The sequence below is a fragment of the Arthrobacter sp. TmT3-37 genome (assembly GCF_054510835.1).
The window spans coordinates 115,344-170,794 of the sequence record NZ_JBTNDU010000001.1; the positions used below are offsets into that span (position 1 = coordinate 115,344).

The following is a 55,451-nucleotide window of genomic DNA, read 5'->3' on the forward strand; positions in this document are numbered from 1 at the left end:
TAGGTGACCGACGGCGAATCGAGGACTACCTGCCAGGGCCGGCCGGAGAGGACCCAGACGTCCTGGCCTGCACCGCCGACGTGCTCGAAGCCGTCCTGCGTCACGATGTTCCCGGTAACGGCGTTCAGCGGCGGAGCAGCGGCATCCACAGCGCCGCCGACCTTTCGCTGTTCGTAGACGGTCACGGTGTCGCCGTCGTTCTCCAGGACGAGTTCCAGGGTCGGTGTGCCGTCGACGGTGATGCCCTCGGCGCTGCGGAGGTCGAAGCCGAGCGATTCGAGTTCCGGGCAGTACCAGCCGCCGGCCCGCAGGGTCTCCAGCTGGTCGGTGTCCAGGTAGGTGGGCGTCCGGGGTGCCACGGCCTCCCAGCCGGCGCGCAACGCGGTGGTGCCGCCGGCCTCGGCGACCGTCGCGGGCCGGGTCTCCGATCCGATGACGTAGGCGCTGGCCAGGAGCGCGGCGACGACGGCGGCGGACCCACCGGCCGTGGCGACCAGCGTGCGGCGGCTGCGGACGGGACCGGTGCGCTCGTGATGGGCGCGTACGAAGGCCGCACTCGAGCCGGTCCGCTCCTGGACCCCGGCGGACCCGAACCCGGGCGACAGCAGCCTGCGCTGCAGGTCCGGGTCGGGTGACGGGTTGCGCAGTCCCAGCAGCGCGCTCTTGAGACGTCGGAGCCGGGCCACGCCCGCAGCGCACGAGGCGCAGCGGGAGACATGGCGCTCCACAGCGATGCGGCGCCTGTCGGACAACTCACCGTCGACGAGGTCCTGTAGCGAGCGATGGGGATGCAGCATCGGCCTAGCCCAGACCGGCGATCCGTGGCACGCCGAGGGCGGGACCGTTCCCGCCCGACCGGCGCGGGTCGCGGTGGGCGAGCTTCTCCCGCAGCATGGTGCGGCCGCGGTGGATGCGCGAGCGGACGGTACCGAGCTTCACCCCGAGCACCTGCGCCACCTCGTCGTAGGCGAGGCCTTCGAGGTCGCAGAGCACGACGGCTGCGCGGAAGTCCGGCGGCAGTTCCTCCAGTGCCGACTGCACGTCGATGTCCAGGTTGTTGAACTCGAAGCTGCGCTCGGGGCCCGGGTGCTTGCTCGGGAGGCGGCTCTCGGCCTCTTCGGTGAGTCCGTCGAACCGGATGCGCGTCTTCCGTCGGGCCTGATCGAGGAACAGGTTGGTGGTGATGCGGTGCAGCCAGCCGTCGAGCGTTCCGGGCTTGAAATTCGCGAGGGAACGGAAGACCCGCACGAAGACCTCCTGGGTGAGGTCCTCGGCGTCGAACCTGTTGCCCGTGAGCCGGTACGCGAGGCGATAGACCTTCGGTGAGTAGTTGGTGACGACTTCTTCCCAGGATGGTGCGACCCAGGGGTTGCCGTGCTCGTCGAGCAGCGGCTCGTCCGCGCCCGTGCCGGCCTCCACGGCGATCTGCCCCGCCTTGACACTAGACATCATGTTCCCCTTCTCGCCGCGAATCCCGAACAGGCTGCGTCCCGCGGGCGCACGACCTGCGGGAGTACCGGGGATTCGGGACTGCGCTGCTGCTGGATGTCCCGAGAGAAAAGTCTTTCGTACCAAGCTGGGAACTCGCTGGCAGATCCGTGGACGTCGCTCTCCCCCGGTGCCGTGGGTCACGCACCGTCCGCCCCGGTACAGGACGCGCCGCATGGAAGTCCTGCTGCGCCGCACAGTAGGGTTGGGGCGGGGCTTCCGCCCCTTCCAGCCCGCATCCCCGAGAACCATAGAACGGACGTCCATGGCCGCCGACAAACACAGCAGCTGGTCCTACACGGAAGGACTCCCCGACGAGGACGACATCCTCCTTCGGGCCCGAGACCGCTCCCACGAACTCGGTGTCACCCCCGTGACGCCTGCGGTCGGCGCGGCGCTCACCGTGCTGGCTGCGGCGTCGAAGGCGAGCACCGCCGTCGAGGTGGGCGCCGGCGCAGGCGTGTCCGGCGTCTGCCTGCTGAGGGGACTCGGACGGAACGCGGTGCTGACGACGATCGACTCCGACGTGGACCACCTCCGCGCCGCGCGCGAGGCCTACTCGGAGGCCGGCATCCCGTCCAACCGCACGCGCACCATCTCGGGCCGCGCCGCCGATGTCCTCCCGCGCCTGACGGACCGCGCGTACGACCTGGTCTTCATCGACGCGGACAAGCCCGGGCTCCCGGCCTACGTCGAGCAGGCCACACGCCTGCTCAAGGACGGTGGGATCATGATCGTCAACGACGCCCTGGACCAGGACCGGGTGGCCGAGCCGGCCGTCCGGGAGCAGTCGACCAACACACTGCGCCAGGTCGGCCGGATCATCCGGGAGAACGAGTCCCTCGTGTCGGCGCTCCTGCCGACCGGGACCGGGCTCCTGCTGGCGGTGAAGCAGCGCGCCTGACGGCGCTGCCGCCTAGGTGGTGACGGTGAGCAGGCAGTCCTTGAGCTTGCCCGCTTCTTCCGCGTTGAGCTCGACGACCAGGCGTCCGCCCCCGTCGATCGGCACCCGCATGATGAGGCTGCGCCCTTCCTTGGTGACTTCCATCGGTCCATCGCCGGTACGCGGTTTCATGGCAGCCATGGGGAGTGTCCCTTTCAACAGGGCGCAACCGCGGTCAGCGGCAGCGCGACAGTAAACGGTGCGCCTGACCCGGTGGCCCGATGAGGGTCCCGGTGGTGCACGTCATCCCCTTCATTATTCAGCACAAGGCCTGCTCCTGCTAATTCAGGTGCGGCGTGGATCACACTCAGGGTGGATAATCACCGTCCGGCCCGGACGGCGTCCACGCCCACAGCCAGTCCACCCAGAGGAACTGGAGGACCACCGACACCGGCAGGAGCACCCACAGGACGCGGCCGCCGCCCAGGCGTGCGCCCGCGAGCGCCAGGGGGAAGAGCGGCAGCAGGATGCGCCAGGTGCTGGACTGCGGATCCCAGAACGCCGCGAGGTACAGCAGGTAGCCGGCGCACCAGGCGCCGAGCACCAGCCCGATCGAGCGCACGGCCGGCGAGAGGAAGAGGGCGACGCCGCCCATCACCAGCGCCACGACCACCAGCGCTCCCGCCGCGGGTCCCAGCACGGCGGCCGGCGCCTCGAACCACGGCACGAAGGGTGCCAGCGCCTCTCCGCGCCAGGCGGTCTCGGTCGCGACATAGGCGTCGCGCTGGCCGGTGACCACCCACGCGGCGACGGGCCATGCGACGGCGGAGAGCGAGGCGACGACCCCCAGCAGGAACAGCGGCCGCACCCGCCCTGCGGCGCTGCGCCCGGCGGCGCCGTCCGACCGGTGCGCGACCTGCAGCGCGTGGAGGAACAGGATCCCGACCATGATGGCGAACGGCACTCCGGCAGGACGCGCGGAACACATGAGCACGACGACGGGCATCGCCGCGTAGTAGCGGTGCGTGGCGACGAGGTAGAGCGCGGAGGCGAGCAGCAGCAGGTGAAGCGACTCCGCGTAGGGCACCTGCAGGATGGCGGCGACGGGCGCGAAGGACACCACCGCGACGCCCGCGAGGGCCCCCGCGGCGTCGGAGCGGAGCCGGAACAGCCGGTACACCACGAGGGAAGCACCGGCAGCGGCCGCGATGGACACGGAGGGCGCGAGGATCCCCCAGCCGAGGCCCGTGACGGCATCGAGCGCGCGGACCAGTCCCGGGAAGAGCGGGTGGAACGCCCACTGGTTGTGGAGGACCGTGCCGCCGGCGTCCCGCGGCAGATCGGAGGGGTAGCCCTCCGTGAAGATGCGCTCGTACCAGCCGCTGTCCCAGTAGTCGATGAAGGTGCCGTAGGCGGGTGAGGGCCCGGACCAGGGGCTCGCGCCCTGGCGCGACGCAGCGAGGAGGAGGATCACGGTGGAGACGAGGCGCCCGGCGAGGAAGACCGCCAGCACCGACACGGGCCAGGGCACCCGGCGGAGCGATGCCCGGCGCACCCCGGCCGTCCCCGTGCTGCTCACGGAACGGTCGGGGAGGCGACGGCCAGGTCGGCCGGGTCGGCCGGGTCGGCCGGGTCGGCCGGGTCGGCCAGATCGGACGGGTCGGCCGGATCGGCCGGGGAGGTGAGCACCGCCGGCCCTGCCGCCACCCGGACCCAGCAGTCGCGGAGGTGGTCGTCCACGTAGCCCGTGGCCTGCAGCATCGCGTACGCCGTCGTCGGTCCCACGAAGCGGAAGCCGAAGCTGCGGAGCTCCCGGGCCAGTGCCGTGCTCTCGGGCGTGATGGCAGGGACGTCCGCAAGGGTCGCGGGCACGGCTTCCTGCAGGGGTCGGTGGGCCTCCAGCAGCGATCCGAGGGTCGTGCCGTCCGGCAACGCCAGCAGCGCCGCCGCGTTCGAGATGGTGGCCTCGATCTTCTGCCGGTTGCGGACGATACCGGCGTCGTTCATCAGGCGCTCGACGTCCCCGGGGCCGAACCGTGCCACGGCCGCCGGGTCGAAGCCGGCGAAGGCCGTGCGGAACGCCTCCCGCTTGCGCAGGATCGTGATCCAGCTCAGGCCCGACTGGAACGCCTCGAGGCTCAGCCGTTCGAAGAGCCCCGCCTCGGTGGGGACGGGCCTCCCCCACTCCTCGTCGTGGTACCGCTCGTACTCCGCGCTGGAGACCGCCCAGCCGCACCGGAGCCGGCCGTCCGATCCCGGGACCGCGATGCCGGTCATCCGGCGTCCTTCGCGGCGAGCCGCGAGCGCAGGTCCCCGATGAGGGCGTCGCGTTCCTCGAGCGCCGCCGCCAGCCGGTCGAGGACCTCGTCCACCTGGTCCATCCGGTAGCCGCGGAGGCCGAGACCGAAGCGGACGGCATCGACATCCGCCGCGGCGGGCACGTCGGGGAGCAGGACGGGCGGCAGCGACGCCACCGGTTCCACCAGTCCCAACCCGTCCCCCTGCACCCGGGGGGTGCCGGACCCGGTGCGGGCGACGGCCGCGGCGTCCGGCCCGTCGGCGCGGGTACCCGGTGCGAACCCGTGCAGGGCCGCAGGGAGCGGACGCCCCGAGGCGAGGACCGCGGTCCCTCCCACCAGCAGGATGGCGAAGATCACCAGGAAGATAGTCACAGCGCTATGGTGTCAGAGTTCCTCCGGAGCAACCCTCAGCCGCGGTGATCGTGACCGGCCGACGCGGCCACGATCCGCACGGCCTCCTCGGCGGTGTCGACCAGCTGCAGCAGCGAGAGGTCCTGCCGGGAGACGGTGCCCTCGGCGAGCAGGGTGCCTTCGATCCATTCGACCAGGGGGCGCCAGTAGTCCTTCCCGATCAGCACGATCGGGAAGGAGGTCACCTTGCCCGTCTGCACGAGGGTCATCGCCTCGAACAGCTCGTCGAGGGTACCGAAGCCACCCGGCAGCACGACGAAACCGCTCGCGTACTTGACGAACATGGTCTTCCGCGCGAAGAAGTAGCGGAAGTTGATGCCGAGGTCCACCCACTCGTTCATCCCCTGCTCGAAGGGCAGCTCGATGCCCAGGCCCACGGAGGTACCGCCGGCCTCGCAGGCGCCCTTGTTCGCCGCCTCCATCGCGCCCGGACCGCCCCCCGTGATGACCGCGTAGCCGGATTCCACGAGCCTGCGGCCCACCTCCTCGCCGATCGCGTAGTACGAGGAGTCGCGCGCGGTCCGGGCCGAACCGAAGACGCTGATGGCCGGACCAAGGTCCGCCAGCGTCCCGAAGCCCTCCACGAACTCGCTCTGGATGCGCAGCACGCGCCACGGGTCGGTGCGGGTGAAGCCTCCGGATTCGTCGGCGTCGAGGAGCATGTTGTCCGACTGCGGGACCGTCGCCTGGCCGCGCCTCAACTCGACCGAGCCCTTCCGTCGGGTGGCCCGGCCCGCTCCCGCGGGATCGGTCGCACGACTGCCGGACGTGCCGTCCGTGTCGGGGGTTGCGGACCGCCCCGGTCCGGCAAGGGCGCCGTCGTCGTGCACGGTGGTGGTCCCGGTGTCGCTGCTGGCCGAGGGGTGCTGGGAGGGAGACATTTCCCTAGGCTAGCCAACGGAAAGGCCGGCGGGCGGCTTTTGATTGCTCTTTAATCACAATCGGTGCCTTTACCCCACTGTGTATTGCTGGCAGGGAATAGTTCGCTAGATTTCTCCCATGACAAGTGAACCGCAACCGGCTGCGCCCGCGTCCTCGGGAACTCCCCTCGTCTCCCTCCGGGACGTGAACAAACATTTCGGGGACCTGCACGTCCTTCGGAACATCAACCTGGACGTCGCCCGCGGTGAGGTCGTGGTTGTCATCGGCCCCTCCGGCTCCGGGAAGTCGACGCTCTGCCGCGCCATCAACCGGCTCGAGACCATCGACAACGGCGAGATCACCATCGACGGCAAGGTGCTCCCCGCAGAGGGCAAGGCCCTGGCGAAACTCCGCGCCGACGTCGGGATGGTCTTCCAGTCGTTCAACCTCTTCGCCCACAAGTCGATCCTCGAGAACGTCACGCTCGGTCCGGTGAAGGTCCGGGGCATGAAGGGCGGCGAGGCGAAGGAGCTCGCGATGTCGCTGCTCAAGCGCGTGGGCGTCGACAACCAGGCGCAGAAGCTCCCGGCGCAGCTGTCCGGGGGGCAGCAGCAGCGCGTCGCGATCGCCCGTGCGCTCGCCATGAAGCCCAAGGTCATGCTGTTCGACGAGCCCACCTCGGCGCTCGACCCGGAGATGATCAACGAGGTCCTCGACGCCATGGTGGCCCTCGCGAGGGAGGGCATGACCATGATCGTGGTGACCCACGAGATGGGCTTCGCCCGCCGGGCCGCCGACCGCGTGATCTTCATGGCGGACGGCCAGATCATGGAGCAGGCCACGCCTGAGGAGTTCTTCACGAATCCGCAGAGCGAGCGCGCCAAGGACTTCCTCGGCAAGATCCTCTCGCACTGACCCCCCGCACCATCCGCATACCAGAAGGCCTCCGGAAGGCCCCAACGCAAGGAGAACCAATGCAGAAGACCCGATATGCAGCAGCCGCGGTAGCTGCGGTGGCCGCACTGACGCTGTCCGCCTGTGGCGGCGGCGACAGCGCCGAGTCGGAGGGCGGCGAGAGCGGCAGCGCCGAGACCGTCCGCATCGGCATCAAGTTCGACCAGCCGGGCCTCGGCTACGACGAGGGCGGCTCCTACTCGGGCTTCGACGTCGACGTCGCGAAGTACGTCGCGAACGAGCTCGGGTACACCGAGGAGCAGATCGAGTTCGTGGAAGCCCCGTCGGCGAACCGCGAGAACCTGCTGTCCAACAGCCAGGTGGACATGATCTTCGCGACGTACTCCATCACCGACACCCGCAAGGAGACCGTCGACTTCGCCGGTCCGTACTTCGTGGCCGGCCAGGACCTCCTCGTCCCCACGGACAGCGACATCGCCGGCCCCGAGGACCTCGAGGGCAAGAACCTGTGCTCCGTGACCGGGTCCACCTCCGCCCAGAAGATCAAGGACCAGTACCCCGGGGTGCAGCTCGTCGAGCAGCCCGGCTACGCGGAGTGCGTCACCGCGATGGGCGGCGGCCAGATCGACGCCGTCACCACCGATGACATCATCCTCGCCGGCCTCGCCGCGCAGGAGTCCAACGCCGGCAAGTTCAAGGTCGTCGGCAACACGTTCTCCGAGGAGAACTACGGCGTCGGGCTCCCCAAGGGCAGCGACATGTGCGAGGACATCAATGCGGCCATCACCAAGATGATTGACGACGGTGCCTGGGAAGAAGCGATCACCAGCAACACCGAGGGTGCCGACTACACCTTCAACGCAGAGCTGAACCCGCCGACCCCGGCGCCCTGCGCGTAGCACCGCAATCATTGGTGGGGTGGTCCGCACGGACCACCCCACCAATGCCATGTTCCCCACCAGGAAAGAGGTGAACCGTGGAGAACTACCTGTCGCTGTTCGAGACCTACGACGTGCCCGCAGCGTTCTGGGTCAACATCCAGCTGTCGTTCTGGGCCGCCATCTGGGCCCTGGCCATCGGTACGGTGCTGGCACTGTTCCGTATCTCCCCCATCCCCAGCCTGCAGTGGTTCGGGGCGGCCTACGTCAACATCTTCCGTAACACCCCGCTGACGATCATCCTCGCGTTCGGGTTCCTCGGTCTGTTCTCCGTCATGCAGATCAGCCTGGCGAGTGACCTCAACCTCAGCCTGTTCCGGATCGCGATCGTGGGACTGGCGCTCTACCATGCCGCCTTCGTCTGCGAGGCGATCCGCAGCGGCGTGAACACGGTTCCGCTCGGCCAGGCCGAAGCGGCGCGTGCCATCGGACTCAGCTTCCTCCCCGCCGCGCGCCTCATCATCCTGCCCCAGGCGTTCCGCGGGGCGATCGCCCCGCTCGGCAACGTCCTGATCGCCCTCATCAAGAATTCGACCGTCGCCGCGGCCGGCTCGGTCGCCACCGAGTCCTCCGGCCTCATGAAGACCATGATCGAGTTCCGGTCGGACCTCGTGATCCCGATCTTCCTCACCTTCGCCCTCGGCTTCGTGATCCTGGTGATCCCGATCGGTCTCCTGACCACCTGGGCCTCACGGAAACTGGCGGTGGCACGATGAGCGTCCAACAGGTCCTGTTCGACGCCCCCGGCCCGCGCGCCCGGCGCAACATCCTCATCGGCAACATCGTGGGTGTGCTGGTCGTCCTCGGCATCCTCGCCTGGGTGGTCTCCGCCCTGGCGGACAAGGGCCAGCTGACCGGGAGCATGTGGTCACCCTTCCTCGAGTCGAGGACCTGGGAGTTCTTCATCCTGCCCGGGCTGCTCAACACCCTGAAGGCCGCCGGCATCTCGATCGTCACCTCGGTCCTCTTCGGGCTGATCTTCGGCGTCGGGAGGCTCTCGCACGCCGCGCCGATCCGCTGGTTCGCCGGCCTGGTCGTGGAGGTCCTGCGCGCGGTCCCCGTGCTGCTCATGATGATCTTCTTCTGGCTGGCGCTCGGCAGTTCGGGCGCCGTCCAGCCGCAGGACGCACCACTGATCGCCGTGATCATCGCCCTGACGCTCTACAACGGGTCGGTCATCGCCGAGCTCGTGCGCTCCGGCGTCCACGGCCTGCCGAAGGGCCAGCGCGAGGCGGGCATGGCGATCGGCCTGACCCGGAACCAGTCGCTGCGCTCCATCGAGGTCCCGCAGGCCCTGATCGCCATGCTGCCGGCCCTGATCAGCCAGTTCGTGGTGATCCTGAAGGACTCCGCGCTGGGCTTCATCATCACCTACCCGGAGCTGCTGCAGTTCACGCGGCGCCTGGGGGTGGGCGAGGGCAACGTGATCCCGTCGCTGTTCGTCGCGGCAGCGATCTTCATCGCCATCAACTTCGCGCTCTCCACGCTGGCGACCCGGCTCTCCACGCTCCTCAGCTTCCGGACGAAGGGGCGCAAGCCGGCCGCGAAGGGCGCCATCGCCATGGATGCCGCCTCCACCTGAGGAGGCACCGCACCACATCCGTGGACGACGAAGGGCCCGGCACCAGCCGGGCCCTTCGTCGTGTGTGGTCGGGTCAGGACAGCCAGGTGGTCAGGGCGCGGAGGCATGCGCGCACCGCGTCGGCCTGCACGTGCTCGTCGTCCGTGTGCGCGAGCAGTGCGTCGCCCGGACCGAAGTTGACCGCCGGTATGCCGAGGGCGCTGAACCGCGCGACGTCGGTCCAGCCGTACTTCGGCTTCGGTTCGGCGCCGACAGCCGCCACGAAGGCCGCCGCCGCCGGATGGTGGAGACCGGGCCGCGCTCCCGCGGCGGCGTCGGTCCGCTCGACGGAGAAGCCCTCGAGCAGCGCCCGCACGTACTGCTCCGCCTGCTCGGGCGTCTTGTCCGGCGCGAAGCGGTAGTTCACCTCGATGACCGTGCTGTCCGGGATCACGTTGCCGGCCGTGCCGCCGCTGATCTTGACCGCGTTCAAGCTCTCCCGGTAGTCGAGCCCGTCGACATGGACGGTCGCCGGCTCGTGGTCGCGGAGCCGGACGAGGATCTCGGCGGCGCCGTGGATGGCGTTCTCCCCCATCCAGGCGCGGGCGGAGTGCGATGCCTTCCCGGTGACGCGCACGTCGAAGCGCGCGGTGCCGTTGCACCCTCCCTCCACCGTGCCGTCCGTGGGTTCGAGGAGGACCGCGAAGTCCGCCTCCAGCCACTCCGGATGGGACACGGCCACGCGGCCCAGCCCGCTGAGCGAGGCCTCGACCTCCTCGTGGTCGTAGAAGATGAAGGTGATGTCGCGGCTCGGCGCGGTGAGCGCGGCGGCGAGCGCGAGCTGCACGGCCACGCCCCCCTTCATGTCCGTCGCTCCCCGGCCGAAGAGCACATCCCCGTCCCAGGTGGACGGGACCGTCCCCCTCGACCCGGCGGTGGTGGGCAGCGGAACGGTGTCCAGATGACCGGCGAGGATGACCCGCTCGGCGCGGCCGAGCCGCGTCCGCGCCAGCACGCAGTCGCCGTCGCGGACCACCTCGAGGTGCTGCAGGGGTCGCAGGGCCCGCTCGACGGCGTCGGCGATGCCCGCCTCGTTGCCCGAGACGCTCTCGACGTCGATCAGTCGGGCTGTGAGCTGGGCGACGTCGGAGGCCAGGTCGAGCTCCACGGAGGGTGTCTGAATCATGCTGCAACCCTATCCCTCGGTAGACTGCTGCCCATGACTCCTCCTACGCCCAGCCCTTCCCTGCCCGGAGCCTCCCAGCGTGTGGGCGGTGGCATCGGCCTCGCGACGGTGGCCTCGGACGGCACCGTCCTGGATACGTGGTTCCCCGCCCCCTGGCTCGGAGCCGATCCGATGGACGCCGCCGCGCAGCAGGGGTTGCGCAACACCCTCGAGACGCTCGCAGGCTCCGGGTCCGACGACGCGCGGCTGGTGACCCAGCGGGTCGTGGACCTCGCCGTGGATCCGGACGACGCCCCGGCCGGGACCGAGGACGCGTACCTGAGGCTGCACCTGCTCTCCCACCGGCTCGTCGAGCCCAACACCATCAACCTCGACGGCATCTTCGGGCTCCTGGCCACTGTGGTCTGGACGAACCACGGACCGGCCCCCGTGCAGGGCTTCGAGACCGTCCGGGCCGCCCTGCGGGCGCGCGGACCCGTGGCCGTGCACGGCGTCGACAAGTTCCCGCGCATGGTGGACTACGTGGTGCCGGCAGGCGTGAGGATCGCCGACGCCGATCGTGTCCGCCTGGGTGCCCATCTCGCCGACGGCACCACCGTGATGCACGAGGGCTTCGTGAACTTCAACGCGGGCACCCTCGGCCACTCCATGGTCGAGGGCCGTATCTCCGCGGGTGTGGTGGTGGGCAACGGCTCCGACATCGGCGGCGGCGCCTCGATCATGGGCACCCTCTCGGGTGGCGGCAAGGAACGCATCACCATCGGTGAGCGCTGCCTGCTCGGCGCCGAGTCCGGTGTGGGCATCTCCCTCGGGGACGACTGCGTGGTCGAGGCCGGCCTGTACCTCACGGCCGGCACCAAGGTGACCCTTCAGGACGGGACGCTCGTGAAGGCCAAGGACCTCTCAGGTGAACCGGGCATCCTCTTCCTGCGCAACTCCGCCACCGGTGCGGTCGAGGCACGTCCGCGCACCGGCGACGGGATCGCGCTCAACCCGGCCCTGCACGCCAACTAGCCCGTGGTGCCGCGGCCCCCCTCCGCTGCTGTCCGTCGCCGCCGGCGCCGGCTGCGGACCGGTGCCATGCTCGCCGCCCTCGGGATCGTCGTCGTCGGCGGTGGCGTCCTCGCGCTCGACCAGCTCCAGGACAGCGAGGTATTGGTCCGTGAACGCTGCAGTGCCACGGTGGGCGCCGATACCTTCGAGCTGAGCCCGACGCAGGCCGGGAACGCCGCCCTGATCTCCGGCGTCGCCGTCCAGCGCGGCCTGCCTGCGCGGGCGGCGTCCATCGCGATCGCCACGGCCATCCAGGAGTCGCGGCTCGAGAACATCGGCTACGGGGACGACGCCGGCCCCGACTCCCGCGGGCTGTTCCAGCAGCGGCCCTCGCAGGGCTGGGGCACGGAGGAGCAGGTCATGACGCCGCTCTACGCCACCGGCGCCTTCTACGACGCCCTGGTGGAGGTGCCGGGCTACGAGACGCTGCCCATCACCGAGGCGGCGCAGACGGTCCAGCGGTCCGCCTACCCCGAGGCGTACGCGGACCACGAGCCGGAAGGACGCGCCTTCGCCTCCGCGCTGACGGGCAACTCCCCTGCCGCCCTCGACTGCACGCTCCGGGAACCGGCCGCGGACGGCGACACCATCGCGGTGTCCGACGCCGCCGACGAGGTCTTCGGGCCGCTCGGGGGCGTCGCCGACGGGAGGACCCTCACCCTGGGCGTGAGCGGGACGACGGGCTGGGCGGCCGCGCAGTGGGCCGTCGCGAACGCCGCCGATCTGCACATCACCTCGGTCGCCTACGGGGGCCTTGAATGGGTGAGGTCCGACGGCGGGTGGACTCCGACGCCGACGGACCCCGGGACCCTGGTCGTCACCGTCGCAGGGATGACGCCCTGACCGGCCAACGGCTCAGGCGAGCACCCTGACCACCGGCTCCACATAGCTGCGGAAGGACCGCTCGTCGTCGAACAGCTCCTGGCACATCAGGAGTTTGTCCGGCTCCACCCACCACGCGCGGTGGACGCCCAGCGGGAGTTCGACGACCTGCAGCGTGAAGTGGCGGGCGTCCCGGCCCAGTTCCAGCTCGCGTTCCTGCACGATCCGCGCCAGCAGGTACTCCATGCTGTCGGCGCCCCTCGCCCCCGTGTGGAGGGCATACTCCGCGCACCGCTCCTCGGCCCAGTCCATGGCTGCCCCGACGTGGGCCCGCATGAGCGCCTTCAGCGCCTCCATGCCGTCCAGCGCCTCGAAGCGTGGCGGCAGGGGCAGGACGGCGTCGCTGATACGGCCTCCGAGGAGGCTGTGCCACCACGCCTCCCACTCGACCCGCGGTGCCGTGTCACCACCCGCCTGCTCGGTCAGCCGCCGGGTCTCGACCGTCCGCACGGACGGGACGACCGGCGGCAGCGCGGGGAGTCCGACCCCCCGCAGCCCGGCGCAGTCCCGCAGGTAGAGCGCCACGAGGAGCACCTGGGAGGTGTCCACGGTGAAGTACGTGCTGTACCCGGGGTACGACATGGGCCTCCTTCGGGACCGGTCGGGCTGGCTCCCAGAGTAGACCCCGCACCCGCGGCCGCTCCAGAGCCGCGTCCGTTTCGCTGGACTCATGGAACCGCACGCGAAGGACGGCCCGGAGGACGACGCGGTGGAAGAGTCGGGTGGGACGCCGACCTAGGATGGAAGCATGAAGATCCTCGTTACCGGTGGCAGTGGCTACATCGGCTCGCACACCGTCCTGACCCTGCTCGAACACGGCCATGACGTCGTCGTCGTCGACAACCTGCTGAACTCCACCGAGACCTCGCTCGAGCGTGTCGCGGCCCTCGCCGGCCGCACGCCCACGTTCCACCAGGCCGATCTGCTCGACGAGCCCCGGCTGCGGTCCATCTTCGCGGAGGAGAAGGTCGACGCCGTGATCCACTTCGCGGGCCTGAAGGCCGTGGGTGAATCGGTCGAGAAGCCGCTGTACTACTACTCCAACAACGTGGGGGGCACGCTGAACCTGCTGCGTGTGATGGACGATGCCGGCGTGCGCACGCTGGTCTTCAGTTCGTCCGCCACCGTGTACGGTGCTTCCGAGGAGGTACCCCTCACCGAGAAGCTCCCCCTGGACGCCGTGAATCCTTACGGGCGCACCAAGGAGCAGATCGAGGACATCCTCTCGGACCTCGGTGCCGCCGACCCACGGTGGAACATCGCCCTGCTGCGCTACTTCAACCCGGTGGGCGCGCATGCCTCGGGCACCATCGGTGAGGACCCCACCGGCGTGCCCAACAACCTGCTGCCGTTCGTGGCGCAGGTGGCCGTCGGCCGGCGCGAGAAGGTGATGGTGTTCGGCAACGACTACCCGACGCCGGACGGCACGGGCGTGCGCGACTACATCCACGTGGTCGACCTCGCCGAGGGGCACCTCGCCGCGCTCGACTACCTCGTGGCGCGCGGCGGCGTGCACACGTGGAACCTCGGCACCGGCAACGGCTCCTCCGTCCTCGAGGTCCTCACGGCGTTCTCGGCCGCGGTGGGCCGGGACATCCCCTACGAGTTCGCTCCCCGCCGGCCCGGCGACGCGGCCGTGAGCTACGCGGACCCCTCCTCCGCCCTGGCCGACCTCGGCTGGTCCGCGACGCGGACCCTCGCCGAGATGTGCGAGGACCACTGGCGCTGGCAGAGGAACAACCCGCAGGGCTACGCGACGGCCCCGGTCGCCTGACCTCCTCGTCCCGGAACGACGACGGCCGCCCACCTGATGGTGGGCGGCCGTTTCCGTACCGGGTGCGGGAAAGCTCGTCCCGCGGCTCAGATCGCGGGGTAGTGCCGCTCTCCCTCGCCCGTGTACAGCTGGCGCGGGCGCCCGATCTTGGTCTGCGGATCCTGCATCATCTCGCGCCACTGCGCGATCCAGCCGGGCAGGCGCCCGATCGCGAACAGCACGGTGAACATCTTCTCCGGGAAGCCCATCGCCTTGTAGATCAGCCCCGTGTAGAAGTCGACGTTCGGGTAGAGCTTCCGCTCGATGAAGTAGTCGTCCGCGAGCGCCTTCTCCTCGAGGCGCATGGCGATGTCGAGCAGTTCGTCGTTGCCGCCGAGCTTGTTGAGGATGTCGTGGGCCGTGGCCTTGACGATCTTGGCGCGCGGGTCGTAGTTCTTGTAGACGCGGTGCCCGAAGCCCATGAGCTTCACGCCGTCTTCCTTCTTCTTGACCTTCTCCATGAAGTCCTCGGGCTGCATCCCCTTGGCCTGGATGTCGCGCAGCATGTTCAGCACGGCCTCGTTCGCGCCACCGTGCAGCGGGCCGAAGAGAGCGTTGATGCCCGCGGAGACCGACGCGAACATGTTCGCGTTCGAGCTGCCCACGAGGCGGACCGTCGACGTGGAGCAGTTCTGCTCGTGGTCCGCGTGCAGGATGAGCAGCAGGTCCAGGGCCTTGACCATCATTGGATCGAGGTCGTACGGCTCGGCCGGCAGGCCGAAGGAGAGCCGCAGGAAGTTCTCCACGAGGTTCATGGAGTTGTCCGGGTACAGCATCGGCTGGCCGATGGACTTCTTGTGCGCGTAGGCCGCGATGACGGGCAGCTTCGCCATGAGGCGGAACGTGGAGAGCTCCACCTGCTCGTCGTCGAAGGGGTCCAGGGAGTCCTGGTAGAACGTGGACAGCGCCGAGACGGCCGAGGACAGCACGGGCATGGGGTGCGCGTCGCGGGGGAACCCGCCGAAGAAGCCCTTGAGCTCCTCGTGCAGCAGGGTGTGGCGGCGGATCCGTCCGTCGAACGCGGACAGTTCCTCGGGTGTCGGCAGGTTGCCGTAGATGAGGAGGTAGGAGACCTCCAGGAAGCTCGAGTTCTTCGCGAGCTCCTCGATCGGGTAGCCGCGGTAGCGCAGGATCCCGGCGTCGCCGTCGATGTAGGTGATCGCGGACGTGGTGGCCGCTGTGTTCATGAAGCCCGGGTCGAAGGTGACCTGGCCGGTCTGCTTCAGCAGTTTCGACACGTCGTAGCCGTTGTTGCCCTCAACGGCGGGCACCAGCGGGAGGCTGAGTTCGCCACCGCCGTAGTGCAGGGAAGCAGCATTCTGCTCGGTCATCGATTCTCCTTCAGGAGCTGGAGCGAGGTCGTCGCCACATATCGTCATCGCAACACAGGAGGACACACGTCACTCCGGGAAACGCACATTCAGCTGAAACGCTACCGCCAGCGGGGCCCGATCACTAATCCTGCTGCCCTTCGCCGTGCACCGGTGACCAGCGCCGCTCAGCGGACCAGGTCGGCGAGGCGGGCGACCGCCGCCTCGATCCTCTCGTCGCTGCCCGTGAGCGCGACCCGGATGAAACCTGAACCCGCATCCCCGTAGAAGGCGCCGGGGCCCGCGAGGATGCCGAGCCCGGCCAGGCGGCCGATGGTGTCCCAGGTGGGCTCGCCGTCGGACGCCCAGAGGTACAGGCCGGCCACGGAACCGCTGATGGTGAATCCGGCGGCCTCGAGGGCCGGGACCAGCAGGGCACGGCGTCGCCGGTACAGGTCCTTCTGTTCCGCCACGTGGGTATCGTCACCGAGCGCCACGCGCATCGCTTCCTGCACCGGATAGGGCACGATCATGCCGGCGTGCTTGCGCGAGTTGACGAGGTTGGCGATGATCGCCGGATCGCCGGCCGTGAAGGCAGCACGGTACCCGGCGAGGTTGGACTGCTTGCTCAGTGAGTAGACGGCCAGCAGGAGCTCGTGCGAGCCGCCGGAGACCCGTGGGTCGAGGACGCTGGGCACGGGTTCGCCGCCCTCCGCGGGATCCCAGGCGCCCCAGCCCAGTTCCCCGTAGCACTCGTCCGATGCGACGACGGCTCCGAGGGAGCGGGCGTCGTCGACGATCGCCTTCAGGGCGTGGACGTCGAGCACGTCCCCCGTGGGGTTGCCCGGCGAGTTGATCCAGACGAGGCGCACCCGGGCGCGCACGTCCCCGGGGAGTTCCGCCAGGGAATCGGCCGGGACGGGCGTCGCGCCCGCGAGATGGGCTCCGATGTCGTAGGTCGGGTACGCCACCGTGGGACGGACGACGACGTCCCCCTCGCCGAGGCCCAGCAGGAGCGGCAGCCACGCGACCAGTTCCTTGGACCCGACGGTGGGCAGGATGTCGAGGGGATCCAGGCCCGGCACGCCGCGGCGGCGCGCGAACCAGGCGCTGATGGCTTCCCGCAGCGCTGTGGTGCCGTGCGTGGTGGGGTACCCGTGCGCATCGGCGGCCGCGGCCAGCGCGGACCGGATGAGTTCCGGGGTCGGATCGACGGGCGTCCCGATGGACAGGTCCACCACGCCCGCCGGGTGCTCGGCGGCGACCGCCCGGTAGGGCGCCATCGCGTCCCAGGGGTAGTCGGGCAGGTGCAGGCCGAACGGCTTCGGCTCCCCGGCCACCACCTACGCGGGCTGGTTCTGGGGCGGCAGGGCCGCGATGATGGGGTGGTCGAAGCCCGTGTTGCCGACCTTCGCGGCACCGCCGGGCGAGCCGAGGTCGTCGAAGAACTCGACGTTCGCCTTGTAGTACTCGGCCCACTGCTCGGGAGTGTCGTCCTCGTAGTAGATGGCCTCCACCGGGCAGACGGGCTCGCACGCGCCGCAGTCCACGCATTCGTCGGGGTGGATGTAGAGCGACCGCTCGCCCTCATAGATGCAGTCGACAGGGCACTCTTCGATACAGGCCTTGTCCTTGACGTCCACGCATGGCTGCGCGATTACGTAGGTCACTTCCCACGCCTTTCGTTGGAGCTGGGTCGGCTGCGCACCCGAGGTGCGGTCTCCAGCTTAACGCAACGCCTCCCTCCGGCAGGACCACCCGCTCCCCGCCCGGGGTCGGCCGCGCCGACGCGCCCGGAGGTCTACCCTTGACGGGTGCAGAGCCCCCTCGACCTCCTCGCCTCGCTCCCCCTGAATACGAGGGTCGTCGTGCGGCGCCGCCTCGACGACGGCTTCACCGACTCGCTGGGCGACCTGATCGCGCGGGACGGCACCAGCTGCACCGTGCGCACCCGCAGGGGGGACGACGTCGTCCTCCTCTCCGATGTGGCGGCCGCGAAGACGGTGCCGCCGGCTCCGGCGCGCAGGGCCCCCCGCCGGGGAACGGCGTAACAGTGATTGGGACCTATCAATCGATAGGTCGAAGTCCCGTACAATCGGCGGATGGACACAGACGAGGATCTCCAGGCCCGAGGCCGGGCGCTCAGCTCCCCTGTCAGGCTCCGCATCCTGCGTCTGTGCCTCCATAAGGCGAGGACCAACAAGGAGATCGCCGAGACGCTGGATCTCAATCCGGCGACGGCGCTGCACCACGTGCGCACGCTCCTGTCCACCGGTTTCCTCGCGGCCGACGACGCCCGCACCGGCAACCGTGGCGCCAAGGAGATCCCCTATCGCGCCACAGGGTTGTCCTGGCACAGCCGTATCCCGAATGCGGCGCCCGTGCTCGTGGAGACGTTCCTGCAGGAGATCGAGGGCCTGCAGCCGTCCGAGATCGACGTCTGGCGCCTCGGCGTCCGGCTCAACGACGAGCACCGCGCCGAGATGATGGGCCGCATTCGTGACGTGTTCGAGGAGTACGCCCGGCGGGACCCCGACGAGGACGGCACGGCCACCTCGATCATGCTCGCGCACCACCTGGACCGCACCGCGGACTGACTCCGCGGACTGCTAGCGGCGCCGCTGCGGACGCAGCACGACGGCGCCCAGCGTCACGGCGACGAGCGTCATCGCGAGCACACCGAAGAGCCAGAGGTTGCCCGCGGCGGCGGTCCCCGGGGCGACCTCCGACGAGCCGGTGAGGATCAGCGTCTTCGACGACGTGGACAGCAGGGCGACCACGCCGTACGCGACCACTCCTGCCACCGCCGTCATCGCGACGCTCCGCGCCCAGAGCCCGCTCAGCAGGAACAGGCTGCCGGCGAGCGCCAGTGCGGCCACCGCGCCCACGGGCAGCGCCGTACCGGCGACGAAGAGCACGTGCGCGTGCAGCAGCGTCCCGAACACCGCTGCCGTGATCCCGGCGACGACAGCCCCCACCACGGCCACGAGGCGGCCCGGAGCGGACGTCGCGGGGCCCGATGACCCGGGCCGGGCGCCTGGAGCCGCGGCCGCGGCCGCAGCCGCCCGTCGATCGTCGTCGCTCCCGTACCGTCCGGCGGCCGATGCGTCCGGCACGGACGGGTCCGCCCGTGAGATCGGGCCGGAGTCCCCCGTCCCCGGGAACGCCGAACGCCGGCCCTCCCCCGCTGGGGAGGCGCCGGCGTCGTCGTGTGCCATGGTGCTGGTGGAGCTAGGCGCGGGCGCGTGAACGCGAGGCGCGCATGCGCTCGTTGGCGTCGAGGATGACCTTGCGGATACGGATGGACTCCGGCGTGACCTCGACGCACTCGTCCTCGCGGGCGAACTCGAGGGACTCCTCGAGCGTGAGGTTGCGGGGCGGGGTCAGGTTCTCGAAGGTGTCGGAGGAGGCCGCACGCATGTTGGTGAGCTTCTTCTCCTTCGTGATGTTGACCTCCATGTCATCGGCGCGTGAGTTCTCGCCGACGATCATGCCCTCGTACACCTCGGAGGTGGGCTGCACGAAGAAGGAGCCGCGCTCCTGCAGGTTGATCATCGCGAACGGGGTCACGACGCCTGCGCGGTCGGCGATCATCGAACCGTTGGTGCGGTACTCGATGTCACCGGCCCACGGCTCGTAGCCCTCGGAGATCGACGCTGCGATACCTGCACCGCGGGTGTCGGTCAGGAAGCGGGTGCGGAAGCCGATCAGACCTCGCGCCGGGACGATGAACTCCATGCGGACCCAGCCGGTGCCGTGGTTGGCCATGTTGGTCATCCGGCCCTTGCGGGCGGCCATGAGCTGGGTGACGCCGCCGAGGTACTCCTCGGGGACGTCGATGGTCATGTGCTCCATCGGCTCGTGGATCTTGCCGTCGATGGTCCTGGTGACCACCTGGGGCTTGCCGACGGTGAGTTCGAAGCCCTCGCGGCGCATCTGCTCCACGAGGATGGCCAGTGCGAGCTCGCCGCGGCCCTGGACCTCCCACGCGTCGGGGCGTGCGGTGGGCAGGACGCGGAGCGAGACGTTGCCGATGAGCTCCTTGTCGAGGCGGTCCTTGACCTGGCGTGCCGTGACCTTGGCGCCCTTGACCTTGCCGGCGAGCGGCGAGGTGTTGATGCCGATGGTCACGGAGATCGCGGGGTCGTCGACCGTGATGAGCGGCAGGGGCTGGGGGTTGTCGACGTCGGTGAGGGTCTCACCGATGGTGATGCCCTCGATACCGGCGACGGCGACGATCTCGCCGGGTCCGGCGGAGTCGGTGGGAACACGGTCCAGCGCCTTGGTGGCGAGGAGCTCGGTGATCTTGACGGTCTTCAGCTCGCCGTTCTGGCGGGCCCAGGCGACGGTCTGGCCCTTGCGCAGGGTTCCGTTGAAGATGCGCAGCAGGGCGAGGCGGCCGAGGAACGGCGAGGCATCCAGGTTGGTCACGTGTGCCTGCAGGACACCCTCGGGGTTGTAGCGGGGTGCGGGGATGTGCTCGATGATCGTCTGGAACAGGGGCTCCAGGTTGTCGTTCGACGGCACGGTGCCGTCCGCCGGCTGCTCGAGCGAGGCGGCACCGGCGCGGGCGGCGGCGTAGACGACGGGAACGTTGAGGATCGCGTCGAGGTCGAGGTCGGGGACCTCGTCCGCGAGGTCGGAGGCGAGGCCGAGGAGCAGGTCCATGGACTCGCTGACGACCTCCTCGATGCGGGAGTCGGGGCGGTCGGTCTTGTTGACCAGCAGCACCACGGGGAGCTTGGCCGCGAGGGCCTTGCGGAGGACGAAGCGGGTCTGGGGCAGCGGGCCCTCGGACGCGTCGACGAGGAGGACGACGCCGTCGACCATGGACAGGCCGCGCTCGACCTCGCCGCCGAAGTCGGCGTGGCCGGGGGTGTCGATGACATTGATGGTGATCGTCTCGCCCTTGGCGGACGGACCGTCGTAGAACACCGTGGTGTTCTTGGCGAGGATGGTGATGCCCTTCTCGCGCTCGAGGTCACCCGAGTCCATGACGCGGTCGGCGACGTCGCCGTGCGCAGCGAACGAGTTGGTCTGCTTCAGCATGGCATCGACCAGGGTGGTTTTTCCGTGGTCAACGTGGGCCACGATGGCTACGTTGCGGAGATCGCTGCGGACAGCGGTGTTGCCTGTGGTTTCAGACATGCGTAAGGACTCAATTCAGTATCAACTGCGGGGAAAGTGACGGCGGCTGCAGTGCGCGCCCTCCTACCAGTCTAGGCGAGAGGTAAAAACAGACCTAATGCGCCCTGTCAATCGGCGTCCGGATTCGCTGTGGGCGCACAACGGCGGCGGCCCCCGGGAAGGGAACCGCCGCCGTCGTCCTCCGGTCGGCGCGGTGGGCGCCGTCGTGGTGGGCCGCTATGCGACCTCGGGAGGCAGCACGAGTCCGGCGCCGGGGATCGCCGCGAGCAGCGCCTGCGTGTAGGCGGTCTTCGGGTTGTCGAACACCTCGTCCGTGGTCCCCTGCTCGACGAGCCTGCCCTTCTCCATGACGGCCACGGAGTCGGCGATCTGCCTCACCACCGCGAGGTCGTGGGTGATGAAGAGGTAGCTCAGGCCGAGATCGGACTGCAGGTCGGCGAGCAGGTTCAGGATCTGCGCCTGCACCAGCACGTCGAGCGCCGAGACGGCCTCGTCGCAGATCACGACCTCCGGGTCCAGGGCCAGGGCGCGGGCGATCGCCACGCGCTGGCGCTGGCCGCCGGACAGCTCGTTGGGGAAGCGCTGCATCATCGCGGACGGCAGTGCCACCTGGTCGAGCAGCTCGCGTACCTTCTTCTCCCGGCTCTTCGCGTCCCCCACCCCGTGGACACGGAGGGGCTCCTCGATGGTCCGGTAGATGTTGTACATCGGATCGAGCGAACCGTAGGGGTCCTGGAAGATCGGCTGCACACGGCGGCGGAAGTCGAACATCTCCTTGCGTCCGAGCGTGGTGATGTCCACGCCGTCGAAGCGGATGCTGCCCGAGGTCGCCCCTTCCAGCCCGAGGACCATCTTCGCGACGGTCGACTTGCCCGAGCCGGACTCGCCGACGACGGCGGTCGTGGTGCCGCGTGCGATCGAGAAGGACACCTTGTCCACCGCGGTGAACTCCGTGGACTTGCCCCAGTTCCCGCGGATCTTGAAGACCTTCGTCAGGTCCTCGACCTCGATCACCTTATCCGGTGAAGCACTCTTCGCTGACGCCGGGGCGAGCAGGTCCTCCGTCTCGATGCCGGCCCGCTTCGCCGACTCGATGCGGCGGGACGCGATCGACGGCGCGGACGCCACGAGCTTCTGCGTGTAGGGGTGGCGCGGGTTGGTCAGCAGCTCGAGGGCGGGACCCGCCTCGACGACCTGCCCCTTGTACATGACGATCACCTTGTGCGCGCGCTCGGCCGCGAGGCCGAGGTCGTGCGTGATGAGCAGCACGGCGGTGCCGAGCTCCTCGGTCATGGTGTCCAGGTGGTCGAGGATCTGCCGCTGCACGGTGACGTCCAGGGCCGACGTCGGCTCGTCGGCGATGAGCAGCCGCGGACGGCAGGACAGTCCGATGGCGATGAGGGCACGCTGGCGCATGCCGCCCGAGAACTCGTGCGGGTACTGGTTCGCGCGCGACTCGGCGTCGGGCAGGCCCGCCTCCGAGAGCACCTTCGCCACGTCCTGCGGGCCGCTCGGCAGGCCGTTGGCCTTCAGGGTCTCCCTGACCTGGAAACCGATCTTCCACACCGGGTTCAGGTTGGACATGGGGTCCTGCGGCACCATGCCGATGGAGGAACCCCGGAGCTCGATGATGCGCTTCTCCGACGCGGAGGTGATGTCCTCCCCGTCGAAGATGATGCTGCCGTTCGAGACGCGGCCGTTGGCCGGCAGGAGGCCGATGGCGGCGAGCGCCGTCGTCGACTTGCCGGAGCCCGACTCCCCCACGATCGCGACGGTCTCGCCGGGCATCACGGTCAGGTGCGCGTTGCGCACCGCCGGGACGTCCCCGTTCGACGTCGAGAAGGTGATGGCGAGGTCGCGGAGTTCGAGCAGCGGCTGCGGCATGCCCGACGGCGCTGCGGCCCTTGCGTTGCTGGTGCTGTGGCTCATCGTTTGCGTGCCTTCGGATCGAGAGCGTCACGCAGGGCGTCGCCCAGCATGATGAAGCTCAGAACGGTGATCGACAGCGCGAGGCCCGGCCAGAAGATGGCCATGGGGTTGCTGCGCAGCGACGGCTTCGCGGAGAAGATGTCGTTCCCCCACGACATGACGTCCGGCGGCAGTCCGATGCCGAGGAACGACAGCGTCGACTCCGCCACGATGAACGTGCCGAGGGAGATCGTCGCGATGACGATCACCGGTGCGAGCGCGTTCGGGATGACGTGCTTGACGAGGGAGCCCAGCGGCGAGACGCCGAGGGACCGCGCGGCCGTCACGAAGTCGGCGTTGCGCACCTCGATGACCGCCGCACGCGTGATGCGCGCGATCTGCGGCCAGCCGAAGGTCACGAGGATGACCACCAGCGTCCACACGTTGCGGTTCTGCTGGAAGACGGGAAGCTGCACCACGACGATCGCACCGAGGATCAGCGGCAGGGCGAAGAAGATGTCGCCCACGCGGGCGAGGACCGCGTCCACCCAGCCGCCGAAGAAGCCGGCCAGCGCGCCGATCAGCCCTCCGATGAGGACCACGCCGAGCGTGGCGAACAGACCCACGGTGAGGGAGGACTGCGTGCCGTAGACGACGCGCGAGAGGATGTCGCAGCCCTGCACGGTGAAGCCCAGCGGATGGCCGGGGGCCGGCCCGCCGTCGGAGTTCTCGAGCAGGCAGTTCTCGTTCGGCGGCTCGTTCGTGAAGATGCCGGGGAACAGCGCCACGAAGACCACTGCGAGGATCAGGACGGCGCTGATGAGGAACAGCGGCTGCTTGCGCAGGCTGCGCCACGCCTCACCCCACAGGCTGCGGGGCGCGGCGTCGGACACCGCGCTGTCGGTTGCCCGCACCGGTGTCTCGTCGGGGTCCGCCACGAAGTGCTCGATCGGGTAGGCGGACTTCTTGGTGCGTGCCACGGGGGTGGGTGCCTCGGTGGGAGCTTGCGTCCCGGTGGAGGTGGGTGTTGGTTCAGGCATATCGAATCCTTGGGTCCAGCCACGCGTACAGGAGATCCACCAGCAGGTTCGCGAGGCAGAAGATGAGGATCAGGAACGTGACGATCGAGACGACCATCGGTCCGTCTCCGTTCAGCACGGCACGGTAGAGGGTGTTGCCGACGCCGTTGACGTTGAAGATTCCTTCGGTGACGATCGCGCCGCCCATGAGGGCGCCGAGGTCGGCTCCGAGGAAGGTCACCACGGGGATCAGCGAGTTGCGGAGGACGTGCACGACGACGACGCGCCGGCGGCTGAGGCCCTTGGCCGTCGCCGTGCGGACATAGTCCGCATTCACGTTCTCGATGATGCTGGTACGGGTCAGGCGCAGGACGTAGGCGAAGGACACCAGGCCGAGGACGACCGCCGGGAGCAGGAGCTCCGTGAAGGTGGCGTCACCGCTGACCGTCGGGTTGGTCCATTGGAGCTTGACCCCGATGAGGAACTGCATCAGGAAGCCGAGCACGAAGATGGGCACGGCGATCACGATCAGGGACAGCACGAGCACGGAGGAGTCGAACAGCCTGCCCTTGCGCAGGCCCGCGATGAGGCCGAAGACGATGCCGAAGACGGCCTCGATGACCAGGGCCATGACGGCGAGCTTCGCCGTGGTCGGGAAGACCTCGGCGATGATGGTGGCGATCGGCCGGCCCGAGAAGTTGGTGCCGAGGTCGAACGTCAGCACGCCCTTGAGGTACAGCAGGTACTGGATCCAGAAGGGCTGGTCCAGGTTGTACTGCTCGCGGAGACCCGCGACGACGGCCGGGGTGCAGCCACGCTCGCCGCAGATGGCGGCGGTGGCGTCGCCGGGGAGGCTGAAGACGAGGAAGTACACCAGCAGGGTGGCGCCGAGGAAGACCGGGATCAGCTGCAGGAAGCGTCGGACGATGTACCAGACCATCAGTGCGCACCTCCCGGTGCGGCGTGCGTCCGGACGGGACGCGGGTGGGGGTTGCTCATGAGGTGGAAAACCTTTTCGTTGGCACGGAAAAGGGGCCTGCCCTGTGCCGGGCAGGCCCCGGGACCGCTACGGGTTACTTGCCGGTGATGGCGTAGTAGAGCGGAACACCGTTCCAGCCGAACTCGACGTTGTCCACGTTGTTGCTCCAGCCGCCCTGGGCGACCTGGTACCACAGCGGGATGGCCGGGAGGTCCTCGAGGAGCTGCTCCTGGGCCTTGTTCATGGCCTCGTTGCCCTCCTCGACGGAGCTGGCGGCGAGTCCGTCGGTCAGCTCCTGGTCGAACTCCGGGTTGCTGTAGCGGGCATCGTTGGATCCGGCGCCGGTGGCGTAGATCGGTCCGAGGAAGTTGTACAGCGACGGGTAGTCGGCCTGCCAGCCGGCACGCAGGGCACCGGTGAGGGTCTCCTCCGTGGCTTCCGTACGCGCTTCCTTGAAGGTCGCGTACGGCTTGCCCGCGACCTCGATGCCCAGGTTGTTCTTGATGTTGTTCACCACGGCCTCGACCCACGTCTTGTGGTCGCCCTTGTCGGCGTTGTAGCCGATGGTCAGGGGCTGCGACTCGTCGTAGGGCGCGATCTTCTCGGCGTCGGCCCAGAGCTTCTTGGCCTCCTCCGGGTTGTACTCGAGGTTCTCGCTGCCCGGCAGGTCCGCGCTGTAGCCCTCGAGGACGGGAGCGGTGAAGTCCTTCGCAGGTTCACGACCGCCGTTGAAGATGACCTCGGTGATCTCGTCACGGTTGATCGCCATCGAGAGCGCCTGGCGCCGCAGCTTGCCCGCCTCACCCTCCCAGTTCGGGAGGTAGTACGGCACGGCGATCGTCTGGTTACCCGCGTAGGGCGACTCGATGGAGCGCTCGCCGAGGTCGTTCTTGAAGTTCTTGATGTCGCTCGTCGGGATCGTCTTCAGCACGTCGAGGTTGTCCGAGATCAGGTCCTGGTAGGCCGTCGTGTCGTTCTGGTAGATCTTGAACGTCACGCCGCCGTTCTGGGCGGCCTGGGGGCCTTCGTACTCGTCGTTCGGCACGAGTTCGATCTGCTGGTTGTGCTGCCAGGCACCCTCGGACGCGAACTTGTAGGGACCGTTGCCGATCGGGTTCTCGCCGAAGGCTGCAGGATCCTCGAGGGCGGCGGCGGGCAGCGGGAAGAACGCACTGTACCCGAGGCGCAGCGGCCAGTCGGACTCGGGCTGGGCCAGCTTGACGGTGAACGTGCGGTCGTCGACGACGGTGAGGCCGCTCATGGTCTCCACGGTGGAGCCCTCGGCACTGGCCTCGTCGTAGCCTTCGATGCTCTCGAAGAAGTAGCTCGAGAGCTGCGCGTTCTTCGCGGCGGCGCCGTAGTTCCAGGCGTCCACGAAGGAGTTCGCGGTGACGGGGTCACCGTTGGTGAAGGTCTTGCCCTCCTTGAGCGTGATCGTGTAGTTCTGGGCGTCCTCGGTCTCGATGGACTCTGCCATCTCGTTCTGGGGCTTGCCCTCGGCGTCGTAGCTGACCAGGCCCGCGAAGATGAGGTCGAGGATCGCTCCGCCACCCACCTCGTTGGTGCTGGTGGGGATCAGCGGGTTCTGGGGCTCGGATCCGTCCACCACGATGACGGCGTCCGTGGTGCCGCCGCCCGTGCTGGATTCAGTGCTTCCGCCGCCGCATGCACTCAGCGACAGAACGGCGATGGCCGCGACGCTGAGCATTTGGGAAGTGCGCGTGAAACGCATTCCGCCTCCTAGGTATTTGGGTCGTTCCGGCGTTGATGTGGCCGGATAGTTGTCCCGCAGGTAGCGAGAGCCAACTCACACCGGAAGATTCTATGCCCGTTCTGTTGCTTCCCTGAACATCCTGTCGGGGAAGGCTCCCAGCCGGCTTTCAGCTTCGGCAGCCGTTCCAGTATTTCCGCAGGCCAGCGGGGAGAAGGGCGCGGCATCACGCTTTGATAACGGGTGCGGGAACTGGCACTCCGGCTCTGTACCGGCGGCAGGACGACGCGGCGGATCCCTGCAGCGCCGGCCACGGCGGGACCTGCAGGGAGCTCACGGGAGCGCCCGCCCCGCCGGTAGGCAGGACGGGCTCCTCGCCGGTGCGGGGCGGCTAGTCGGTCGACGCCAGGAGCTTCGCCCGCAGTTCACGGCGCTCGCGCTGTTTCGCCGGATCGGGCAGCGGAACGGCCGCCAGCAGCCGCTGGGTGTACGGGTCCTGCGGGCTGCGGAGGATCTGGTCACGGGTGCCCTGCTCCACGATCCGTCCGCGCTTCATCACGCAGATGTAGTCCGCGAGCACGTCGACGACGGCGAGGTCGTGGGTGACGAACAGGCAGGCGAAACCGAGTTCGCGCTGCAGGTTCTGGAAGAGCTCGAGGACCTTCGCCTGCACGGACACGTCCAGGGCCGACGTCGGCTCGTCCGCGACCATCAGCTTGGGCTTCAGCGACAGCGCCCGCGCGATGCCCACGCGCTGCTTCTGACCGCCGGAGAGTTCGTGGGGATACCGGTTGCGGTAGGAGCGCGGCAGCTCCACCTGGTCGAGCAGCGTCTCGATGCGCTTCTGCAGCTCACCGCCCTTGGCCTCACCCGCGAGGAACATCGGCTCGCCGATGCTCTCGCCGATCGGCAACCGGGGATTCAGCGACGACGACGGGTCCTGGAACACCATCCCGACATGGCGCCGCACCGCCACGAGCTCCCTGGACGTGGGCCGGAGACCCGAGATGTCGGTACCCACGACCTTCAGCGACCCGGCCGCCACGGGCAGCAGGCCGACGGCGGCCCTGCCGATGGTGGTCTTGCCGGAGCCCGATTCGCCGACGAGCCCGATGACCTGGCCGGGGTAGACGGTGAGGTTCGCGCCCTCCACCGCCCGGAAGGCCGGGACCCGACCCTGCTTCGGGTACTCGATGGCGACGTCGACGAGCTCGAGCACCGGCGCGGCGGCCGGAGGGGCCACCGCGTCCTCGGCCGGGAGTTGGGCGAGGACCTCCTGCTCACGCCGTTCCAGCTCGTCGTGATCGATCGTCTGCAGCTCCGTGTGGGTCGCCGCCGCCAGCGCCGCGGTGATGTCGACGTCGTCGTCCCCGTCCCCCTGTCCGAGGTGGGGCACGGCGGCGAGCAGCGCCTTCGTGTACTCGTGCTGCGGAGCGTTGAAGATCTGCTCCGCCGTGCCCGTCTCCACGATGCGTCCCTTGCGCATCACGGCGATCCTGTCGGCTAGGTCCGCCACCACGCCCATGTCGTGCGTGATCAGCACGATCGCGCTGTTGAGCTGGTTCCGCAGGTTGCGCATGAGGTCGAGGATCTCGGCCTGCACGGTGACGTCGAGGGCCGTGGTCGGCTCATCGGCGATCAGGAGCTTGGGGTCGCAGGACAGCGACTGGGCGATCATCGCGCGCTGACGCTGGCCGCCGGAGAGCTGGTGCGGGTAGGAGCGGAACGCCTTGTCGGGATCCGGAAGCTCGACCATCTGCAGCAGGCGCAACGCCCGCTGCCTGGCCTCGTCCGGGGAGATCTCGTTGTGCAGGCGCAGCGTCTCGACGATCTGGAACCCGACGGTGTACACGGGGTTCAGGGCGGTCATGGGCTCCTGGAAGATGACCGCGACGTCGTTGCCGCGGATCTGCCGCAGCTTCGCCGGCGACATCGTCAGCACGGACTTGCCGTTGAGCAGCACCTCACCCGTGACGCGGCTGTTGGAGGGCAGCAACCCGAGCAGCGACATGGAGCTGGCGCTTTTGCCCGAGCCGGACTCCCCCACGATCGCCAGCACCTCGCCGGCCCTCACCTCGTAGTTGAGGTCGATCGCCGCCGGGACCCACTTCTTGTCCACGCCGAAGTCGACGCTGAGGTTGCGGACCTCGAGCACGGGCCCCTGGGACGCGTCGCGGTCCGCGCCGGTGTCACCGGTGCCGCCGATTACCTGGGTACTCATGAGGGGATCTCCTTCGTGACGGAGGCACCGCGCGGGCGCGCAGCCTCCTGGATTGCCGCGCGCGGCTGCGGTGCTGGGACTATTGAGCCATGGAGAGCTCGAGGGAAGTGGCAGGGGCCACCGTGTTCAAACCGCGCACCGGTGTCTGGTTCACGGGGGTCGCTGTCCTCGTCGCTGCGGGCGGACTCGCGTCGGTCGTGGCGACCGAGGGCGCGGGCGGCCTGCTCGCGGGCTGGCCGCTCGTCGGAATCGCCTACCTCGGCTGGTGGCTGTTCTGGTACCCGGCGGTCGTCCTCGCGGAGGACGCCGTGACCCTCCGCAACCCGCTGGCGACCGTCCGCGTCCCCTGGGCCGCGCTGATCGATGTGGACACCAAGTACGCCCTGAAGCTCGTGACGCCCACCGGTGCCTTCACCGCCTGGGCCGCGCCTGCTCCGGGAGTCTGGGGAACCCACGCGGGGAAGCCCGAGCACGTGACCAATCTGCCGTCCACGAGTTACGGCCCCGGAGGGTCCATCCGCCCGGGCGATCTCAAGAACACGGATTCCGGCTACGCGGCGTACCTGGTCCGCTCGCGCTGGCAGGACCTGGTGGAGAGCGGCGCGCTCGATGTCGACCACCCGGAACGCGCCCGACGCTCCTGGAATCTCCCGCATCTCGCCGTGGCGGTCGTCCTTGTCGCCGCGGGCGCCGCGTCGCTGAACCTCGCGTCCTAGGAAGCTCCTCACGCCGCGGCGGGCTTCTCTGCGTCCTTGGCCCGGTTGGCGTTGAACTTCTTCTGCCGCGGGTCGAAGGCGTCGCGCAGTCCGTCGCCGATGAAGTTGATGCACAGGCAGATGAGCACGATGAACAGCCCGGGGAACCAGAACAGCCACGGACGCGTCTGGAACGCCTCCTGGTTCTGGCTGATGATCAGGCCCAGGGACACATCGGGTGCCTTCACGCCGAACCCGATGTAGCTCAGCGCTGTCTCGAGCAGGATGCCCGCGGACATGAGCAGCGTGGTGTTCACGATGATCACACCGACGGCGTTCGGCAGGATGTGCTTGAAGATGATGCGGGTGTTGGACGCGCCGGCGATCTTCGCCGCGTCGACGAACTCGCGCTCCCGCAGCGTGAGGAACTCGCCGCGGACCAGGCGGGCGAGGCCCGTCCAGGCGATCAGGCCGAGGAAGATGCCGAGCAGCCACACCTGGGCGCCGCTGCCGACGAACCGGTTGACGGACTCGCCCAGCGTCGCCGCGATCAGGACCAGGGGGATGATGATGATGATGTCGGTGAAGCGCATCAGCACCGCCTCGGTCCAGCCCCGGAAGTAGCCGGAGCACGCCCCGACCACGACGCCGACGAGGCACGCGAGAGCGCCGATGAGGAACATGATGATGATCGAGTTCTGCGCCCCGCGCATCGTCATCGCGAAGTAGTCGCGACCGATGGAATCCTGCCCGAACGGGTGCTCACCCCAGCTGAACGGCCCGGTGACGGTCGGGGCACCGCCGTTGAGCAGGGCGACGAATTCGGTGTGGTTGTACTTCCACCAGCCGGGGATGCCCGCGAAACCGACGGACGTGAACGCGAGGACGAAGATGATGGCGAACACGATGAGGCTGATGATCGCGGCCGTGTTGTCGAAGAACTTCCTGCGGACGATCTGCCCCTGGGACAGGCCCTTCGCCTCGGCCTCCGGGGCGGGGTGGGTGGGACCGGTGATGGTCCCCGCTTCTCCGCCGGGCAGGTCGGAGGGAGTCTGAGTGCTCATGCTTTCACCCTTACACGAGGATCGAGGAACGAATACACGATGTCGGCCACCAGGTTGAAGACCAGCGCCAGGATGCCGGCCACGAGGAAGAAGCCCATGATCGGATCCGGGTCGGTGCGCTGCAGCGCCTGCACGAAGAGCTGCCCCATCCCTGCGAAGGCGAACACCTGCTCCGTGATGATGGCACCGCCGATCAGGGCGCCGATGTCGAACGCGACGAGGGTCGCGAGGGGGATGAGCGCGTTGCGGAAGGCGTGCCGCATGACCACGGTCCGCTCGCTGAGGCCCTTCGCGCGCGCCGTGCGGATGTAGTCCATGTTCATGATCTCCAGCATCGATGCGCGGGAGTACCGGCTGTAACTCGCGAGCGAGGCGAGCAGCAGTGCGAGGGTGGGCAGGAGCAGATGCGTGAACGTGTCGAGACCCGTGACCCAGAAGGTCCCCTCGAGCCCGGGCGTCTCGGCGCCCACGGTGGCGATCGGCCTCCCCCGCACGCGCGAGTTGCTGACGTAGGACGGCCACGTGACCATGAAGCGGTCCACCACGATCAGCAGGCCCATGAGCAGGCCGGTGATGGCCGCTGCCCGCATGCTCTGACCGCGGTCGTACCCGCCCATGACGTAGCCGACCGCCATGCCGACGAGCACCGTGAGGATCGCGAGGACGACGATCATCCAGATCGTCGCGGCGTTGAGGATCGGGTTGACGACGTAGTACGCCACCAGGCCGATCGCCACCATGATGAGCGACGAGTACAGGGCCTTGCGGTTGCGCAGCCCCGCCGTCAGCAGCACGATGCCGAAGGCGATACCGACGCCCGTGACGAGGATGACGATCGGCCCGAGCCCCGGCGAGGAGAACCAGTCGACGAGGTCCAGCACGAACAGGAGCGCCGCGGCGACGACGGCGCCCAGGACGAAGGCGATCCCCTTGCGCTTCCATGACCTGCTGGCGAACAGCGCCCAGATGAGGCCGCTGGCGATGGCGACGACGAGGATCGTCGAACCCGGTATCCGGGGATCGGCGAGGAAGTTGTTGAAGCCGATGGCGCCGAACTCCTTGAGGAGGACGGCGAGCCAGAAGATCGGCAGGGAGAAGAACAGGAAGGACATGAACGTGACGCCGTAGTCCAGTCCGCTGTACTGGCGCAGCGCGGTGATGATGCCCAGCGAGACACCGATGATGATCGCCAGTACGGTGGCCGTGGTGACGAGCGTGATGGTGTTGCCCATCGCGCGGACGAGCGCCGTGGTCACGGCTTCACCCTGGATGCTCGTTCCGAGGTCGCAGGTCGCCGCGAAGGGGATCAGACACTTCGCGGCACCCGCCAGCCAGCCGAAGTAGCGCAGCGGAGCCGGCGTGTTGAGGTCGAGAAGCTCCGTCCGCGCCTGGATGAGCTGCTCCCGGTTCGGGGCGTTGCTGGCCCGGAGCTCCTCGAGCGGATCGCCGGAGAGCGCCGTGAGCTGGTAGACCACGAAGGACGCACCGAACAGGATGAGGACGGCCGTCACCAGACGCCGAACGATGTAGGTCACCATAGATTTCGAGCCTCAATATCGGATTCGATGGGTCATTCCCGTGCTATCGCAGAAGTGTAGTGCAGGGTTTCAGGCCGCCGGGACGCGCCCGATTCCGCACTTCCGGGAACCTCTGTTCGGGCGCCGACCGGGCGGCACCCTCGCTGCAGGCGGCACAGACGAAGGCGCCGGGACAGGCGAGTTCTCCTGTCCCGGCGCCTTCTCGCTCAGAGCGGGTGTCCCGGTGGTCGAGCTACTGGGTGATTTCCCAATCCCAGAGGTTCCACCAGATGCCGGTCTGGTTCGGCATGTACTCGATGCCGCTGACGTTGTCGCTGTACGCGTCCACACCGGGCACCTGGAACAGGGGCAGTCCGTACTTCGAGTCCCAGATGAGCTTGTCGATCTGGACCTGCAGTTCGTCCTGCTTGTCGGGATCCGTGGTCACGACGAGCTCGTCCATCAGCTCGTCGGCCTCGGGGCTCGAGAACCCGTTGAAGTTGGAGCCTGCGCCCGACTTGAAGATCTGCGGTACGCCGGACACACCGACACCCGAGTTGATCCACCCGAAGATGGTCGCATCGTAGGTGCCGTTGCCGAGCGCCGCACTCCAGTCGGAGGCACCGAGCCCGCCGTCGACGATCTTGAAGCCGGCCTGCGAGGCCGACTCCGCGATCAGCGTGTAGGAGTTGAGGCGGTTCGGGTTGTCGCGGTTGTACATGATCCGGACCTCGGGTGTCGCCCCGTCGAGCAGCTCCTTCGCGCCCTCGATGTCGACCTCGTCGTAGGCGTCGGACCCGTTGGTCGAGGCGGCCTCCTCGTAAGGCTCCTGGTCGGCGAGGAACAGCTGCGAATCGAGCGGCGCCGCGTCGGGGTTCAGCTTCTTGATGATCGAGTCCACCAGCTGCTGGCGGGGCACCGTCTTCATGAAGGCTTCGCGGACGCTCTCGTCTGCGAAGACGCCGCTGAAGTTGAGATCCAGGTGGTCGTAGGACAGCTCGTTGCCCCGCGACACGGTGACGCCCTCGACGGCTTCCAGCTGCTCGACGGTGTCAGCGGACGCCTGCGGCGCGATGATGTCCGCCTCGCCGTTCTGCAGGGCCTGGACCTGGGCAGGAGCCTCACCGATGTAGCGGACGGTGATCTCGTCCACCTTCGGGATGGGACCCCAGGTGTAGTCCTCGTTGCGAACGAGCGTCATGGACTGGTCCGGAGTCATGGCCGAGGCGATGAACGGACCGTTCGAGAGGAACAGCGACGGATCGGTCGGCAGCGACTTCGTGTCGAAACCGGCGTTCCAGAAATCGGCCAGTGCCTGCACCTCGGGGCGCTCGACGGGGTTCTCAGGGTCGCCTGCCGGCGTGGTCTCGATGAGCTCGATGAGCGCGTCCTCGTCGGCGAGGCCGCCCTTCTCGGCCACGACATGCGCCGGCGTCGAGATGCCGCCCTCGCTCATGAGGCCGAAGGCGACCTCGTAGTCGGCGAAGGGCTCGGAGTAGTTGAGCGTGATCGAGCGGCCGTCGTCGCCGATCTCCGGGAGCTCGGTGAGGGCGAGACCAGTTGTGTCGCCCGCGTAGTCGAAGTAGGTCGCACCCGACACGACTTCACCCGCCTCGTCGGTGGTGGAGTCGTTGAAGTATCCCGATCCGATGGCCCACGAGAGCAGCAGGTCTCCGCCGTCGACCGGTTCGCCGTCGGACCAGTTGACGCCCTCGTTGACCGTGTACTTGACGCTGAGCGGGTCCTCGGAGAGGACCTCCATGGAGCCGAATTCCTCGTTCTTGACGACCTTCAGGTCATTGTCGATGTAGACGAACCCGGAGTGGGTCGCATAGGCGATCCGGCCGTTGATGTCCGAGTTACCCTCGGAACTGTTCGAGTTGAACGAACTGAAGCCGTTCACCTCGACGACCCGGATATTTCCGCCCGTCGCTTCGCCCTCGGCGCTCTCCTCGGGTGCTTCAGCACCCGTGTTGGCAGCGCAGGCGCTCAATGCGAGTGCTGCGACAGCAGCGACGCCCAAAGCTTTGGAAGTACGTCCGAAACGCATTCCGCCTCCTAATTCATAGTGTGGTTCCAGCTTCACGCGGTGTTGCATGACAGCCGACACGCGACCCGAGAGGGTGACGCCACTCACGTGAGCAAAAGCCTAAGTGCACTTTGTTACCAACAGGTATCTCTGGGACATCCGCCCGAGTGTTGTTATCGAGCTGCAACCAAATGGTCACAGGCCTTCGCCACTGCATCTGCGGCAACACCTGGTCGTCCCTTCGGTCCCCGGCGTGCTGAGGGCAACTCCTGCTTGAAATGGCGCCGTGCGCGGTGTTTTGCTGGGGAGGCCGGCACCGCCGGCCGGGTGTCGCCGTCGTGCGAGGAAGCTGCAGCGGCGCACTGTCGACGACACGGGACGGACGTGAAGCGGGATGGCGTGGCTCTTCGTGGACAAGCACGCGGCGGTCTGGGACGACGACGCCGATGTCCAGGCGGCGATCGGAGCGCTCAAGGTCCGGCTGGACCAGCATGCCGAGGTGCACCTGTCGATCCAGAGCAGGGGCCTGAAGGGGCCGGTCTTCGTCATCACCAGGGAGACGGTGCTCAGCTCCCCCGAGCTGAGCAATCGCTTCAACGCCGACCTGTTCGCCGAGCTCACGACGCCGACCGCGCGGAACAGCCCGACCATCCACTGGTTCTCGGACGGGCGCGGCTTCGTCTCGGAGACGAACAGCCGCATGTGGTGAGGAGCCGGCCCTCCCCGTTCTCCCAGCCGGCGTGGCATCCGGCGCATAGGCTGGGATCAGTCGTCCACTGACCCGATCTTCCGGAGGAAGCCATGCCCGTCAGTCCTCGCCCGCTGCGCAAGCTCGGCTTCCTCACGATCGGCCTGTTCGATCCGGTGGATCCGGCCGCCGGGCATGAGTCGACCCTGCGGATCATCGAACTCGGAGAACGGTTGGGGTTCGACAGCGCCTGGTTGCGCCACCGTCACCTGCAGTTCGGGATCTCCTCCCCGATCGCGATGATGGCCGCTGCGAGCCAGCGGACCTCCCGGATCGAGATCGGCACCGCGGTGACCCCGCTGGGCTGGGAGAATCCGCTGCGCCTGGCCGAGGACCTTGCCACCGTCGACCTGCTCGCCGGTGGGCGGATCAACCCCGGCCTGAGCGTGGGGGAACCAATGCACTACGACACGGTGAAGGACGAGCTGTACCCGGACTCGGCGGATCTGGAGGACTTCGGCTACGCACGCGTGGAACGGTTCGCCCGGATGATCGCGGGGGAGCCGGTCCGGGAGTTCTCCGGCCGGCAGGGCGTCGTCGAGGAGTTCTCCGACCGCGTGGAGCCACACTCCCCCGGACTGCGTCGACGTCTCTGGTATGGAGCGGGCAGCAGCAGATCGGCAGTCTGGGCCGGGGCCAACGGCTTCAATCTGCTCTCCAGCAGCGTGATCTTCCCCGAGCCGGACCAGGAACCGGATTTCGCCCGCATCCAGCAAGCCCAGATCCTCGCCTACCGCGAAGCCGCCGCGGCTTCATCCGCCGCGCCTGGTCCGGCCCGCGTCTCGCAGGGCCTGGTGGTGATCCCGACCGACTCTGCGTCATCGGACCAGCGCGAGAAGTACCAGCGGTACGTCGATGCACGCGTGCCCCGCACGAGGTCGCCGCAGGGGCCCAAGGGCATGCTGTTCGCCCCGGACCTCATCGGTACCAGCGCTGAGATCGCGGAGCAGCTGTACGCGCACGCGGGGTTCCAGGAGGTCGACGAGGTCGCGTTCGCCCTGCCCTTCAGCTTCGACCACGAGGACTACGTCCAGATCCTCACCGACATCGCCGGAAAGCTGGGGCCGGCTCTCGGGTGGGCTCCCGCCGGCGTCGGTCAGGCCGTCCGGTAGCTCCCGCGTAGCGGTTCGCGGAGCGGGAGTACACGTCGGCGGTCGATGCGACGGAATCCGACGGGGCGGCGGGGCTTGGTCTACCGTTGGGACTGACCGATTCGACCACGGAGGCATCCTTGGCGACCCTGCACACACGCGCACCGGCTGCTCCGTCGACCCGATCCGGAGCCATCGACGCCCTCCGCGTCCTCGCGGTCGTCGCGGTCGTGACCGGTCACGTGTGGGCGGGACCGCTCATCGACGCCGGCCTCTACACCTGGCACGTCCCCGCGTTCTTCGTGCTCTCCGGGTACCTCTGGAAGAACCGCGAACCGCACTTACGAGGGGCTGTCGCAACGGAGGCGAAGAAACGCTTCAGGACCATCATGACGCCCTACGTCGCATGGTTGGTCCTGACCCTCCTCGTCCACGTCCCCCTCCACATCAAGCGCGGCACGCTGACGACCGACGCCGTGACACTGCCCCTCATCGGCGGGTCCCTCAACGCGGGGCCTTTCGGTGCCTACTGGTTCATGAGTGCCCTGTTCGTCTCGGCCGTCATGTTCCGGGCGCTGGAGCGGGTTCCCCTTGCCCTCCGGGTCGCACTCATCGCGGCGATCACGGCGGTCACCTACCTGTTCGGGGACGTCCTCGCCCGGCTCCCCCTGTCGCTCGGGGTTGCCGGCGCCGCGCTGATCTTCCTGCTCGCCGGTCAGGGACTCCGGCGCGTCCGGAGTCGGGTGGAAGCGCCGATCCGGTTCGGCGCAGCGTGCCTCGTCGCGGGGGCCACACCTGTCGTCGCCGGAGTGTCTGCGCCACTGGACATGAAGTACAACGAGCTCGGCACACCGGTCCTCAGCATCGTCGTGGCGGTGCTCATCAGCTCCGGCCTCGTCCTGATCCTCGAGGGCGTGTTCGCCCGGCTGCCGGCACGGGTCCACGTCCTGTCCACCAGGCTCGCCGCGGGTTGCCTGATGGTGGTGCTGACCCACACCTACGTGCTGTGGTTGCTCGCTGTCCCCGACACGGAGCGGCCGTTCTGGGTGCTGATCGCGGCACTGGCTTTGCCGTGGGCCGTCGCGATGACCCTCCACCGGACGCCGCTCTCTCCCGTCCTCCTCGGAGCACCACGCGCCAGTTGAACAGAACCACCTGCACCGGCGCGCGGGTCCTGACGCTCGGCCGGGCAGCCAGCCCGTACCCCGGCTCGTGCGGCCAGGCACGATGTCGTGCGCGTGGTTCAGGGTCGATCTGGCAGTGCCGCCGGGCGTGACCATCAGCGATGGTGCCGTCTTGGGGGGATGCAGTCGTCGCGGGAGACCCCCCGTGGGAGCGTGCCACCCCGGCTCCTCGAGAATCAAGGGTCCCTAGCGCCCCAGCGAGCGACCGAGCTTCCGGATGGCGGCATCGTAGGCCTCGCCCCAGGTCCAGCCCGCCGCCGGCGCACCGGCCAGCTCCAGTGCCACCAGCCCGTGGACCTGCCCCCACACGACGCCGACCATCGAGGCGATCTCATGATCCGCTGCTCCAGGCAACGCTGCGGCAACCGCGCTGAACAACGGCATGATCGACGGCTCGGCGGCAGCCGGCGTCGGCTGACACGGCACCTGGCCGGCCAGAGGGCCGGCGAACATCAGGCCGTAGAGGATCGGATGCTCCAGCGCCCAGGTCCGGTAGGCCCGGCCCAGGGCTTCGAGGCCGCCCGCCGCGGCCTCCTGCTGGGAGGCCGCGAAGGAAGCAAAGCCGTCGTCGAGTACGGCAGTCAACAGTTCCGCCTTGCCTCCGAAGAGTGAATACACCGCCGTCGTCGACGTCCCGGCAGTAGCGGCGATGGTGCGCAGTGACACGGAGGCGGCGCCGTCGCGGGCGATGAGGGAGGCTGCGGTGTCGAGCAGCCTGCGTCGCAAGGTCTCGTCATGGGCGATCGGTCTTGCCATGGGACCAGTATTCCATAACACTGTTTCATAACAGCGTTATGACAGGAGAAGCACATGACGAACCAAGTGCACGCAGGACGTTTCACGGCAGACCCCGAGGGTGGCCCGGTGACGGTCTTCCTGATTGGAATGCGCGTCAACCGATGGTGGAAGTTCGGGACGGTGGCACGGGTGGGCGCGGCCATGCCGAGGATGCTCGCCCATCTGGCCGCGACGCCGGAGGCCGGTCTTCTGAGCTACCAGCAGTGGATCGGCCGGACCACCATCATCGTCAGCTACTGGAAGAGCCCGGAGCATCTGCAGCGGTTCGCGGCCGACCGGTCGGCGCCGCACCTGGAGCCCTGGCGCCGGTTCATGCGCGAATCCGCCGGCACCGGCGATGTCGGCGTGTGGCACGAAACATACGAGACGATGCCGGGTGGCAGGGAAAGCGTGTACAGCGACATGCCCGTCTTCGGACTGGCAGCGGCCACGGGCCATGTACCCGTAGGAGCGGGACTGAACACCGCGCGCCAGCGCCTGAAGGCGGACGAGGTCGGGCGGCGCCTGCCGGAGTGACCCGTTCCCGCCAGATCTCGCAGAGGATCTCGCCCAGCGGAAGAGACCTCCGATGCCGGCGCCGTGCAGGACCGGGCCACCCGCCGGCGTCATCGGCGGATCGCTTCGCGATCGCGTCGTGCACGGGGCGCTTCCTCCTCCGTGCCTTCACCGTGTGCAACCGGCAAAGCACACTCTGAGTCAGTCCCGCACACGCGGCCCACGGTCCGGGCCGGCAAGGGCTATACGTTGAAGCGGAACTCCACCACGTCGCCGTCGGACATCACGTATTCCTTGCCCTCGATGCGCACCTTGCCGCGGGACTTGGCTTCGGCCATCGTCCGGGCTTCCATGAGGTCCTCGAAGTGAACGATCTCGGCTTTGATGAAGCCGCGCTGGAAGTCCGAGTGGATGACGCCGGCGGCCTCGGGCGCCGTGGCACCCTTCTTGATCGTCCAGGCACGGGTCTCCTTCGGACCTGCCGTGAGGTAGGTCTGCAGGCCGAGGGTGTGGAAGCCGACACGCGCGAGCTGGTCGAGGCCGGATTCCTCCTGGCCGTTCATCTCGAGCATCTCGCGCGCCTCGGCCTCGTCGAGCTCCACGAGGTCGGCTTCGAGCTTGGCGTCGAGGAAGATCGCGTCGGCGGGGGCCACGAGCCGGCGCAGCTCCTCCTGACGCTCGGCGCTGCCGAGCACGGCGTCGTCGACGTTGAAGACGTAGATGAACGGTTTGGCGGTGAGCAGGCTGAGCTCGCGGAGGTGTTCCATCTCGAGCTTGTCGCTGGTGACCGACGAGAAGATCGTGTCGCCGCGCTCGAGGACGGACTGCGCTGCCTGCATGGCGGTCAGCTGTGCGGCCTCGCGCTTCTTGATCTTCACTTCCTTCTCGACGCGCGGGATGGCCTTCTCGAGCGTCTGCAGGTCGGCGAGGATCAGTTCGGTGTTGATGGTCTCCATGTCCGAGCGGGGGTCCACCTTGCCGTCGACGTGGATGACGTCGGGGTCGTCGAACACACGGATGACCTGGGCGATCGCCTCGGCCTCGCGGATGTTGGCGAGGAACTGGTTGCCGAGGCCCTCACCCTCCGACGCGCCCTTGACGATGCCGGCAATGTCGACGAAGGAGACGGTGGCCGGCAGGATCTGCTTCGACCCGAACACCTCGGCGAGCTGTGCGAGGCGCGGGTCCGGCAGGCTGACCACGCCGACATTCGGCTCGATGGTCGCGAACGGGTAGTTCGCCGCCAGGACGTTGTTGCGCGTCAGCGCGTTGAAGAGTGTTGATTTGCCGACGTTGGGCAGTCCGACGATGCCGATAGTAAGAGCCACGGGAGACAAGTCTACCGGGCGTCGGAGGACCGACCGGCGGTGTCGCGTCCGCCGATTGTCGGAGGTTCCTGCGACAGTGTGGGCATGAGTACAACCGCCGTCCTCCTCGTCCTCCTCGCCTTCCTCATCGGCTGCGCCGTCGGTGCATTCCTGGTGTACCGCGCAGTACGGCTGCGCGACGACGAGCTGCGCAGCGAGCTCGACGACGCCACAGCCCGACTGGGGAGCACGACGACGGAGCTCGCGGCAGCCGCGGCTCAACGCGATCTCCTGCAGCAGCACAACCGCGAACTGACGGGCAAGACATCGACGGACAACGACGTCCTGCGGGCCCTCGCACCGGTGGCGGAGAAACTGACCCAGGTGCAGCGGCAGGTCGGGCTGCTCGAGCGCGACCGCATAGAACAGTACGGCCAGCTCGCGCGGCAGCTCGAGGAAGCGCGCGAAGCAGACGCCCGGCTGCTCTCGACGACGCACTCGCTGGCCGGCGCCCTGCGCAGCACCAGCGCCAGGGGCCAGTGGGGCGAGGTCCAGTTGCGGCGCGTCGTGGAAGCTGCCGGAATGCTCTCGCGCGTGGACTTCCTGGAGCAGGTCTCCTACACGACCGGGAACGACGGCGACCGCGCCCGCCCGGACATGGTGGTGCAGCTGCCCGGGGACAAGCAGCTCGTCATCGACGCGAAGGTACCCCTGAGCGCGTTCCTCGAGGCTCAGGAACTGGTGGGACCGGCGGCGGACGCAGGAGGGGGCGAGAAAGCCGGCCTCGAAGCCCGTCATGCCGAGCTGCTGAAGCAGCACGGCAAGGCGCTGCGTGCACACGTCGATGCGCTCGCCCGCAAGAAGTACTGGGAAGGCGCCTCCAACTCCCCCGAACTCGTCATCTGCTTCATCCCGGTGGAGTCGGTCCTTGCAGAAGCGCTACGGGCCGACCCTGAACTCCTCGACTACGCCTTCACCCGCAACGTCGCCCTGGCATCGCCGGTATCGCTTCTTGGCATTTTGAAGGGCGCAGCGTTCAGCTGGCGGCAGGCCGTCCTGACCGACAATGCACGCGAGCTGTTCGACCTGTCGAAGCAGCTGTACGAACGCCTCGGGACGATGGGCGGGCATGTCACCCGTCTGGGAGCGTCCCTGAAGACCTCCGTGGAGCGCTACAACTCCTTCGTCGGCGCCCTCGAATCCAGGGTGCTCCCCACGGCACGCCGGATCGGCGCCTTCGACTCCGCATCCCTGGACGTCGTCGACGCGGCAGCGGGAGGAGTGGATGAGGCACAGGCGGAGGTGAGCCTGCTCGGCACCGCCCGCGCCCAGCGCGCCGGCAGCGTACCTGCGGGCTCCGGGACCGCTGCGTCGGCGATCGACGCGACGCCGCGTTCCCTGACCGCCCACGAACTGCTCGACGGGACCGACGGGTAGCCGGGCACGCTCCTACCGGCGGAGGGACAACTCCCCGGACGGTCCCGACAGGCGCCGCCCCAGCAGACCCTGGTGGGATTCGGCGGTGCCGGCGGCAGGAGATGCTACACCGGGTGAGGCGCCAGGCCCTTGCGGTGGTGCATCCATCCCTGTACCGTCGTGCCGCCCACCCTGAACAACGGACGTGCCTGGAGCCTCAGTTGAGGGACGTCCGATCCTGCAGCTGGCCCCGGCCACCGCGCCCCTGGGACGGATCACCCATCGCCTTCAGCGCGGCGCGGATCTCCTTGGGCAGCGAGAAGATGATGTCCTCCTGGGCCGTCACGACCTCCTCGACCTCGCCGTAGCCGTACTCAGCGAGCAGCCTCAGTACATCCTGGACGAGGTTCTCCGGGACCGAGGCACCGGATGAGATGCCGACGGTGGCCACGCCCTCGAACCAGGACTCGTTCACCTCATTGGCGAAGTCCACGCGGTGCGCCGCCTTCGCACCGTACTCGAGCGCCACTTCGACCAGTCGCACGGAATTCGACGAGTTGGCCGATCCGACCACGATGACGAGATCCGTCTGCGGCGCGATCTTCTTGATGGCCGCCTGGCGGTTGGACGTGGCGTAGCAGATGTCATCGCTCGGAGGATCCTGCAGCGTCGGGAAGCGCTCCTTGAGCAGGTTCACGGTCAGCATGGTCTCGTCGACGCTCAGTGTGGTCTGCGAGAGCCAGATGAGCCGTTCCGGATCGCGTACCTGAACCTTGTCGACGTCCTCCGGCCCATTGACGATCTGGATGTGATCGGGCGCCTCGCCGGCCGTGCCCTCGACTTCCTCGTGGCCCTCGTGGCCGATCAGGAGGATGTCGAAGTCGTCGCGCGCGAAACGCTGGGCCTCCTTGTGCACCTTCGTCACCAGCGGGCAGGTCGCGTCGATCGTCCGGAGACCCCTGTCCTCGGCGGACTGGACGACGGCGGGTGAGACCCCGTGAGCAGAGAACACGACCAGCGCGCCCTCCGGCACCTCGTCCGTCTCGTCGACGAAGACGGCGCCCTTCGCCTCGAGCGTCGACACGACGTGCAGGTTGTGCACGATCTGCTTCCGCACGTACACCGGGGGTCCGTAGTGCTCCAGGGCCTTCTCGACGGCGATGACCGCGCGGTCCACGCCTGCGCAGTAACCCCGGGGGGCTGCGAGCAGTACCTTCTTCTCCCCTGGCACCGGTGCGGCTGCGAGGACGTCCTCCGGAGAGCGACGCCTGCGCGGGATGGTGGGCATGGGGACCTGAACGGTGGTACTGGTCATGATCCGATTCTACCGGGTGGGTGCTGCTCGACCTGCTGATCGCAGTCCTCTCCGCTGTGAGCTGAGCCCTACACCGGGCGCCGATCGTCCCGACGACGCCGACCACCGAGCGCCAGTTGCGCGACGGCGCCGACCACGACGGCCACCAGCCCACCGACGACCACGGGCACGCCGGCCTCGGCGACGCTTGCTCCGGCCTGTTCCGCCAACCCTCGGACGAACACGTCCGCCACCGCGCTCGACCCGGGCGCACGAGCCGCGGCAGCGGGGATCCAGCCCCCCGCCAGGAACCCGACCACCCCGATGAGCGCCACCCCGAGGCCCAGGAGGGCGAGGGTGGTACCCCGTCGCCGAGCGATCACCAGCGCCAGCAGGCCCAGTACGGCCGCTCCGGCGAGGTACACCCCCCACGCCTGCACGGCACCAGCGACGCTGCTGAACACTCCGCCGCGCTCGACCGACCCGACCTCGATCAACGTGTCCTCCGGCACCGGGACCTCCACTCCGAGTCCTCCCCCGATGCTGTCCGCGACGAGACCCACGACGGGACCGAGGTCGAGGGTCAGGATGGCCGGGGCCGGTTCGGACGGATCGGGAGCCTGGGCGAAGGTGAAGGAGTGCGACACGCGCAGCGTCTCGGTCCATGCGGCCGGATATCCCGACGCATCGGTGACGGTGCCCGCAGCATCCCGGATCAGCGGCTCGACGAAGGACGTGATCTGTTCGGGCAATCCGGCACCTGCCGTCACGTCCTCGACCAGCGAATCGGTCAGTGCCGCCTGGAATTCCTCGTCCTCGCCGAGTGGGGCAGCGAGCGCGACGAAGCCGGACTCCTCCACGAGGTTCTCGTCGAGCCACGCGGACGCCAGTCCGCCGGCCGCGACGACGAGCGCGAGAAGGGCCAGCAGGGCCGAGAGCAGGGTCCGCATGAAATCCTTAGCTGGAGGTCGAACTACCGATTATGCCGGTTCCCCCATGAGGAGGCACGGAGGATCGTGGCCCGCGGGGATGCGTCCGGAGTGCACAGAGCCATGCCGTGAGCCGCCGCCGGGGGTCCGGGATGGTACAGATGAACAGGACAGACAGCGCAGGCGGGGCTTCCCCCGCCGAGGACAGGAGACGGATGACGAGCGAGGGAGTGCGCGCGCGACCGGCAGGGGCGGGATCATCCCCGCCGGCATCGACGGTGCCGGTCACGGCAGCCGAGACATCACCCGAATCGCCGTGGCCGCTCCATCTGCTGTCGGAGAAGCTCAAGGCCCACATCGAACGGGCGCCGGCAGCCTGGGTCGAGGGACAGGTCATCGAACTCAACCGCCGCGCGAGCATGTGCTACATCACGTTGCGCGACGTCGATTCGGAGGTTTCCCTCTCCCTGTCGGTCTACGGCTCCGTCATGGACCGGGTATCCATGCCCCTGGATCGCGGCTCCCGGGTCGTGGCACGCCTCAAGCCCGACTTCTGGGTCAAGACCGGGCGGCTGTCCATGCAGACGATCGACATCCGTCCCGTCGGGATCGGGGATCTCCTGGCGCGCATCGAGAGGCTGCGACAGGCGCTCGCCGCGGAAGGGCTGTTCGCACCGGCCCGCAAGAAGCAGCTGCCGCTCCTGCCTCACCGGATCGGGCTCATCACGGGCCGCGATTCCGATGCCATGAAGGACGTGATGCGCAACGCCGCCCTGCGGTGGCCGGCCGTCGAGTTCGAGGTCCGCGAGGTCGCCGTCCAGGGTGTGAGCAGCGTTGCACAGGTCTCCGCAGCCCTCGCGGAGCTCGATGCCCACCCCCGGGTCGACGTCATCATCATCGCGCGGGGCGGTGGAGCGCTGGAGGACCTGCTGCCCTTCAGCGACGAGTCGCTGGTCCGCGCGGTCGCGATGGCGGACACTCCTGTCGTCAGCGCCATCGGCCATGAGGCGGATCGGCCGCTCCTCGACGAGGTCGCCGATCTCCGCGCCTCCACGCCCACCGATGCGGCGAAGCGCGTGGTCCCGGACGTATCCGAGGAACTCGCCCGGATCCGGCAGGCGCGTGCCGCGCTCGAACGCTCCATCCGGGTCCTCGTGCACCGGGAGGCGGAGAGCCTCGCGAACCTCCGCTCCCGGCCGTCCCTGGCGAAGCCCGAAGGCATGATCGACGTGCGGGAAGCCGACATCGAGCGGCTCCGGTCCCGCGCCCTGCGCTCTGCCGCCGCAGGGGTGGAACGCGGTGCCGTCGCCGTGCACCACCTGCGGGAACGCGTACGCTCCCTCTCGCCGCAGAGGACCCTCGACCGCGGTTATGCGGTGGTGCAGAAGGAGGACGGACACGTGGTGCGGACGCCGGAGGACGTGCCGACCGGCGAGGTCCTGCGGGTCCGGGTCGCGGGCGGCCAGTTCGGCGCCGTCGCCCAGGGCACACCCGCACCGCACGAACCTGCATGACGCTACAGCCACAGCAGGCCCGGACACGGGCCGACCAGCAGACGAGGAACACCGTGGAGAAGGAAGATGCCATGACGGAGAACACCCCACCCGAGCAGCGACAGTCCGACGTCGGCTCGCTGTCCTACGAGCAGGCGCGCGAGGAACTCGTCGCCGTCGTCTCGCGGCTCGAAGCCGGAGGTGTGAGCCTCGAGGAATCGCTGGCGCTGTGGGAGCGCGGCGAGGCCCTGGCCGATCGTTGCGAGGCGTGGCTGGAAGGCGCGAAGGTGCGGCTCGCGGCTGCGCGGGACAAGGCCGAGGGCCAGTAGCAGGCCGTCGCCCTGCTTCGGCCGGCAGGGCCCGATGCGGCGCCGCTACGCGTCGGGGGTTTGCAGCAGCTCCTGCAGTGCCCACGAGTTGCCGTCCGGATCGGCGAAGTAGACGAAGCGGCCCCACGGCTGCGCGTCCACGTCGCTCGCTGCGACGCCGCGTTCGAGCAGCCCTGCACGGGCTCTCGCCGCATCAGGTACGACGACCTGGATGCCGTGCAGCGATCCGGGCACCATGTCGCTGATGCCCTCGCCGAGTGCGATCGAACAGGCGGACCCCGGCGGGGTCAGTTGCACGAAGCGCAGGCTGCTGCTCACACGGTGGTCGTGGTCCAGCGTGAACCCGACCTGGTCGCGATAGAAGGAGATGGCCCTGTCCGCGTCGGTGACGGGCAGCGCGATGAGTTCGATCTTCCAGTCCATGGGAGCCTCCTGGCGGTGGTGGAGCCTCAAGGCTAGGAGCAGATGCGGACGGTTGCGGTCCGCAGCATCAGAACGGTCAGGAGGCGGCGAGGCGCTGCTTCTCGACCTCCACGTCGAAGGATGCCCTGGGCCAGCTCAGCTGCATGTCCTCCAGCGTCGCGGTGAGCAACTGCTGCACGGCGAGGCGTGCATACCACTTGCGGTCGGCGGGAACGACGTACCACGGCGTGTCGGGCGTGCTCGTCCGCTCGATCGCGGCCTGGTACGCCTCCTGGTACTGCTGCCAGTAGCCGCGATCGTCGATGTCGCCGGGGTTGTACTTCCAGTACTTGTCCCTCCGATCGAGGCGCTTCGAGAGCCTGTCCTTCTGCTCGTCCTTGCTGATGTGCAGCATGACCTTGAGCACGCGGGTCCCCGAGGCCACGACGTCATCCTCGAACCGCGAGATGGCCCCGTACCGCTTCTCGATCTCCGTCGCCGGGGATAGTCCGCGCACACGGTGGACCAGGACGTCCTCGTAGTGGGACCGATCGAAGACTCCGAGCATCCCGGGCCCGGGGAGCTGGTGGCGGATCCGCCAGAGGAAGCTGTGCCGCCGCTCCTCCTCGGTCGGCGCCGCGAAGGCGTGGTGCTGCACTCCCTGCAGGTCGACCAACCCCACGACGTGACGGACGATGCCGCCCTTTCCCGAGGCATCCATGCCCTGCAGGACGAGCAGCACGGCGATCTCGCTTCCGGCCCGGCTCTCGGCGAAGAGCTTCGCCTGCAGGGAGGAGAGAGTGTCGGCGCCGGCGGAGAGCGATGCGGCGCCCTCCTTCTTGCCGCCGTCGAAGCCCGGCGTCGACCGGGGATCCACGCCCGCGAGCGAGAAGTCCGGCCCCGCCAGGAGGAGGCGACGCATCTCGGCACTGCTGTCGGCTGTCACGGACATGGACCCTCCTGCGGTCAGGGCCGGTACGTGGACAGGAACTCGGCGAGCCTCCCGAGGGCATCCTCGATGACTTCCACGCTCGGGAGCGTGACCATGCGGAAGTGGTCCGGGTTGATCCAGTTGAAGGCCCTGCCGTGCGAGATCAGGATCTTCTGCTGCTTCAGGAGGTCGAGGGCGAACTTCTCGTCATCCTTGATGGGATAGACCTCGGGGTCGAGCTTCGGGAAGAGGTACAGGGCACCCTGGGCCACCTCGCAGCTCACGCCGTCGATCGCATTGAGCAGCTGCGCGGCCTTGTCGCGCTGCTGCTTCAAACGTCCCCCCGGCAGGATCAGGTCGTTGATGCTCTGGTACCCGCCCAGCGCCGTCTGGATCGCGTGCTGCGCAGGGACATTCGCACAGAGCCGCATGTTGGCCAGCAGGTTGATGCCCTCGATGTAGTTCGCGGCGTCGCGCTTCGGTCCGGAGATCGCCATCCAGCCGCTGCGGAACCCGGCGATCCGGTACGCCTTGGAGAGGCCGCTGAAGGTCAGGCACAGCACGTCGTCGCCCGCGACCGATGCCGCGTTGATGTGGACGGCGTCGTCGTAGAGGATCTTCTCGTAGATCTCGTCGGCGAACAGGATGAGCCCGTGCTCGCGTGCCAGGCGCACGATCCCCTCGAGGACGGGCCGGGGGTAGACCGATCCGGTGGGGTTGTTCGGATTGATGAGGACGATGCCCTTGGTGTTGGGCGTGATCTTCGAGGCCATGTCCTCGAGGTCGGGCCACCAGTGGTTTTCCTCGTCGCAGAGGTAGTGCACAGGGGTGCCGCTGGCGAGCGCGACGGACGCGGTCCAGAGCGGGTAGTCCGGCGTGGGGATCAGCACTTCGTCACCGGCGTTGAGCAGTGCCTGCATGGAGAGCGTGATGAGCTCGCTGACACCGTTGCCGAGGTAGACGTCGTCGACGTCGATCGTCTTGATGCCGCGACCCTGGTAGTACTGCACGACGGCGGTCCGCGCGGAGAAGATACCTCGCGAATCGCTGTAGCCCTGGGCCTCGGGCAGGTTGCGGATCATGTCCACGAGGATGGCGTCGGGCGCCTCGAAGCCGAAGGGCGCCGGGTTGCCGATGTTGAGCTTCAGGATGCGGTGGCCCTGGGCCTCCATGGTCATGGCGTGTTCGAGCAGTGGCCCCCTGATGTCGTAGAGGACGTTACGGAGCTTTTCCGACTGCTTGTAGGTGGCCATTGGATCAGGATGCCACAGCAGGGGCCCGGCACGCGGCATATGTCTGCCGGGCGCCGGGCCCCTGCTGGACGGACCTGGTACTGCTGAACTAGCCCGCGAGCCCCTTGTCGGCGAGCCAGTCCGCGGCCGCGTCCGCGGGGTTGCGCTTCTCGTCGCCGCTGACCTCGCGGTTCAGCGCCAGGAGGTCCTCGGTGGTCAGCTGCGCCGACACCTCGTTGAGGACGGTCTGCGCCTCATCGCCCACGGTGTCGGTGTTGATGAGCGGCAGCACCTGCTGGGCGATGAAGTTGTCCTCCGGGTCCTCGAGGACCACGAGGTCGTTGTCCTCGATGGACGGCGTGGTCGTGTAGATGTCGGCGGCCTGCACGGTGTCGTCGAGCAGTGCCTTCAGCGTGATGTCCCCGCCGCCGTCGTTGATGGCCTCGAAGCCGCCGGGCTCGCAGTTGTACTTCGCCTTCAGGCCGGGCAGGCCGTAGGCGCGCTCCTGGAAGGTGCTCGGTGCGCCGATGGTGATCTCACCGCACACCTCCGCGAGGTCCGCGATCGATGTGAGGTCGTACTTCTCGGCCGTGGCGGCCGTCACGACGAGCGCGTCCTTGTCCTCGGCCTCCGAGGGCTCGAGCACACCGAGCTTCACGTCGGGCGACTTCGCGGTGAGCGCATCGGGCAGCGCCGCGGCGATGTCCTCGGCGGATTCCGCCGTGGCGGCAGGATCGGCGAACAGCAGCAGGTTGCCGCCGTACTCGGGCATGATGTCGATCGAGCCGTCCTCGAGGGCGGTGTAGTAGATCTCCCGCGAGCCGATGTTGAGCTGGGTCGTCGCCTCGACGCCGGCCGCGTTGAGCGCACCGGCGTAGATCTCGGCGATGATCTGGCTCTCGGGGAAGTCAGCGGAACCGACGACGACGGCGCCGCCGGCGGACGCGGACGCGGTGTCCTCCGATTCACCCTGGGGGTCGCTGTTGGCACCGCAGGCAGTCAACGCCAACGCGGCCGTCAGGCCGCCAGCCAGTCCCATCAAAGCGCGCCGCCCGGCGCGTTGTGCTGACAGGTTCTTCATGTTGTTCCTCCTTGTGCACTGGCGACGGCCTTCTGCCGGCCAGATCCTTGGGCCCGTCCCGGACCGGAGACGCGCAGTCCCGGTGAGATGGCGAATCTCTGCAGCAGTCCCAGAAGCAGATCGACGGTGATCGCGAGGACTGTGATGACGACGGCGCCGCCGAAGAGGCGTCCGTAGTCCGCGAGCTGTGTTCCCTCGACGAGGAAGACCCCGAGCCCGCCGAGGTTGATGAAGGCGACGACGGCGGCGGTCGCGATGACCTGCAGCACCGCTGCGCGGACTCCGCCGAGGATGACCTGCAGGCCATTGGGCACCTCGACCCTGAACAGGATCTGGAGTTCGCTCATGCCCATGCTCCGCGCGGCATCCACCACGGTCCGGTTCACGGAGGAGATGCCGGCATAGATCCCGCTCAGCAGCGGGGGGACGGCGAGGAGCACGAGCGCCCAGATGGGCGGCATCAGGCCGAGGCCCGCGAGGAGCACGAACAGGAACACCATGCCGAGCGTCGGCAGGGCGCGGAGGATCCCCACGCCGGAGACGATGACGACGCGCCCGCGACCGGTGTGCCCCACGTAGAGCCCGATCGGCACCGCGATCACGAGGGCGACCAGCATGGTCAGTCCGGTGTAGCCCAGGTGCTCGACGACGCGCGTGGGGATGCCGCGGTCGCCCGCCCAGTTGGCGGGAGCGGTCAGCCACTCCCCCATCTGTACGAAGAGGTTGCTGCTCGAGTAGTCCATCAGGCGCCCGCCACCTTCGCCTCGAGCGCGACGATCTCGTCCGCCGGCCTGCCGCCGGCGGAGACCCTGCGCGTCCACGGGGTCAGGATGCGCTCCGTGAGGACGAGGAGGAGGTCCAGGACGAGTGCCAGCAGGAGGATGATGCCGATCCCGACGGCGATCTCGGTCGGGAAGGACCGGAACAGTCCGTCCGTGAACAGGGTCCCGAGGCTCGGGACGCCGATCAGTGCGCCGACGCTGACGAGCGAGATGTTGGTGACCGAGACGACGCGCAGGCCGGCGAAGAGCACCGGCAGCGACAGCGGCAGGTCCACGGTGAGGAACCGGCGCACGGGCCTGTAGCCCATGGCGACCGCGGCCTGGCGCACGTCGTCGTCGATCGAATCGAGCGCGTCGAGCGTGGACCGGACGAGCAGGGAGAAGGCGTAGACGGCCAGCGCCACGATCACGTTCACGGGATCGATCACCCTGGTGCCGAGCACCACGGGGAGGAACACGAACATCGCCAGTGACGGGACCGTGTAGAGGATCGACGAGCCTGTCAGCAGGATCGAACCGATCACCGGGTTGAGCCGGGCGAGCTGCGCCATGGGCACGGCGGCGAGGACGCCGAGGAGCAGCGGGACGATGGCCTGGAACAGGTGGAGGCGCGTGTGCAGCCAGACGAAGTCCAGGTTGGCGAGGAACCAGTCCATGGCTACACCGCCGTGTTGTGGTCGGAGCGGCCCCGGTCGAGCCTCGCGGCTTCGATGAGCTCGAAGACCTCCGCGGCTCGGACGACGCCGACGGCGCGCCCGTCGCCGTCGACCGTCACGCCCAGGCCCGACGGCGAGGACAGGGCGGCGTCCAGCGCGCGGCGCAGGGTGTCGCCGCGCGTGTAGAGGGAGCCTCCCGGGACCGCCTCGGCCTGCTTCGTGATGCTTTCGCGCGTCGCCTGCGGGACCCAGCCGTGGGGCCGACCCTCGGAGTCGACGAGCAGCGTCCAGGGCGAGCGCACCGAGACGGTCGGGTCCGCGAGACGGTCCACCTCGATGGTCTCGATCGGGTGGATGGCGACACCGTCCCCCTGCTGGAAGGACAGATGGCGGAAACCGCGGTCACGTCCCACGAAGCCCGCGACGAAATCGTCCACCGGGGCGCGGAGGATCTCCTCGGGGGCCGCGAACTGGGCCAGCCGGCCGCCGACCGCGAAGACGGCGACCTTGTCGCCGAGGATCGTCGCCTCGTCGATGTCGTGGGTGACGAAGACGATCGTCTTCGCGAGGTCCCGCTGCAGGCGCAGCAGTTCCTCCTGCAGCTCGGCGCGGACCACGGGGTCGACGGCGCTGAACGGCTCGTCCATGAGGAGGACGGGCGGATCGGCCGCGAGGGCCCGTGCCACGCCGACGCGCTGCTGCTGCCCGCCGGAGAGCTGCCCGGGATACCGGCCGCCCAGCTCGGACGCGAGCCCGACGACGTCGAGCAGTTCACCGGCGCGCTTGCGTGCGGCGGCCTTCCCGACGCCGTTGAGGCGCGGGACCGTCGCGATGTTGTCGAGCACGGTCCGGTGCGGGAGGAGGCCCGAGGACTGCATGACGTACCCCATGGAACGCCGCAGCTCCGCGGCCTTCTGCTGCGAGACGTCCGTGCCGTCCAGGAGGATCTGCCCGGAGGTCGGCTCGACCATCCGGTTGATCATGCGCAGCGATGTCGTCTTGCCGCAGCCCGAGGGCCCGACGAACACGGTGATACTGCCGCGGTCGATGTCCAGGGAGAGGTCGGCCACGGCGGGGCGCCCGCTGTCGTACGTCTTCGTCACGCTGCGGAACCGGATCATGGGGCGGGCGGAGTCCTGCTCGAAGGAGGTCATGTCAGCTGTGCCTTTCGTGGCAGGAGCTTCTCGGCCGGGTGTGACCCGCGGGCCCCCACTCGGTGCGGGCCCGGCTTGCCGTCTGGATTTCCGCAGGGCGACGCCTGCAGCGGTCAGTTCAAGCTGTCGGAGTTCTGAGTCTAACCATGTGTTCGGAGCAGACAAGAGCCCATATGGGTCTGCGGGAGGGCCGTTGGTCCCGCGGGCCCCGGGAGGGGCACCGCACGATCGTGCCGGGGTCTCCGCTCAGGCGGCCTCATCGGGGCCCAGGAGGAATCGGACCCCCATGACCGGGTCCTCCTCGAGGAAGACGACGTCGGTCATGCCCTCCGACCCGAGGCGGGTCCTCAACCGTGCCTGCAGATCCGGCTGGTGCATGGCAAGGCCGCCGCCGAGGACCACGGGGCCGGGTACGCCGATCACCGATGCGACATCGAGCACGAGGCGCGTGAGGTCGGCGGCTGCACGGTCGATGATGTCCGCGGCGTCCCCTGAACCGTCCCGGGCGGCGTCGAACACGGCACGGGACTGTGCCGCCCAGTAGGTCCGGCCGGCGCCCGAGTGGAAGAGCCCGATCAGTTCCGTCGGGGTGTCGATCCCGTTGAGCGTGAGGACCGCCGTATCGAGGGCATCGGGGTCCTGACCGAGGTCGTGCCGGTGCAGGGCACGGCGCACGGCTTCGCGCGCCACCCAGTAGCCGCTGCCCTCGTCGCCCAGGAGGTAGCCCCAGCCGCCCGAGCGCGCTTCCCGGCCGTCCTCGCCGACGCCCCAGGCCACCGAGCCGGTGCCGGCGATCACGGCGATGCCGGTCCGGGCACCGCCGGCCGCGAGGATGAGCCGCGTGTCGTGGATGACGTCGACGGCGGCGGACGGCGCGTGCGGGGCGATCAGGTCGCGGAGACGCTCGGCGTCGGCTGCGGTGTCCACTCCCCCGGAACCGGCGACGACAAGGTCGATGGTGGGGGCGTCCCCGGCGGGCAGGAGGTCGCGGAAGAGTTCCTCGAGGCTCCGGGCCGCCTCCGCCGGGCTCACGTTCTGGACGTTGGCGCTGCCCGCCTTGGCTTCGGCCACGAGTGAACCGTCGAGCCAGAGCGCGCCGTGGGTCTTGGAGCCGCCGATGTCGAGGCCGACGACCGCTCCTGCCGACCTCCCGGGCGCGTTACCGTCCGCGGCGGGCCCGCTCGCACCGGGGAGGGGGGACGGGCGGGGCGGCACGGGGGTGGTGGACATGCCTACAGCCTACAAAGAGGAGGACCGGACCCGGTACGGACCCCGCGGGCGGCGGTCGCTAGCGCGTCGCGCGGAGTCGCAGGACCAGTGAGCCCACGGCGAGCAGCGCACAGACCGCGGCGATGGCAAGCGCGAAGACCGTGACGGAGGTGTTCAGTCCCCATACGCCGGCGGCCGCTCCGAGCCCCAGTACCGGCACGGCACTGCCGAGGTAGGTGAGGACGTACACGGCGCTGACCGTCTGCGCGTGCAGGGCCGGATCGACCCGCACCGACACCTCGTTGAAGACCACCCGGAAGGCCATCCCCTGGCCGAAGCCCGCCATGACGCAGGCTCCGACGAGCAGCGGCAGGCTGCCCGTCGCCTCGGCCAGGGGCAGGAGGCCGACGCCGAGCGCCATGCCGGCGAGGCCCACGGGTGCCACGAAGCGCCCGCGCGGGGACAGCACCTGGCTGACGGCCGACGACCCGAGGACGAGGGCCGCGAGGAGGCCGATCAGGGGCCGGGAGGTCGTTCCCGCGATGCCTGCGAACCAGGTGGGGGCGAGACTCAGCGTGAAGCCGAAGACGGCGAAGCTGAGGAACCCGATGGAGGATGCGGTCCAGAACGAACGGCGTGCGTCCTTCGACACGGCCGGCCGGCGCGGCCGCAGTGCCGCGAGCGGATTGTCCGACGCGGCCGGCTTGATGGCGGGCCGGGCCCTCAGGAGGACGAGCGGCACCAGGAGACTCGCGAGCACCACGAGGTACAGGACGAACGGCGTGCGCGTCGGCGTGGGCAGGAGCGAGAGGAGCCCCCCGATCACGGGACCGGCGGCCACTCCCCCGGCGGAGGCGAGCAGTGTGAAGCGCGAAGCCCAGTCGGGCCGGGTGGGCAGGAGGTCGCGGAGGGCGGCGGCACTCGCGCCGGTAGCGAGCGCGACGGCACCCCCCTGCAGCGCGCGCCCCGCGGCGAGCATCGGCAGTGAGGTGGCGATCGCGAACAGCGCTGCACCCAGCAGCCCGAGGACGACCGCGAGGACGAGCGCCGCCCGCCGCCCGATGTGGTCGGACCAGTGACCCGCGAGGACGAGCCCTCCGATCAGGGCGACGACATAGGACGCGAAGGCGACCGTGACCGCGAAGGACGTGAGCCCGAGCTCGGCCTGGATGAGGGGATAGATCGGCGTGGCGAGGTTCGCCCCGATGAGGAGCGTCGAGATCACCGTCACCGCGAGCGCGAGACGGGCGGCCAGGGAGGCGTCCCAGCTCCGTCGCTCGATCATCGCCGGCCTCATCCGGAGCTCGTTGATGACGCTCATCCCACCACTTCTCCTTGCTCGCACGCGCCCACCCTAGGCGCTCCCAGGGGCCGGATCATGCCCGGACTTCTATAGGATGGAGCCCACTGACCGCCCTGCAGCAAAGCTCGTCGCCCTTTTGAGCGCCGTGCGCAACACGGGCGGAGTCGACTGACGGGAAGTGAGCTTCGTGAGCAAGCTGGACAACCTCGACCTGCGACTGCTGCTCGAGCTGGTGCGGGACCCCCGCGCTCAGGTGAGCGAGTTGAGCGAGCTCCTCGGCGTCGCCCGGAACACCGCGCAGAGCCGCATCCGGCGGCTCCTCCGCGCGGAGACCCTGCGGCGGAGCGGGAGGGAACTGGACCTCGAGGCGCTCGGCTACGACGTCGTCGCGTTCGTCACCATCGAGGTGTCCCACCGCGAGCTCGATGCCGTCATCGCCGGCCTGCGCACCATCCACCAGGTCCTCGAGGTGCACGAGATCTCGGGCCGGGGGGACGTGTGGTGCAGGGTCGCCGCGACCGACACCCACAATCTGCAGGCAGCCCTGCGCTCGGTGCTGCGGATCAAGGGCGTCATCCGCACCGAGACGGTCCTCGCCCTGCACGAGCACATCCCCTACCGCACCGAGCCACTGCTGGAGAGGCTCGCCCAGCGCTCCGCAGATACCTGAGCGACCCCGTACCCCCCGTTCTCACCCTGTTCGCACCACCCGAAGGAGCAGCATGACCCTGCCGACCACCGACACACGCGTCACCTACCCCCAGGGTGCCCTCGAGTCAGCTTCCCGCGTCCTCCATGTCGAGCCGCGCGAGGACGGACGGAGTGCCGTCCTGCTGGACGTCACGGCATTCCACCCCGTCGACTCCGCCTGGCCCGACCAGGGGCCCGACCGCGGTGATCTCGCCTCGGGCTCCCACAGCTGGCCGGTGGTCGACTGCGTGGTGGGCGCCACCGACGGGAGTTCCCTGTATCTGGGCGGGGAATCACCCGTACGGAGGGGCACGGAGGGCTGGGCATTCGTCGTCGTGCACCTGGTCGAGGGCGCAGCGCCCGCGGAGGGCGACGACGTCGTCGTGCGGGTGGACGACACCTATCGGGCCGCGGTGTCCGCCGGTCACACCGGTTGCCACCTCGCCTCCCTGGCCCTCAACCGTGCGCTGGCCGGCCGCTGGAAGAAGGAGGTGGCGCCGGACGCCCTCGGCGCCCCGAACTTCGACGCCCTCGCTATCGACACGACGGTGATCGGCGAGTTCGGCTCGGTGGACAGGTACCGGCTGGGGAAGTCCCTGCGGCGGAAGGGCTTCAGCACGGAGGACTTCGACACCGAAGCAGCAGCCGCTGCGGTGAATGCCACCCTCGCGGCATGGACGGAGACGGCGGCACCGATCGGCATCGCCGCGGACGGACCGGGCCTCACGGACCGGCGTCGGTGGGTCTGCGACCTGCCCGGCGAGCGGGCGGAGATCCCGTGCGGCGGCACCCACCTGACCTCGCTCGCCGGGATCACGGTCACCGTGCGGCTCGAGCTGGCGGATGCGGACGGCACTCCCGTCCTGCTCATGGACACCAGGGTCAGTACGTCCTGACGTCCGGCGTTTCTGCGGTTGCCCCAGGCGGGGCGGGTCGGTCGGAGATCCCACCGGCGGGATCAGCCGCCGCCATGCGCGGGCAGCCCGATGAACGCGCGGAGGTCGCGGGTGACGCCGGCAGGATTGTCATCGACGA

At 68.9% G+C, this 55,451-nt stretch carries 55 protein-coding genes and 1 pseudogene (2 of these 56 cut by a window edge); 20 read left to right on the forward strand and 36 right to left on the reverse strand.

All coding sequences use genetic code 11. The features are described 5' to 3' along the window. Both ACX80U_RS00455 and sigE read right to left on the reverse strand, forming a co-directional pair. Nucleotides 1-797, reverse strand: partial view of an anti-sigma factor family protein gene (locus ACX80U_RS00455; protein ID WP_459267062.1) — the 5' portion only. The gene continues 172 nt to the left of window position 1, outside the view; the window shows 797 of its 969 coding nt (coding positions 1-797); its start codon is at nt 795-797; its stop codon lies off the left edge, out of view. A 4-nt stretch (nt 798-801) separates the two neighbouring features. Beyond that, on the reverse strand, nt 802-1,449 hold the full coding sequence (gene sigE / locus ACX80U_RS00460; RefSeq protein WP_432206143.1) for an RNA polymerase sigma factor SigE: 648 nt from the start codon (nt 1,447-1,449) through the stop codon (nt 802-804). Nucleotides 1,450-1,753: 304 nt separating this feature from the next. Between sigE and ACX80U_RS00465 the strand changes: the two genes are divergently transcribed. Continuing rightward, on the forward strand, nt 1,754-2,392 hold the full coding sequence (locus tag ACX80U_RS00465) for an O-methyltransferase (RefSeq protein ID WP_459267063.1): 639 nt from the start codon (nt 1,754-1,756) through the stop codon (nt 2,390-2,392). Nucleotides 2,393-2,404: 12 nt separating this feature from the next. Here ACX80U_RS00465 and ACX80U_RS00470 read toward each other — a convergent pair whose 3' ends face one another. The 5 genes and pseudogenes from ACX80U_RS00470 to ACX80U_RS00490 all read right to left on the reverse strand — a co-directional run bounded on the left by ACX80U_RS00470 (nt 2,405) and on the right by ACX80U_RS00490 (nt 5,963). Continuing rightward, entirely contained in the window at nt 2,405-2,572 is a 168-nt protein-coding gene (locus tag ACX80U_RS00470) for a DUF3117 domain-containing protein (protein WP_087076540.1), read from the reverse strand. A gap of 166 nt (nt 2,573-2,738) precedes the next feature. Continuing rightward, a complete protein-coding gene (locus tag ACX80U_RS00475) occupies nt 2,739-3,950 on the reverse strand; it encodes a hypothetical protein (RefSeq protein ID WP_459267064.1) in 1,212 nt (403 codons plus the stop codon). Nucleotides 3,951-4,081: 131 nt separating this feature from the next. Beyond that, a pseudogene (locus ACX80U_RS00480) lies at nt 4,082-4,648 on the reverse strand (DNA-3-methyladenine glycosylase I); the annotation flags it as partial. Then, entirely contained in the window at nt 4,645-5,043 is a 399-nt protein-coding gene (locus tag ACX80U_RS00485; protein ID WP_459267065.1) for a DivIVA domain-containing protein, read from the reverse strand. The pseudogene ACX80U_RS00480 and the gene ACX80U_RS00485, both read right to left, overlap by 4 nt. Before the next feature lie 35 nt (nt 5,044-5,078). Then, on the reverse strand, nt 5,079-5,963 hold the full coding sequence (locus ACX80U_RS00490; protein ID WP_459267066.1) for an LOG family protein: 885 nt from the start codon (nt 5,961-5,963) through the stop codon (nt 5,079-5,081). Between the two features lie 118 nt (nt 5,964-6,081). On the opposite strand from ACX80U_RS00490, the gene ACX80U_RS00495 reads away from it, so the two are divergent. From ACX80U_RS00495 to ACX80U_RS00510, 4 genes are all read left to right on the forward strand, one after another. Next, entirely contained in the window at nt 6,082-6,858 is a 777-nt protein-coding gene (locus ACX80U_RS00495; RefSeq protein WP_459267067.1) for an amino acid ABC transporter ATP-binding protein, read from the forward strand. Nucleotides 6,859-6,917: 59 nt separating this feature from the next. Then, the gene (locus ACX80U_RS00500; protein WP_133080994.1) at nt 6,918-7,757 is read left to right on the forward strand and encodes a transporter substrate-binding domain-containing protein; all 840 of its coding nucleotides are present in this window, start codon (nt 6,918-6,920) and stop codon (nt 7,755-7,757) included. Nucleotides 7,758-7,834: 77 nt separating this feature from the next. Next, nucleotides 7,835-8,512 carry an amino acid ABC transporter permease gene (locus ACX80U_RS00505; RefSeq protein ID WP_133080995.1) on the forward strand — a complete coding sequence of 226 codons (678 nt, stop codon included), beginning with the start codon at nt 7,835-7,837 and terminating at the stop codon, nt 8,510-8,512. Continuing rightward, entirely contained in the window at nt 8,509-9,378 is an 870-nt protein-coding gene (locus tag ACX80U_RS00510; protein WP_133080996.1) for an amino acid ABC transporter permease, read from the forward strand. The genes ACX80U_RS00505 and ACX80U_RS00510 overlap by 4 nt, the downstream gene beginning before the upstream one ends. 73 nt (nt 9,379-9,451) lie before the next feature. On the opposite strand, the gene dapE is transcribed toward ACX80U_RS00510, so the two are convergent. Beyond that, nucleotides 9,452-10,543, reverse strand: a complete 1,092-nt coding sequence (gene dapE / locus ACX80U_RS00515) for a succinyl-diaminopimelate desuccinylase (RefSeq protein WP_459267068.1) — start codon at nt 10,541-10,543, stop codon at nt 9,452-9,454. 33 nt (nt 10,544-10,576) lie between these two features. Here dapE and dapD point away from each other — a divergent pair, with 33 nt between their 5' ends. Both dapD and ACX80U_RS00525 read left to right on the forward strand, forming a co-directional pair. Next, on the forward strand, nt 10,577-11,557 hold the full coding sequence (dapD, locus tag ACX80U_RS00520) for a 2,3,4,5-tetrahydropyridine-2,6-dicarboxylate N-succinyltransferase (protein ID WP_459267069.1): 981 nt from the start codon (nt 10,577-10,579) through the stop codon (nt 11,555-11,557). A gap of 66 nt (nt 11,558-11,623) precedes the next feature. Further along, nucleotides 11,624-12,439, forward strand: coding sequence for a hypothetical protein (locus ACX80U_RS00525; protein WP_459267337.1), 816 nt, complete (start codon nt 11,624-11,626; stop codon nt 12,437-12,439). Between the two features lie 12 nt (nt 12,440-12,451). Here the strand turns inward: ACX80U_RS00525 and ACX80U_RS00530 are convergent, their stop codons facing one another. Continuing rightward, nucleotides 12,452-13,060, reverse strand: a complete 609-nt coding sequence (locus tag ACX80U_RS00530) for a hypothetical protein (protein WP_459267070.1) — start codon at nt 13,058-13,060, stop codon at nt 12,452-12,454. Nucleotides 13,061-13,226: 166 nt separating this feature from the next. On the opposite strand from ACX80U_RS00530, the gene galE reads away from it, so the two are divergent. After that, on the forward strand, nt 13,227-14,252 hold the full coding sequence (galE, locus tag ACX80U_RS00535; RefSeq protein WP_459267071.1) for a UDP-glucose 4-epimerase GalE: 1,026 nt from the start codon (nt 13,227-13,229) through the stop codon (nt 14,250-14,252). An 86-nt stretch (nt 14,253-14,338) separates the two neighbouring features. Here the strand turns inward: galE and ACX80U_RS00540 are convergent, their stop codons facing one another. The 3 genes from ACX80U_RS00540 to fdxA form a co-directional block, all read right to left on the reverse strand. After that, entirely contained in the window at nt 14,339-15,622 is a 1,284-nt protein-coding gene (locus tag ACX80U_RS00540) for a citrate synthase (RefSeq protein WP_133083290.1), read from the reverse strand. Between the two features lie 167 nt (nt 15,623-15,789). After that, a complete protein-coding gene (gene dapC, locus ACX80U_RS00545; protein ID WP_459267338.1) occupies nt 15,790-16,941 on the reverse strand; it encodes a succinyldiaminopimelate transaminase in 1,152 nt (383 codons plus the stop codon). Between the two features lie 3 nt (nt 16,942-16,944). Continuing rightward, nucleotides 16,945-17,271 carry a ferredoxin gene (gene fdxA / locus ACX80U_RS00550; RefSeq protein ID WP_049829022.1) on the reverse strand — a complete coding sequence of 109 codons (327 nt, stop codon included), beginning with the start codon at nt 17,269-17,271 and terminating at the stop codon, nt 16,945-16,947. A gap of 144 nt (nt 17,272-17,415) precedes the next feature. On the opposite strand from fdxA, the gene ACX80U_RS00555 reads away from it, so the two are divergent. Together ACX80U_RS00555 and ACX80U_RS00560 are read left to right on the forward strand one after the other, a co-directional pair. Next, on the forward strand, nt 17,416-17,652 hold the full coding sequence (locus ACX80U_RS00555) for a hypothetical protein (RefSeq protein ID WP_459267072.1): 237 nt from the start codon (nt 17,416-17,418) through the stop codon (nt 17,650-17,652). Between the two features lie 51 nt (nt 17,653-17,703). Continuing rightward, nucleotides 17,704-18,198: an ArsR/SmtB family transcription factor gene (locus ACX80U_RS00560; protein WP_208741610.1), complete on the forward strand. Its 495-nt coding sequence runs from the start codon at nt 17,704-17,706 to the stop codon at nt 18,196-18,198. Nucleotides 18,199-18,210: 12 nt separating this feature from the next. Here ACX80U_RS00560 and ACX80U_RS00565 read toward each other — a convergent pair whose 3' ends face one another. From ACX80U_RS00565 to ACX80U_RS00595, 7 genes are all read right to left on the reverse strand, one after another. After that, nucleotides 18,211-18,819 (reverse strand): hypothetical protein, encoded by a 609-nt coding sequence (locus tag ACX80U_RS00565; protein ID WP_459267073.1) that lies wholly within the window; start codon nt 18,817-18,819, stop codon nt 18,211-18,213. Nucleotides 18,820-18,832: 13 nt separating this feature from the next. Beyond that, nucleotides 18,833-20,749, reverse strand: a complete 1,917-nt coding sequence (gene typA, locus ACX80U_RS00570) for a translational GTPase TypA (protein ID WP_459267074.1) — start codon at nt 20,747-20,749, stop codon at nt 18,833-18,835. 216 nt (nt 20,750-20,965) lie between these two features. Beyond that, on the reverse strand, nt 20,966-22,678 hold the full coding sequence (locus tag ACX80U_RS00575) for a dipeptide ABC transporter ATP-binding protein (protein WP_133083296.1): 1,713 nt from the start codon (nt 22,676-22,678) through the stop codon (nt 20,966-20,968). After that, nucleotides 22,675-23,697, reverse strand: coding sequence for an ABC transporter permease subunit (locus ACX80U_RS00580; RefSeq protein ID WP_133083297.1), 1,023 nt, complete (start codon nt 23,695-23,697; stop codon nt 22,675-22,677). The genes ACX80U_RS00575 and ACX80U_RS00580 overlap by 4 nt, the downstream gene beginning before the upstream one ends. Continuing rightward, complete coding sequence (locus ACX80U_RS00585) at nt 23,690-24,616, reverse strand: ABC transporter permease subunit (protein ID WP_133083298.1); 927 nt, start codon at nt 24,614-24,616, stop codon at nt 23,690-23,692. The genes ACX80U_RS00580 and ACX80U_RS00585 overlap by 8 nt, the downstream gene beginning before the upstream one ends. Before the next feature lie 133 nt (nt 24,617-24,749). After that, the gene (locus ACX80U_RS00590; RefSeq protein WP_133083299.1) at nt 24,750-26,387 is read right to left on the reverse strand and encodes an ABC transporter substrate-binding protein; all 1,638 of its coding nucleotides are present in this window, start codon (nt 26,385-26,387) and stop codon (nt 24,750-24,752) included. A gap of 370 nt (nt 26,388-26,757) precedes the next feature. Next, a complete protein-coding gene (locus tag ACX80U_RS00595; protein ID WP_208741616.1) occupies nt 26,758-28,587 on the reverse strand; it encodes an ABC transporter ATP-binding protein in 1,830 nt (609 codons plus the stop codon). Nucleotides 28,588-28,676: 89 nt separating this feature from the next. Here ACX80U_RS00595 and ACX80U_RS00600 point away from each other — a divergent pair, with 89 nt between their 5' ends. Continuing rightward, nucleotides 28,677-29,303, forward strand: coding sequence for a PH domain-containing protein (locus ACX80U_RS00600; protein ID WP_459267075.1), 627 nt, complete (start codon nt 28,677-28,679; stop codon nt 29,301-29,303). Between the two features lie 8 nt (nt 29,304-29,311). Here the strand turns inward: ACX80U_RS00600 and ACX80U_RS00605 are convergent, their stop codons facing one another. From ACX80U_RS00605 to ACX80U_RS00615, 3 genes are all read right to left on the reverse strand, one after another. Then, nucleotides 29,312-30,346, reverse strand: coding sequence for an ABC transporter permease (locus ACX80U_RS00605; RefSeq protein ID WP_208741618.1), 1,035 nt, complete (start codon nt 30,344-30,346; stop codon nt 29,312-29,314). Next, the gene (locus ACX80U_RS00610) at nt 30,343-31,884 is read right to left on the reverse strand and encodes an ABC transporter permease (RefSeq protein ID WP_459267076.1); all 1,542 of its coding nucleotides are present in this window, start codon (nt 31,882-31,884) and stop codon (nt 30,343-30,345) included. Before ACX80U_RS00610 ends, ACX80U_RS00605 begins: the two co-directional genes overlap by 4 nt. A gap of 232 nt (nt 31,885-32,116) precedes the next feature. Further along, nucleotides 32,117-33,913 carry an ABC transporter family substrate-binding protein gene (locus tag ACX80U_RS00615; protein WP_459267077.1) on the reverse strand — a complete coding sequence of 599 codons (1,797 nt, stop codon included), beginning with the start codon at nt 33,911-33,913 and terminating at the stop codon, nt 32,117-32,119. A 373-nt stretch (nt 33,914-34,286) separates the two neighbouring features. Here ACX80U_RS00615 and ACX80U_RS00620 point away from each other — a divergent pair, with 373 nt between their 5' ends. The 3 genes from ACX80U_RS00620 (at nt 34,287) to ACX80U_RS00630 (ending at nt 36,876) form a co-directional block, all read left to right on the forward strand. Further along, nucleotides 34,287-34,601 carry a hypothetical protein gene (locus ACX80U_RS00620; RefSeq protein WP_133082562.1) on the forward strand — a complete coding sequence of 105 codons (315 nt, stop codon included), beginning with the start codon at nt 34,287-34,289 and terminating at the stop codon, nt 34,599-34,601. 92 nt (nt 34,602-34,693) lie between these two features. After that, nucleotides 34,694-35,752, forward strand: a complete 1,059-nt coding sequence (locus ACX80U_RS00625; RefSeq protein ID WP_459267078.1) for an LLM class flavin-dependent oxidoreductase — start codon at nt 34,694-34,696, stop codon at nt 35,750-35,752. 119 nt (nt 35,753-35,871) lie between these two features. After that, nucleotides 35,872-36,876 (forward strand): acyltransferase family protein, encoded by a 1,005-nt coding sequence (locus ACX80U_RS00630; RefSeq protein ID WP_459267079.1) that lies wholly within the window; start codon nt 35,872-35,874, stop codon nt 36,874-36,876. A 225-nt stretch (nt 36,877-37,101) separates the two neighbouring features. Here ACX80U_RS00630 and ACX80U_RS00635 read toward each other — a convergent pair whose 3' ends face one another. Beyond that, complete coding sequence (locus ACX80U_RS00635) at nt 37,102-37,671, reverse strand: TetR/AcrR family transcriptional regulator (RefSeq protein ID WP_459267080.1); 570 nt, start codon at nt 37,669-37,671, stop codon at nt 37,102-37,104. A gap of 54 nt (nt 37,672-37,725) precedes the next feature. Between ACX80U_RS00635 and ACX80U_RS00640 the strand changes: the two genes are divergently transcribed. Then, a complete protein-coding gene (locus tag ACX80U_RS00640; RefSeq protein WP_133082558.1) occupies nt 37,726-38,229 on the forward strand; it encodes a monooxygenase family protein in 504 nt (167 codons plus the stop codon). Nucleotides 38,230-38,450: 221 nt separating this feature from the next. Here ACX80U_RS00640 and ychF read toward each other — a convergent pair whose 3' ends face one another. Next, nucleotides 38,451-39,536 carry a redox-regulated ATPase YchF gene (gene ychF, locus ACX80U_RS00645; RefSeq protein WP_133082554.1) on the reverse strand — a complete coding sequence of 362 codons (1,086 nt, stop codon included), beginning with the start codon at nt 39,534-39,536 and terminating at the stop codon, nt 38,451-38,453. Nucleotides 39,537-39,620: 84 nt separating this feature from the next. Here ychF and ACX80U_RS00650 point away from each other — a divergent pair, with 84 nt between their 5' ends. Next, nucleotides 39,621-40,952, forward strand: coding sequence for a DNA recombination protein RmuC (locus ACX80U_RS00650; RefSeq protein ID WP_459267081.1), 1,332 nt, complete (start codon nt 39,621-39,623; stop codon nt 40,950-40,952). Nucleotides 40,953-41,148: 196 nt separating this feature from the next. On the opposite strand, the gene ACX80U_RS00655 is transcribed toward ACX80U_RS00650, so the two are convergent. Beyond that, nucleotides 41,149-42,246, reverse strand: coding sequence for a 4-hydroxy-3-methylbut-2-enyl diphosphate reductase (locus tag ACX80U_RS00655; RefSeq protein ID WP_459267082.1), 1,098 nt, complete (start codon nt 42,244-42,246; stop codon nt 41,149-41,151). Between the two features lie 68 nt (nt 42,247-42,314). Continuing rightward, on the reverse strand, nt 42,315-43,175 hold the full coding sequence (locus ACX80U_RS00660) for a hypothetical protein (RefSeq protein WP_459267083.1): 861 nt from the start codon (nt 43,173-43,175) through the stop codon (nt 42,315-42,317). Nucleotides 43,176-43,369: 194 nt separating this feature from the next. On the opposite strand from ACX80U_RS00660, the gene xseA reads away from it, so the two are divergent. Together xseA and ACX80U_RS00670 are read left to right on the forward strand one after the other, a co-directional pair. Beyond that, nucleotides 43,370-44,668, forward strand: coding sequence for an exodeoxyribonuclease VII large subunit (gene xseA, locus ACX80U_RS00665; RefSeq protein ID WP_459267084.1), 1,299 nt, complete (start codon nt 43,370-43,372; stop codon nt 44,666-44,668). Between the two features lie 71 nt (nt 44,669-44,739). Then, complete coding sequence (locus ACX80U_RS00670) at nt 44,740-44,976, forward strand: exodeoxyribonuclease VII small subunit (protein WP_459267085.1); 237 nt, start codon at nt 44,740-44,742, stop codon at nt 44,974-44,976. 45 nt (nt 44,977-45,021) lie between these two features. Here ACX80U_RS00670 and ACX80U_RS00675 read toward each other — a convergent pair whose 3' ends face one another. The 9 genes from ACX80U_RS00675 to ACX80U_RS00715 form a co-directional block, all read right to left on the reverse strand. After that, nucleotides 45,022-45,399 (reverse strand): VOC family protein, encoded by a 378-nt coding sequence (locus ACX80U_RS00675; RefSeq protein ID WP_459267086.1) that lies wholly within the window; start codon nt 45,397-45,399, stop codon nt 45,022-45,024. 76 nt (nt 45,400-45,475) lie between these two features. Further along, nucleotides 45,476-46,330, reverse strand: coding sequence for a PPK2 family polyphosphate kinase (locus ACX80U_RS00680; RefSeq protein WP_459267087.1), 855 nt, complete (start codon nt 46,328-46,330; stop codon nt 45,476-45,478). Between the two features lie 14 nt (nt 46,331-46,344). Continuing rightward, complete coding sequence (locus ACX80U_RS00685; RefSeq protein ID WP_459267088.1) at nt 46,345-47,562, reverse strand: pyridoxal phosphate-dependent aminotransferase; 1,218 nt, start codon at nt 47,560-47,562, stop codon at nt 46,345-46,347. A gap of 88 nt (nt 47,563-47,650) precedes the next feature. Continuing rightward, nucleotides 47,651-48,622: an ABC transporter substrate-binding protein gene (locus ACX80U_RS00690; protein WP_459267089.1), complete on the reverse strand. Its 972-nt coding sequence runs from the start codon at nt 48,620-48,622 to the stop codon at nt 47,651-47,653. Continuing rightward, a complete protein-coding gene (locus ACX80U_RS00695; protein ID WP_244186272.1) occupies nt 48,619-49,365 on the reverse strand; it encodes an ABC transporter permease in 747 nt (248 codons plus the stop codon). Before ACX80U_RS00695 ends, ACX80U_RS00690 begins: the two co-directional genes overlap by 4 nt. Continuing rightward, nucleotides 49,365-50,060, reverse strand: coding sequence for an ABC transporter permease (locus tag ACX80U_RS00700; RefSeq protein ID WP_459267090.1), 696 nt, complete (start codon nt 50,058-50,060; stop codon nt 49,365-49,367). The genes ACX80U_RS00695 and ACX80U_RS00700 overlap by 1 nt, the downstream gene beginning before the upstream one ends. A gap of 2 nt (nt 50,061-50,062) precedes the next feature. After that, nucleotides 50,063-51,181 carry an ABC transporter ATP-binding protein gene (locus tag ACX80U_RS00705; protein WP_459267339.1) on the reverse strand — a complete coding sequence of 373 codons (1,119 nt, stop codon included), beginning with the start codon at nt 51,179-51,181 and terminating at the stop codon, nt 50,063-50,065. 279 nt (nt 51,182-51,460) lie between these two features. Then, nucleotides 51,461-52,444 (reverse strand): N-acetylglucosamine kinase, encoded by a 984-nt coding sequence (locus tag ACX80U_RS00710; RefSeq protein WP_459267091.1) that lies wholly within the window; start codon nt 52,442-52,444, stop codon nt 51,461-51,463. Nucleotides 52,445-52,502: 58 nt separating this feature from the next. Continuing rightward, the gene (locus ACX80U_RS00715) at nt 52,503-53,744 is read right to left on the reverse strand and encodes an MFS transporter (protein WP_459267092.1); all 1,242 of its coding nucleotides are present in this window, start codon (nt 53,742-53,744) and stop codon (nt 52,503-52,505) included. Nucleotides 53,745-53,913: 169 nt separating this feature from the next. On the opposite strand from ACX80U_RS00715, the gene ACX80U_RS00720 reads away from it, so the two are divergent. Together ACX80U_RS00720 and ACX80U_RS00725 are read left to right on the forward strand one after the other, a co-directional pair. Then, nucleotides 53,914-54,396 carry an Lrp/AsnC family transcriptional regulator gene (locus ACX80U_RS00720; protein ID WP_208741854.1) on the forward strand — a complete coding sequence of 161 codons (483 nt, stop codon included), beginning with the start codon at nt 53,914-53,916 and terminating at the stop codon, nt 54,394-54,396. Nucleotides 54,397-54,448: 52 nt separating this feature from the next. Beyond that, nucleotides 54,449-55,312, forward strand: a complete 864-nt coding sequence (locus ACX80U_RS00725; RefSeq protein WP_459267093.1) for a metal-dependent hydrolase — start codon at nt 54,449-54,451, stop codon at nt 55,310-55,312. Nucleotides 55,313-55,374: 62 nt separating this feature from the next. Here the strand turns inward: ACX80U_RS00725 and ACX80U_RS00730 are convergent, their stop codons facing one another. Continuing rightward, nucleotides 55,375-55,451, reverse strand: partial view of a hypothetical protein gene (locus tag ACX80U_RS00730; RefSeq protein ID WP_459267094.1) — the 3' end only. It continues 109 nt past the right edge of the window; the window shows 77 of its 186 coding nt (coding positions 110-186); the start codon falls outside the window, past its right edge; the stop codon is at nt 55,375-55,377.

Bases quoted from the DNA above. Each gene is read 5' to 3' on its own strand.
- sigE (WP_432206143.1), bottom strand. From the start codon at position 1,449: ATGTCTAGTGTCAAGGCGGGGCAGATCGCCGTGGAGGCCGGCACGGGC.
- ACX80U_RS00465 (WP_459267063.1), top strand. From the start codon at position 1,754: ATGGCCGCCGACAAACACAGCAGCTGGTCCTACACGGAAGGACTCCCC.
- ACX80U_RS00470 (WP_087076540.1), bottom strand. From the start codon at position 2,572: ATGGCTGCCATGAAACCGCGTACCGGCGATGGACCGATGGAAGTCACC.
- ACX80U_RS00490 (WP_459267066.1), bottom strand. From the start codon at position 5,963: ATGTCTCCCTCCCAGCACCCCTCGGCCAGCAGCGACACCGGGACCACC.
- ACX80U_RS00495 (WP_459267067.1), top strand. From the start codon at position 6,082: ATGACAAGTGAACCGCAACCGGCTGCGCCCGCGTCCTCGGGAACTCCC.
- ACX80U_RS00500 (WP_133080994.1), top strand. From the start codon at position 6,918: ATGCAGAAGACCCGATATGCAGCAGCCGCGGTAGCTGCGGTGGCCGCA.
- ACX80U_RS00510 (WP_133080996.1), top strand. From the start codon at position 8,509: ATGAGCGTCCAACAGGTCCTGTTCGACGCCCCCGGCCCGCGCGCCCGG.
- dapE (WP_459267068.1), bottom strand. From the start codon at position 10,543: ATGATTCAGACACCCTCCGTGGAGCTCGACCTGGCCTCCGACGTCGCC.
- dapD (WP_459267069.1), top strand. From the start codon at position 10,577: ATGACTCCTCCTACGCCCAGCCCTTCCCTGCCCGGAGCCTCCCAGCGT.
- ACX80U_RS00525 (WP_459267337.1), top strand. From the start codon at position 11,624: ATGCTCGCCGCCCTCGGGATCGTCGTCGTCGGCGGTGGCGTCCTCGCG.
- ACX80U_RS00530 (WP_459267070.1), bottom strand. From the start codon at position 13,060: ATGTCGTACCCCGGGTACAGCACGTACTTCACCGTGGACACCTCCCAG.
- galE (WP_459267071.1), top strand. From the start codon at position 13,227: ATGAAGATCCTCGTTACCGGTGGCAGTGGCTACATCGGCTCGCACACC.
- ACX80U_RS00540 (WP_133083290.1), bottom strand. From the start codon at position 15,622: ATGACCGAGCAGAATGCTGCTTCCCTGCACTACGGCGGTGGCGAACTC.
- ACX80U_RS00560 (WP_208741610.1), top strand. From the start codon at position 17,704: ATGGACACAGACGAGGATCTCCAGGCCCGAGGCCGGGCGCTCAGCTCC.
- ACX80U_RS00565 (WP_459267073.1), bottom strand. From the start codon at position 18,819: ATGGCACACGACGACGCCGGCGCCTCCCCAGCGGGGGAGGGCCGGCGT.
- typA (WP_459267074.1), bottom strand. From the start codon at position 20,749: ATGTCTGAAACCACAGGCAACACCGCTGTCCGCAGCGATCTCCGCAAC.
- ACX80U_RS00575 (WP_133083296.1), bottom strand. From the start codon at position 22,678: ATGAGCCACAGCACCAGCAACGCAAGGGCCGCAGCGCCGTCGGGCATG.
- ACX80U_RS00580 (WP_133083297.1), bottom strand. From the start codon at position 23,697: ATGCCTGAACCAACACCCACCTCCACCGGGACGCAAGCTCCCACCGAG.
- ACX80U_RS00585 (WP_133083298.1), bottom strand. From the start codon at position 24,616: ATGGTCTGGTACATCGTCCGACGCTTCCTGCAGCTGATCCCGGTCTTC.
- ACX80U_RS00590 (WP_133083299.1), bottom strand. From the start codon at position 26,387: ATGCGTTTCACGCGCACTTCCCAAATGCTCAGCGTCGCGGCCATCGCC.
- ACX80U_RS00595 (WP_208741616.1), bottom strand. From the start codon at position 28,587: ATGAGTACCCAGGTAATCGGCGGCACCGGTGACACCGGCGCGGACCGC.
- ACX80U_RS00600 (WP_459267075.1), top strand. From the start codon at position 28,677: ATGGAGAGCTCGAGGGAAGTGGCAGGGGCCACCGTGTTCAAACCGCGC.
- ACX80U_RS00605 (WP_208741618.1), bottom strand. From the start codon at position 30,346: ATGAGCACTCAGACTCCCTCCGACCTGCCCGGCGGAGAAGCGGGGACC.
- ACX80U_RS00610 (WP_459267076.1), bottom strand. From the start codon at position 31,884: ATGGTGACCTACATCGTTCGGCGTCTGGTGACGGCCGTCCTCATCCTG.
- ACX80U_RS00615 (WP_459267077.1), bottom strand. From the start codon at position 33,913: ATGCGTTTCGGACGTACTTCCAAAGCTTTGGGCGTCGCTGCTGTCGCA.
- ACX80U_RS00620 (WP_133082562.1), top strand. From the start codon at position 34,287: ATGGCGTGGCTCTTCGTGGACAAGCACGCGGCGGTCTGGGACGACGAC.
- ACX80U_RS00625 (WP_459267078.1), top strand. From the start codon at position 34,694: ATGCCCGTCAGTCCTCGCCCGCTGCGCAAGCTCGGCTTCCTCACGATC.
- ACX80U_RS00635 (WP_459267080.1), bottom strand. From the start codon at position 37,671: ATGGCAAGACCGATCGCCCATGACGAGACCTTGCGACGCAGGCTGCTC.
- ACX80U_RS00640 (WP_133082558.1), top strand. From the start codon at position 37,726: ATGACGAACCAAGTGCACGCAGGACGTTTCACGGCAGACCCCGAGGGT.
- ACX80U_RS00650 (WP_459267081.1), top strand. From the start codon at position 39,621: ATGAGTACAACCGCCGTCCTCCTCGTCCTCCTCGCCTTCCTCATCGGC.
- ACX80U_RS00655 (WP_459267082.1), bottom strand. From the start codon at position 42,246: ATGACCAGTACCACCGTTCAGGTCCCCATGCCCACCATCCCGCGCAGG.
- ACX80U_RS00660 (WP_459267083.1), bottom strand. From the start codon at position 43,175: ATGCGGACCCTGCTCTCGGCCCTGCTGGCCCTTCTCGCGCTCGTCGTC.
- xseA (WP_459267084.1), top strand. From the start codon at position 43,370: ATGACGAGCGAGGGAGTGCGCGCGCGACCGGCAGGGGCGGGATCATCC.
- ACX80U_RS00670 (WP_459267085.1), top strand. From the start codon at position 44,740: ATGACGGAGAACACCCCACCCGAGCAGCGACAGTCCGACGTCGGCTCG.
- ACX80U_RS00675 (WP_459267086.1), bottom strand. From the start codon at position 45,399: ATGGACTGGAAGATCGAACTCATCGCGCTGCCCGTCACCGACGCGGAC.
- ACX80U_RS00680 (WP_459267087.1), bottom strand. From the start codon at position 46,330: ATGTCCGTGACAGCCGACAGCAGTGCCGAGATGCGTCGCCTCCTCCTG.
- ACX80U_RS00685 (WP_459267088.1), bottom strand. From the start codon at position 47,562: ATGGCCACCTACAAGCAGTCGGAAAAGCTCCGTAACGTCCTCTACGAC.
- ACX80U_RS00690 (WP_459267089.1), bottom strand. From the start codon at position 48,622: ATGAAGAACCTGTCAGCACAACGCGCCGGGCGGCGCGCTTTGATGGGA.
- ACX80U_RS00695 (WP_244186272.1), bottom strand. From the start codon at position 49,365: ATGGACTACTCGAGCAGCAACCTCTTCGTACAGATGGGGGAGTGGCTG.
- ACX80U_RS00700 (WP_459267090.1), bottom strand. From the start codon at position 50,060: ATGGACTGGTTCCTCGCCAACCTGGACTTCGTCTGGCTGCACACGCGC.
- ACX80U_RS00705 (WP_459267339.1), bottom strand. From the start codon at position 51,181: ATGATCCGGTTCCGCAGCGTGACGAAGACGTACGACAGCGGGCGCCCC.
- ACX80U_RS00710 (WP_459267091.1), bottom strand. From the start codon at position 52,444: ATGTCCACCACCCCCGTGCCGCCCCGCCCGTCCCCCCTCCCCGGTGCG.
- ACX80U_RS00715 (WP_459267092.1), bottom strand. From the start codon at position 53,744: ATGAGCGTCATCAACGAGCTCCGGATGAGGCCGGCGATGATCGAGCGA.
- ACX80U_RS00725 (WP_459267093.1), top strand. From the start codon at position 54,449: ATGACCCTGCCGACCACCGACACACGCGTCACCTACCCCCAGGGTGCC.